The organism is Ruegeria sp. Alg231-54 (assembly GCF_900143525.1).
Classification (GTDB): domain Bacteria; phylum Pseudomonadota; class Alphaproteobacteria; order Rhodobacterales; family Rhodobacteraceae; genus Ruegeria.
This window is the reverse complement of record NZ_FREZ01000001.1, coordinates 452,342-508,798: the sequence shown is the minus strand read 5'-3', so window position 1 is coordinate 508,798 and position 56,457 is coordinate 452,342. Positions and strand designations below refer to the sequence as shown.

The following is a 56,457-nucleotide window of genomic DNA, read 5'->3' as shown; positions in this document are numbered from 1 at the left end:
GACAAGCCGAACATCCGGTATTCGCCTTAAGGCTTACTTTTCATTGCGCCAAACCTGCCTATGTTGGTTCAGAACACGCCGGGAGGGTGCAATGGACAGATTCGACAACAGCCCAGAGACGGCCCTGAAGTGGCATACAGAGGGTCACCCAACCGCTCTGGCCACAGTGGTTGAAACCTGGGGCAGCGCGCCGCGCCGCGTCGGCGCACAGTTGGTGATCGCCGCAGACGGGCGGATCGAAGGGTCGGTATCCGGCGGTTGTGTCGAAGGCGCGGTCATCGTCGAAGCGCATGAGGCGATGGACGAAGGTGATGCGCGTCTGTTGGAATTTGGGGTCAGCGATGAGGACGCTTTTGCTGTGGGCCTGGCCTGTGGCGGAACGATCCGCGTGCTGGTGGAACCGATTGGTTCGGTAATGCCAGAACCGATGCTTCGTGATCTCGTCGATGCGCGGGCGCGGCGTGAACCCATTGCATATGAGGTAAACATCGAAACCGGTCACCGGGCTTTGCGCCGCAACGCCTATCCGGTTCGAATGCGGATGGACCGTTCCGGGTTCGAAGAGGATGGGCATACATTTGTTGCGGTCCATAACCCTCCACTACGCCTGATAATTGTGGGCGCAGTTCACATTGCACAGGCGCTGGTTCCAATGGCCCGGATCGCCGGATATGATCCGGCCATCATCGACCCGCGCGACGCCTTTGCTTCCGGTGCCCGTTTTCCGGGCGAAACCATCCTGACCGATTGGCCGGATGAGGCCGTGGCCAAGCTGGGTATGGATTCGCGAACGGCTGTAGTCCTTTTGACCCACGATCCGAAACTGGACGATCCGGCTTTGGAATCTGCATTGAAGGCGGGCGTGCTTTATATTGGAGCGTTAGGCTCGACGCGCACTCATGCCAAGCGGGTCGCGCGCATGAAAGAAGCGGGCTTTGCGGACGACCAGATTGCTCAGATCCACGGACCTATTGGATTGGACATCGGCGCGGCGGATCCGTCCGAGATTGCGGTAGCCATCCTTGCGCAAATGACGGCCGTGCTGCGGGGCAAGGCGTGAAGTTCGGCCCGGTTCCCGTTTCTGAGGCCACTGGCGCGATCCTTGCGCATTCCGTTCAGGTTCAGGACGCCAAACTGCGCAAGGGACTGCTGTTGACGGCCGAACATTGCGCTCAGCTAACTGCTGCAGGGTATGGGAACGTCACGGTTGCGCAGCTTGAACCTGGGGATTACCACGAAGACGAGGCCGCAGAAGTGCTGGCCGCGGCGCTCGCGCTTGATCCGCAAGCCGCAGGTTTGCGGGTAACGCAGCCGTTTACCGGGCGCGTTAACTTGTTGGCCGACGGCCCGGGGGTCGTGGAATTGGATGTCGGGGCGCTGCAGGCGTTCAACTGCGTTAACCCGATGATAACGGTCGCGACGGTTCCGCAATATCAACAGATGGGCGCGGGCGGGATGGTCGCCACGATCAAGGTGATTTCCTATGCGGTCTCAAAAGAGGACGTCGTGCAAGCCGCCGATCTGGCCAAAGCTTCGATTCGTCTGACGGCCCCTGTACACAAATCGGCAGGATTGATCGTTACGGATATTCCGGGCGGTCCGCCCAACGAAAAAGGCATCGCAGCCATTCGCGGCCGGGTTGAGGCCCTTGGCATGGACCTCAGCGATGTACGGATTGTGCCACACAAGGCCGAACCGCTGTCGCAGGCCATTACAGCGGCAGTGGGCGACATCGTGATGATCCTGACCGGCTCTGCCACCTCGGATGCTTTTGATGTTGCACCCCAGGCTGTGCGCGCAGCGGGCGGTCAAGTGGACAGGTTCGGCATGCCTGTCGATCCTGGTAATCTGCTGTTTCTTGGAACACTAGACTCCAAGCCTGTGATTGGACTTCCCGGATGTGCCCGTTCGCCTGCATTGAACGGAGCGGACTGGGTCTTGTCGCGCGTTGCGTGCGGGATCGAGACAACCGGCGCAGATATTGCGGCGATGGGCGTTGGCGGGCTGCTGAAAGAAATCCCAACAAGACCGCAACCGAGATCTGCGCGCAAACGGTGATGAGGCGCAAAATAGTTTTTTTTATTAGGCAGCTATGAAAGAAAAGACGACCCCGACGAACGTCGGATATTGGCGCCAAATATTTTTGTTCTCAAACAAATTTTCCCGTGTTTAACTCGGGACGAAGAATAATACGAAATGGGAGGAATCTATGACACAGGTCTCAATGACCGTGAACGGAAAGTCCGTGAGCGGTGACGTCGAGGGCCGGACGTTGTTGTCCGGTTTTCTGCGTGAACACCTGTCGCTGACTGGCACTCATGTCGGATGCGATACCGCGCAGTGCGGCGCGTGCGTCGTGCATGTGAACGGCGAGGCGGTCAAATCCTGTAACATGCTGGCGCTTGAGGCGGACGGGGCCGATGTCGGCACCATCGAAGGCCAGGCCAACGCGGATGGTTCGCTGAATGTGATCCAGCAAGCATTTCAGGACCACCATGGCCTGCAATGCGGTTTCTGCACGCCAGGCATGGTGATGAGCGCGGCCGCGCTGTTGAAAGAGAACCCGCGCCCGACTGAGGCCGAAGTGCGCAAATATCTGGAAGGCAACCTGTGCCGTTGCACCGGATACCACAACATCGTCAAGGCGATCATGGCCGCATCGGGTCAGGACGTCAGCAGCATCGCTGCCGAATGATGCCGCTGCGGGCGTCCAAATAAACGCCCGTGGGATGACATAGGGTGCACACGCATCCGTTTATGGGAGGAGAACAAGCAATGCCCAAAGACAGTGGCATCGGAGCCAGTTCCAAGCGACGCGAAGACGTACGCTTTCTGACCGGAGCGGGAAATTATACCGACGACATCAACGTACATGGCCAGGCTTATGTGCATTTCCTGCGGTCCGACATTGCGCATGGCCGCATCAAGAGTATCGACACCTCAGCCGCCGAAGCTATGCCGGGCGTGGTCAAGGTTTTCACCGGCAAGGATTTCGAAGGCGTGGGCGGGATGCCCTGCGGTTGGGAAGTGACCGACAAGCACGGCGCGCCGATGCAGGAGCCGCCACACCCGATTCTGGCGCAGGGCAAAGTGCGCCATGTGGGCGACCCGATTGCGGCCGTTGTAGCTGACAGTTTGGAACAGGCCCGTGATGCGGCCGAGGCTATCGATCTGGATATCGAAGTACTGCCAGCTGTCATGAACATGAAGACCGCCGCACAGGATGGGGCGACGCTGGTCCATGACGATCTGAAGAACAACATCTGCTATGACTGGCAGTTGGGTGAGACTGACGACGCTAAGGTCGATGAGGTCTTTGCCAATGCAGCGCATGTCACGACGCTGGATCTGGTCAACAACCGGCTCGTCGCCAACCCGATGGAACCGCGTGTGGCGGTGGGTGAGTACAAGCCTGGCACGGGCGACTACACGCTCTTTACCACTTCGCAGAACCCGCATGTGATCCGCCTGCTGATGTGCGCCTTTGTTTTGGGTCTGCCCGAGCATAAAGTACGCGTCGTTGCCCCAGATGTGGGCGGCGGCTTTGGCACCAAGATCTTCCACTATGCGGAAGAAGCGTTCTGCACCTTTGCCGCCAAGGCCTGCAACCGTCCGGTCAAGTGGACATCCAGCCGGTCCGAGGCGTTCATGTCGGATGCCCATGGTCGCGACCATGTCAGCAAGATCGAATTGGCACTGGATGCAGATAACAACTTTATCGGTCTGCGCACGAACACCTATGCCAATCTGGGTGCGTATCTGTCGACTTTCTCCAGCTCGGTTCCGACCTGGCTGCACGGCACTCTGATGGCAGGCAACTACAAGACGCCGGTCATTCAGGTGAACGTGAAGGCGATGTTTACCAACACGGTGCCGGTGGACGCCTATCGCGGCGCTGGCCGCCCAGAGGCGACTTATCAGCTGGAGCGTGTCGTTGACAAAGCTGCACGCGAGTTGGGTGTTGATCCGATTGCGCTGCGCCGTCAGAACTTTATCACGCAGTTCCCCTATGACACTCCGGTCGCACTGACCTATGACACCGGGGATTACAACGGGACGATGGATAAGCTTGAGGTCGCTGCCGATCTGGCGGGTTTCGCCGCGCGTCGGGCCGAAAGCGAAGCCAACGGCAAGTTGCGTGGTCTGGGCATCAACTGCTATATCGAGGCCTGCGGTATCGCGCCTTCGAACATCGTCGGCATGTTGGGGGCCCGCGCGGGTCTTTATGATGCCGCAACTGTTCGGGTGAACGCCACCGGTTCAATCAGTGTCATGGTGGGGGCACATAGCCACGGGCAGGGGCATGAGACAGCCTTCCCGCAGGTTGTGGCCGACATGATCGGTATCGACGAGTCGATGGTCGAGATCGTGCATGGCGATACCTCAAAGATCCCGTTTGGCATGGGGACCTATGGCTCGCGTTCGCTGGCCGTTTGTGGTTCGGCCATGGTCAAGGCGACCGAGAAGGTGATCGAGAAGGCCAAGAAGATCGCCGCCCACCTGCTGGAAGCGGCCGAGGCGGATATTGAACTGAAAGACGGTCAGTTTAGCGTCGCGGGTACCGACAAGTCGGTGGCCTGGGGTGATGTAACCCTGACGGCTTATGTACCACACAACTACCCGTTGGAAGTCGAACCCGGGTTGGAGGAGACCGCGTTTTACGACCCGGCCAACTTCACTTACCCGGCCGGTGCATATGCGTGCGAGGTCGAGGTTGACCCAGAGACCGGTCAGGTGACCGTCGAGGCTTTCAACGCCGCAGATGACTTTGGCAACATCGTCAATCCTATGATCGTCGACGGTCAGGTCCATGGCGGCATTGGTCAGGGCATAGGTCAGGCTTTGCTTGAGAATTGTGCCTATGACGAGAAGGGTCAGTTGCTGAGCGCGTCCTTCATGGACTACGCGATGCCGCGAGCGGATGACGTGCCATTCTATGGTGTGGATCATTCCAGCCAGACGCCCTGTACGCATAACCCATTGGGTGTGAAGGGCTGCGGTGAAGCCGGTGCAATTGGCTCGCCGCCGGCGGTGGTCAATGCGGTGTTGGATGCGCTGAACTCGGGCGGCAAGGCGGTCGATCACATCGATATGCCGATGAGCCCGTCTCGTGTCTGGGCGGCGATGAACAGCTGATTGGTCGGGTGGTCTGGGGGCTCTGCCCCCAGACCCTCGGGATATTTTTAGCCAGATGAAGGGCGGATCCGCGCCTTTCGGAAAGGAAAGCGAAATGTACAATTTCGAGTTTGAAAAGCCCTCGACTGTCGCTGACGCCGTTTCGGCGCTGGGTGGCGAGGATGCACAGGCGTTGGGGGGCGGCCAGACGCTGATCCCAACGTTGAAACAGCGATTGGCGGCGCCGTCTACGCTGGTGTCCCTGGGTGGGATTCCCGACATACAGGGCGTCTGTATCGAGGATGACGGATCGGTGGCCATTGGTGGCGCGACTATCCACGCGACGGTGGCGTCGGAGGCCGCCGGCAGCTATCCGGCGCTGGCCGCACTGGCTGGGCAGATCGGCGATCCTGCGGTGCGCAATCGGGGAACAATCGGTGGCTCACTGGCCAACAATGATCCGGCCGCTTGCTACCCGGCGGGTGCTTTGGGATCAGGTGCGACGATTATCACCAATACGCGCCAAATCGCAGCAGATGATTTCTTCGAGGGTTTGTTTAGTACAGCCCTGGAGGAAGGTGAGATCATCACCACGGTCAATTTCCCGGTGCCACAAGCGGCCAGCTACCAGAAGTTCCTGCAACCCGCATCGCGCTTTGCGCTGGTTGGTGTCTATCTGGCACGTTTCGCCGACGGTGTTCGCGTTGCGGTAACAGGTGCCAGTGAGGATGGTGTGTTCCGCTGGTCCGAGGCCGAGGAAGCCCTGAACAAGGAGTTTCGGCAGGATGCATTGACCGGGCTGAGCATCAATCCCGCGAACATGATTGCCGACTTGCACGGCAGCAAGGCGTACCGCGCGCATCTGGTCAGTGTAATGACCAAGCGGGCCATTGAAGCCTGCATGTAAGCTCAAAACTGTCAAAAAAAGCCCCGGACCTTATGGCCGGGGCTTTTTTTATTTCCGTCTTATTCTGGGCGGCAGGGATGGTTGCCAGTATGCGCCTGTGTCTTCTCGGGACTTTTGGTAATTGTCCACGCGATCGCGCGCGACATCGCCGCCGGCTTGAAACAGGTGACCCAAAAGGCATTCCAGAACCACCATGGCCCCGGCATAGTTTGAGAAGTGGTGCAGAGATCGCGTGCTGACGGGGAAAACCACGTCCGGCTCGACCCCGGGTGCGATCACTTCGCTGTCGGCAATCAGGATGAGCGGCATGTTCATGCGTCGCGCCATTCGCATGGATTGGATAGTGTCAGCGGAATAGGGGTGGACGGTGATGGCGATCAGGCAGTCGTTGGGATTCGCATCCAACAGATCATCTGCCGCGGACCCCGTGTGGCGCGGAATAAGTTGCAGACCAGGGTGAGCCATGCGTCCGGCATATGAAAAATAGTAAGACAAGGCATAGCTGGCGCGGGTGGCCGTGACAAAGCACCTGTCAGCAGACGTCATAATTTCAACGGCGCGCTTGACGCGCTCAGGGTTCATTAACCGCAGGGATCGCATGACGACGTTCTGTGCATTCTGGGCAAATTTTGCCTGAGCGGCACTGAATGCGTCACCGTCTTGCATGTCGGCAAGCCAGCTTTGGCTCAGATGATCCTCGCCATCTGTGACCAACGCATCGCGGAACGGAGCGCGAAGGCCGTCGAAGCGGTCATATCCCATCCGATCCGCCAACCGGACTAGAACGTTCGAACTCACGCCGATCTTTGCTGCGGTTTCCCGAATTGAGTCCAGCCCAAAATCTCCGGGATGGTCGAGGATGTATTTTGCCGCCATCTGCAATCCGGGAGGCAATTGGTCAATCTGCTGTCGCAGAGCTTCGGTAAGTTGGTTTAAAGACTTGGTCATCCGCGAAAGAAAACAAATGTTATGAAAGTTGTAAATTGAAAACGCGCCTAAGGTCCTTAACTGGGTTAAAAGTTGAAAAGGGTGCTCTTATGTTCAAAACACTGCCGCAATCGCATACGCCCTATGTTCTGGTGGCGCCGAACGGCGCCCGCAGGGGGCATGCGGATCACGCCCAGCTTCCGGTGTCGGTGCAGGAAATCGTATCGACTGCACAATGCTGCCTTCTGGCCGGTGCAGATGGGATTCACCTGCATGTGCGTGATGATCAGGGACAGCATTCTCTGGATGCCGCGCGTTACCTTGAGACGATGTCCGAGTTGCGCCGTGCCGTGCCAGAGATGGATGTTCAGATCACGACCGAGGCGGCGGGTGTCTTTGATGTCCAGGCCCAATTGCACTGTTTGCAGCACGTTAAGCCAAAATGGGCTTCGATCTCGGTCCGGGAAATCGCGCGCGCGCCGGACCTCGCGGATAAGGTTTACGGCCTGTGTGCCGAGCAGGGAACGCGTGTTCAGCATATACTCTATAACGATGAAGACGCAACTCTGCTGGCTGACTGGCAAGCCCGCGGTATCGTCCGCGATGGGCAAACTGAGCGGCTGTTGGTTCTGGGGCGTTACACCTCGGGGCAGGAATCCGCACCAGAAGACCTTGATCACTTTCCGCAAACCCACTCCAGTTGGATGGTTTGTGCATTTGGAAAGCAGGAACATGCTTGCCTTAAGACGGCTGCGGATCGTGGAGGGGATGTGCGGGTTGGATTTGAAAACAGTTTGACCGACCAGGACGGAAGTATCTGGGCGAACAACGCAGCGTCGGTGTCGGCGCTGGTCGCGGCTTTGAAAGGACCTCAGCCATGAGTCACGTTTTTCCACGTCATACCAAATCGAACTTGCCAGTCGCCGTTGGTGGCGACGGGTGTTACCTGATCGACGATCAGGGGCAACGCTATCTTGATTGTGGTGACGCTGCGGTGTCGTGCCTCGGGCATTCGAACCCGGCGGTTATCGAAGCCGTGCAGCGGCAGGTCGAACAGATCGCTTTTGCACATACCGGTTTCATGACATCCGAACCTGCCGAGGCGCTGGCTGATCTGTTGGTGGAGCACGCGCCTGGTGATTTGGACCGTGTGTATTTCGTCTCAGGCGGGTCCGAGGCGACCGAGGCGGCGATGAAACTCGCCCGGCAGTATTTCCTTGAAATCGGTCAGCCTGAGCGTCGTCGGGTGATTGCGCGACGGCAGAGCTATCACGGGAACACTTTGGGCGCGTTGTCGGCTGGAGGTAACGAATGGCGACGCGCGCAATTTGCACCGATGTTGATCGAGATGACACATATCGCGCCCTGCTTCGAATACGCTGAAAAGCCGGATGCCGAGAGTAGTTTTGACTACGGCCAGCGCGTCGCGAATGAGTTGGAGGTCGAGATCCTGCGCTTGGGTCCTGAATCGGTTATGGCTTTCATGGCAGAACCCGTTGTGGGGGCAACGCTGGGTGCGGTTCCTGCCGTTGAGGGGTACTTTCAGCGTATTCGCCAGATCTGTAACCAATATGGCGTTCTGTTGATCCTTGATGAGGTGATGTGCGGCATGGGGCGGACCGGACATTTGTTTGCCTGCGATTACGATGGAATTTCACCGGACATTCTGTGCATCGCCAAAGGGTTGGGTGCTGGATACCAACCGATTGGTGCGATGATGTGCACCGGCAAAATCTATGATGCAATCCGCGACGGGTCCGGGTTTTTTCAGCACGGACACACCTATATCGGTCACCCGGTTGCGACGGCAGCGGCCCTGGCTGTTGTCACCGAACTGACCACGCGCGCGTTGCCCGCGCGCGCCGGCGTCATGGGCGAAAAGCTGCAAGCGGCATTGGAAGCCGAATTCGGGCAGCATCCAAATGTCGGGGATATCCGCGGCAGGGGGTTGTTTCGAGGGTTGGAGCTGGTGGCTGACCGCGAAACAAAAACGCCGTTTGATCCGGCTCATGGCGTTGCGGGCAAAATCAAGAAAGCCTCTTTGGCCGAGGGACTGATCTGCTATCCCATGTCCGGTACGCGGGATGGGCGTCTTGGGGATCATGTCTTGCTGGCCCCGCCGTTCATCATAGAAGAAGCGCAGATAGACGAGCTTGTGGGCAAACTTAACCGGGCGATCTCGACCTCGATCCCCGGCTGAAGCGGCGCATGGCCTGTACCAAAGAACCAACAAAAAAACCCTGTCAGAGCTGATCTGACAGGGTTTCGAATTCGAAATGCACAGGGGTTTATTTCTGTGGCAGCGGACCGATCAGCATGATCATCTGACGGCCTTCCATCTTCGGCATGTTTTCAACCTTGCCGATCTCTTTGGTGTCGGCCGCAACACGTTCCAAAAGCTCACGACCCAGATTTTGGTGCGCCATTTCACGGCCGCGGAAACGCAGGGTCACTTTGACCTTGTCCCCGTTTTCAAGAAACTTGAACACGTTCCGCATTTTCACGTCGTAGTCATGAGTGTCAGTGTTGGGTCGGAATTTGACCTCTTTGATCTCAATGATCTTCTGTTTTTTGCGGGCTTCGGCTTCGCGTTTCTGCGTCTCGTATTTGAACTTACCGAAGTCCATGATTTTGCAGACCGGCGGGTTTGCGTTGGGCGAAATTTCGACCAGATCAAGACCGGCATCAACTGCCATCTGCATGGCTTTGGCGGGATGAACCACCCCGACATTTTCACCTTCAGCGCCAATCAGACGGATTTCGGGGGCACGGATCTTATCATTGACGCGGGGGCCGGTGTCTCTTTGCGGCGGCGCGTTGTGAGGTCTGCGGGCTATGGGTTCATTCCTTTGATGATTGCAGAAATTCAAGGCCGGAATTTAGACTGGCCTGCACGCCGATTCAAGCGGCATAAGTGCAGGCCAGCCCGAAAAATCGGGGTTTGTCAGAGGTTTTTCGCCAGTCCGGGGCTAAATACCCCGGATCCGGTGCATCGGGTTAACCAACAAAGGCTTTTTCGATGACAAATTCCTTGGGTTCGGAATTGGCACCTTCGCGCAGGTCGAACTCTTCCAGAATCTTTTTGATGTCCAGGTTGAAGGCCAAAGACCCGCAGACCATCGCGCGGTCGGTTTCCGGTTTGATGCCGCCTTCGATGCCCAGATCAGCAAAAACCGTGCCGTCTTTCAGCAATTCGGTGATGCGGCCCATCTTGGGGCTCTCTTCCCGCGTGGTGGTTGGATAATAGCGGATTTTGTCGGCAAAGCCTTCGCCCATCAGCTCGGCCAGCATCTCGTCCTGGCGGATGCTTTCGATTAGCTGACGGCCATATTCCAATTCACCCACTTCGCGGCAGGTATGGGTGATGATGACCTCGTCATAATCCTCATAGGTCTGCGGCTCGCGCAGCAACGAGGCGAAGGGCGCAAAACCGGTGCCGGTGGCAAAGAACCACAGGCGTTTGCCGGGCAACAGCGCGTCATGCACCAGCGTGCCAACAGGTTTCGGCCGCAGGATGATTTGATCACCCGGTATGATGTGCTGCAGTTTCGATGTCAGTGGGCCGTCCTGCACCTTGATCGAATAGAACTCCAGCTCTTCGTCCCAGGATGGCGACGCGATGGAATACGCGCGCAACAGCGGCTTGCCGTTGTCGCCCAGCAGGCCGATCATCACGAACTCGCCCGAACGGAACCGCAGCGAGGCGGGACGCGACACCTTGAAGGAAAACAGGCTGTCGGTCCAATGTTTGACATCTGTTACGGTCTGTGCGTCCGGAAGGACGGGGGCCTTGACGGCGGTTACTTCGGTCACGGGTTTCATCTCTGTCATCGTTTCACTATCGGCTGGGTAAACCGACATCTCCGTTTAATCTTTGATCCAAGTCAGGAAAAGGGGCTAAATGCCCCTTTACAGTCACAAGCTGGCGATTGGCGGGGTTAGCCGCGCAGGCGGGCCTGATAGCTATGATCTTTCCAGTTGGCGCGGGCCAGCCACTGATCTTCGGGCTGGCGATTGGCCAGTGCGTCGTCGATTTCGACTTCATCGAACCCGCTGCGGCGCGCCATGGCGTACTGGTCGGCCAGAACGTGGCCTTTGGCCCGCAGGCGGCCCGTGAAACCCTTTAGGCGGAGCACGCGCGCGATGGTAAAGCCGCGGCCATCCGCCGACGACGGGAAGTCCACGCGGACCATGCGGGCGCTGCCCAGGCGGTCAACCAGTTCATCGGGATCAGTGTCCGAGGCCACGTCCAGCGCAACCACATCATTGGCAGCGTCTTCAAGCGTAACAAAGCCATCTGTCCAGTCGTCGGGGGCGAACCCCTCATCCGTTACGATTACGTTCATGTTTTCTCTCCAGCGCGCACCATCTTGCCGTCGACAAAATGGATGCCGCATTCTTCTTTGTTCTGATCGCGCCAGCGTCCAGCGCGGGGGTCTTCGCCTTCTGTGACCGGCGAGGTGCAGGGCGCACAACCGATCGAGGGGTAACCTTTGGCCACCAGCGGATGCCGGGGCAGGTTGTTTTCATCCATATAAGCGCGCACGTCTTCGGGCGCCCAGTGGGCCAGTGGGTTCACCTTGATCCGGCCGGTGCCGTCCTCGACCTCAAAGAAGTCAAGCGCGGCGCGTGTGCCAGACTGGAACCGCTTCCGACCCGAGATCCAGCCGTCATAGCCCGCCAAAGCACGCTGCAGCGGGAAGGTCTTGCGCAGGTTGCAGCAGGCATCCGTGTCGCTCAGGCGCAAGGCGCCGTATGGGTCTTCGCGCTGAACATCCTCATCATCTGCGCAGATGATGTGGACGTTCTTCAGGCCAAGCCGATCTGAAACGTCCTGCTGATATTCCAGCGTTTCGGTGAACAGCATCTGCGTGTCCACAAACAGGACCGGTGTTGCTTTGTCGACCACGGCTGCCATGTGCAACAACACCACCGACTCCGCGCCAAAGCTGGAGACCAAAGCAAGCTCTTCGATGGCCTCCAACGCGCCATGCATGACGTCATGGGCACTGTGGTGGCGGAACTGGGTGTTCAGCGCTTCGACCTTTTCGGTCAGCTCAGCGCGGTCGGCCCCCAGTTCCGTCTGGATCAGGTCAAGCGGCATTCGCTCGCGCCTCGGGGTAAAGGGCTGCCTTGAACGGTGCCATGCCTACGCGGCGATAGGTTTCAAGGAATGTCTCTTCGGCGCTGTCACGCTGTTCCAGATAGGTTTCGACGATGCGTTCGACGGCAGGCACGATCTCATCATAGGCAAAGCCCGGACCGGTACGGTCACCAACGGCCGCAGTTTCAGTCGCGTCACCACCCAGAGTGATCTGGTAGTTCTCGACGCCTGCGCGATCCAGACCCAGGATGCCGATGTGACCCACGTGGTGGTGACCACATGCGTTGATGCAGCCCGAGATCTTGATCTTCAGGTGACCGATATCATGCTCAAGCTTCAGATCATCGAAACGGGTCGCGATTTCCTGTGCAACCGGGATCGAACGGGCTGTCGCCAGCGCGCAGTAATCCATGCCGGGGCAGGCGATGATATCGCTGATCAGGCCGATATTGGCGGTTGCCAGTTCGTACTCTTTCAGCTTCGCATGGATCGCAGGCAGGTCCGACTTGTGGACATGCGGCAGGATTACGTTCTGCTCATGGCTGATCCGCAGCTCGTCATAGGCGAACTCTTCGGCCAGATCGGCCATTACGCGCATTTGCTCTGCAGTTGCATCGCCCGGCGTCTGGCCGTGCTTCTTGATCGAGATGGTGACGATCGCGTGATCCGCGTTCTTGTGCGGCGCGATGTTGGTGTCGACCCACGACCGGAAGACCGGGTCGTTGGTGTAGGCGCTTTCAAACGACGCAACCGAGGCTTCACGAAAAGTTGGCGGGGCAAAGTGGTCCTTGATCTCTTCCAACAGGTTCATATCCGCGCCTTTGAACTGCGGGCGAACCTTCAGGAAGCGCTCGTTCACCTTGGCGCGGATCGCGTCGATACCATGCTCATGCACGGTGATCTTGATGCGCGCTTTGTACTTGTTGTCGCGGCGTCCGATCTGGTTCCACACGGAAACGGTGGCTTCCAGATACGCCAGCAGGTCGTCAAAGGCGACGAAGTCGGACAGTTCCTTGCCAATCATCGGTGTACGGCCCAAACCGCCACCCACGATGACACGTGCGCCCAAAACGCCGTCACGTTCAACCAGTTGCAGGCCGATGTCATGCGCCTTGATCACGGCGCGGTCGTTCTCGGAACCAGTGATTGCGATCTTGAACTTTCGCGGCATGAACTGGAATTCCGGGTGGTCGGTCGACCACTGGCGCAGCAGCTCGGCGTAGGGACGCGGATCGGCAACCTCATCTGCGGCAGCACCGGCGAAATGGTCGGCGGTCACGTTGCGGATGGTATTGCCCGAGGTCTGAATGGCGTGCATGCCAACCTCGGCCAGCGCGTCCAGCATATCCGGTACATCGTTCAGTTTCGGCCAGTTGTATTGGATGTTCTGACGGGTGGTGAAATGGCCGTAACCTTTGTCCCACTCTTCAGCCAGCAGGGCCAGTTGACGCATCTGCGCGCTGTTCAGTGTGCCGTACGGAATCGCGACGCGCAGCATGTAGGCGTGCAACTGCAGGTACAGGCCGTTCATCAGGCGCAGCGGTTTGAACTCGTCTTCGGTGAGCGAGCCGTCAATGCGGCGCTCAACCTGCGCGCGGAACTGCGCATTACGTTCTGCCAAAAATGCTGTGTCGAACTCGGAGTAGCGATACATGATTAGCTGTCCTTAGTTGCAGCCCCGAACCTTGGGGCCTTGAGTAGGGGAGAGAGACGGGCCAGAGGTCAGGCCCGGGGCTGCGGGGAAGTTTCCTGTTTGCCGTGGGCATAGTTGGACGGACCAGTGCGGCGGAAGTCTTCCCGGAAATGGGTGGGCTCGGGGCCATCTTCGCCGGCAATAGCGTCGGCCAGATATGCCCCAACGATCTTGTTGGCTTGACGCGAGGCATCCAGAAGACGCACCTGCGCGTGGGCTTCGTCGGTGATCAACTCGGCCTCGGTCAGCTCGCGCGACCACCGATCGTCTTCGGTCAAATAGATGACGTCACCTTCCAACAGGTCGTTGGCGGTCACCACTTTGGGGGTAAAAGCGCGAGCCATCAGGCGTGCTCCTTCTTAAATTCGGTCAGGGCCGCGGTCGCTTCGCGCGGGGCGAGGCCATAAAAGGTCAAGGTGGGGCCATCCATATCGGCGGCGTTCAAATCGGTGGGCAACTGGTCCAGCGTTGTTTCCAGAATACGCTGATCGGGGCGCGTGGCGTTTTCGATCAGCGTCACCGGTGTTTGGCGATCAGCACCGTGCATGATCAGGCGGCCCTGAATGAAACGAGCGGACTTTTTGCCCATGTAAATCGCAGCCACCGAACCGGTGCGCGCCAACGCGTTCCAGTCGTGATCCGCAAACCCCTTCATGTCGTGGCCAGTCAGAAAACGGACCGAAGAATTGCGCCCACGCCGTGTCAGGCTTTGACCAATTCCGGCAACCGCTGCCGATGCAGCTGTGATGCCCGGTACGATCCGCCACGCGATACCAGCAGCCTCAACTGCCTCGATTTCTTCATCCAGACGGCCAAATACGGTCGGATCGCCGGATTTCAGGCGCACGACGCGCTGACCTTTTAGGGCGTGTTCAACCAGCAGGGCGTCAATGTCTTCCTGTTTCCACGATGGGCCGAAACCGGCCTTGCCGACATCGACCAGTTGGGCGGTCTTGCCGGCCAATGCCAGGACCTCATCACTGATCAGGCGGTCATGCAGAACAACGTCCGCGCGCTCGAAGGCTTTCAGCGCCTTGAGCGTCAGCAATTCCGGATCGCCCGGACCCGCGCCGACAAAGTCGACATGTCCTGTGCCATCATATGATTGCGTAAGCTGCATTTCGTGTCCCGAGTGTGGTTTGACTTGTCTTGCAATATAGGAAATATTCCCGCCAATACGCCATATGGGCGAGAAAATAAGGACAAATGTTCCACGCCAGCGGCTAAACGGGACATTGGTTTCGAATCGAAGGGAATTCTGGAATGTCGGTGCGGATTGACGATACGGATCGGAAAATTTTGGTCGAGCTGCAGCGGGACGCCAGTCAATCGCTGGACGAAATAGCCGCTCGTGTCGGCAGTTCCAAGACCCCGGTCTGGAATCGGATACGCAAACTGAAAGGGGCCGGAGTGATCGGTCAACAGACCGTTTTGCTGGACGCCGAAGCGCTGGGATTTGAAGCTACGTTTTTTGTTCTGATCCGAACGTCGGAACATGAGGCTGACTGGCAGCACAAGTTCCTGAAAGCCCTGCGGGACAGGCCCGAAGTGCAAGAAGCGCATCGGCTGGCCGGGGACATTGACTATATCCTGAAGGTGCGGGTCAAGAACGCGCGTGCCTATGACGAATTTTATCAGGCGCTGATTTCAGAAGTGCGCGTTCACAACGTGACCGCCTTGCTGTCGATGGAAGAGATCAAGTCCACCACCATGTTGCCTCTGAAAGCGCTGATCGAAAGCTAGATTTGCACCATCAATTTGGTCAGCCCGTGGAAATGGTAAGTGTTCGAATACTCGGGCTCGGCGCTCAGGCGCAGGTTCGGATATCTGTCGAACAGCGTGGACAGTGCGAGGCGAATTTCCATCCGTGCCAGCGGGGCACCAACGCAAAAGTGCAGGCCGCCACCAAAACTGGTGTTCGTGACGATGGCGCGGGTGGGATCAAACCTGCCCGGGTCGCTCCAGATTGCTGGATCCCGGTTCGCAGCGCCCAGCAGTAATGCGACCTCATCACCACGTTTGAAACTGTGGCCAAATGCGTCGATGTCCTCGTAAGCATAGCGGGTGAACATGTGCAGCGGCGGGTCATAGCGTAATATCTCTTCTACCGTGCGGTCGATGGTGTCCGGCGCAAAATATTGCGGTCCGATGCCATTTTGCAAAACGGTCTTCACGCCGTTTCCAAGTGAATGCACGGTCGCTTCATGCCCGGCATTCAAAAGCAGGATGCAGGTGGCGACCAGCTCTTCGCGTGAGAGCTTTTCGCCATCCTCTTCGGCCACGATCAACCGTGTGATCAGATCGTCCTGCGGATCGCTGCGGCGTTGCTCGATGTAGTCGATCAGAAAGTCGGTGAATGCTTGAGATGAGGCTGCGGCGGCGGTCTCGGTCTCGGGCGTACGGCTGGCTTGATACATCGCCACCATATCATGTGACCAGCGGAGTAGGCTGGGTGACATATCCTCGGGCACGCCCAGAAGGCGGCAGATCGTGATGACCGGAACTTGGGTGCAAAAGGTAGAGAGCAAATCGAACGGTTGGTCGGGAAATGCGTCAATCAAAGAATGGGTTAGGTCGTGAAACGAAGGTTCCAGCGCCGATATGGCACGCGACGTGAATGCCCGCATCACCAATGCGCGCAAACGTGTGTGTCTTGGCGGTTCGGCTTCCAGCAACGAATGCGCCTCGACCGCCAGCCAAGGGGCAAGATGCGCCGGACCTGGGGTTCGCATTTCTTCGGGTACTTCCCGACCAAAGCGGCGGTCTTTCAAAAGCGCCGAGACCGCCCGGTGTGATACAGCCGCAATTTTCCCATAGTCTTCCCAATAGACCAGATCACCGCACGCGCGGGCCTGATCATAGAACGGGTAGGGGTTCTGCACGAATTCCGGATCGACCGGAGATTGAAATACCGTCTTCATGCGGCGCAGACTTGCCATGCGGCGCGGCGAATGCAAGACCCTATATCATGCAACGCGTTTGGGTCATTCTGGGATTTTTGTTTGCTGTCGGCCTGTTGACCGCAGGGGTCTGGTCCTATGGCTACCGTCAAGCGCTGTCGCAGCTCAGCGAAAAGGCCGAAGCTGACCTTGAACTGGCTGCCGACCGGCTCAGCACTCAGATGCAGGTCTATCAGGAACTGGCAGTGCTGATGGCCACGCATCCGGTCCTGCGCGCCCTAGAGACACCGGTGCAACAACGGGCAGCGCGCGCGATATTGCTGGACGTCGCCGACAAAACCTCGGCCGTCAACATGATGTATCTTGACCGAAGCGGGCAGGTGCTGGCCTCGGCGCAGCCGGTTGTGTGGCCAAACATGGCGGACCACCCCGCGTTTCGGCGCGCATTGCAGGGCGCAATGGGCAGCGCGCATGGGGTTGTGGAAAGTAGCGGAGACCGCACCTATTCCTACGCCGCCCCGGCCTTTAGCGATGCTGGTCAGGTCGAGGGTGTATTAATCGTTGTGGCCGATGTGCAGGATGTGGAACAGACCTGGCGCGGCAGTACCGAGGCGGTGTTCTTCACCGACGGGGACGGTGTCGTGTTTATCTCAAACCGATCGGATTTGTTGTTTTGGCACCGGGACGAAGGACAGTTGGGCCTGACACCCCCAGACGGCGGGGTGGTCGATTTTGCCTCGGTTCTAGTCGGTCCGCACGAGGTCTGGCAACTGAATTGGGGGCGGTATCTGCCTAGCCGCGCTTTACACCTGATGCTGGACTTGCCGGTGATCGACATGACGGCTGAGGTTCTGGTCGATGTGGCCCCCGCGCAGCGTTTGGCGGGGTTGCAGGCGGCGACCGTTGCTGCAATCTGTCTGGCCTTCGGCGCGCTGTTGTATCTGGCGACCGAACGCAGGCGCACCTTGGCCGAGGCCAACACGATTCTGGAAATCCGGGTCGCGCAACGGACGCATGCGTTGACAGCTGCAAACACCGCACTGCGCCATGAAGTGCGTGAACGTGAAGACGCAGAAGCGGCTCTGAAACACGCTCAGGAAGAGCTGATCCAGGCCGGTAAACTCAGCGCGTTGGGTCAGATGTCGGCCGGTATTAGTCACGAACTGAACCAACCGCTGATGGCGATCCAGCAATTCGCCGACAATGGCGCGGCTTTTCTATCCCGCGGCCGGGATGAGAAAGCGTCGGAGAACCTGACGCGTATCTCTGCTATGGCGGCGCGCATGGCGCGTATCATCAAGAACCTACGCGCCTTTTCGCGCAATGAAAGTGAACCGATGGGCAAGGTTAATCTGGTTCAGGTGATCGACACGGCGGTAGAGTTAACAGAGGCGCGATTGCGAACTGAGGATGTCCGTATGGATTGGGCCCCGCCCAATAACCCGGTTTACGCATGGGGCGGCGAAGTGCGGTTGGTTCAGGTGTTCGTCAACCTGATTAACAATGCCGCCGACGCGATGAGTGGGCAAGACGACCGCCTCATTCGCATTGCGATCGACCGCGGCGACAAGCTGGCCGTGACTGTCCGCGATATCGGCCCGGGCATCGAAAACTCGGAAAAACTCTTCGAACCGTTCTATACCACCAAGGCTGTCGGATCCTCTGAGGGGATGGGGCTTGGGCTTTCGATCTCATATGGTCTGGTGCAAAGCTTTGGGGGTAATATCCGGGGTGCAAATCTGGACACCGGGGCGCTATTCACGGTGGAGCTTGAGCCATTCACGGAGCACGAGGTGGCATGACGCGGAAAATTCTACTGGTTGATGATGACGCCGCCGTCCGCGAAGCTTTGGCTCAAACGCTTGAGCTGGCAGATTATGATCCGGTTACGGCGGGATCCTTTGTGGTAGCTAAAGACCATATTCGCGCCGACTTTCTGGGTGTGATCGTTTCGGACATCCGTATGCCGGGCCGGGATGGTTTTCATCTGCTGAACTACGCGCGTGAGGTAGATCCAGATTTGCCCGTTGTTCTGTTGACCGGTGAGGGCGACATCCCGATGGCGGTGCAGGCCATGGGACAGGGAGCTTTTGATTTTCTGGAAAAGCCATGTGCGGCGGCGGACCTGCTGCCCGTGTTGGAACGAGCCTTTGACGCGCGCGCGCAGGTGATCGAACAGCGTGCCCTCAAATCAGAGCTTGAGCGCGGCGACCCCGCAGCGCGGCTTTTGTTCGGCCTGTCCGCACAGGCCGAGGCCCTGCGTGAACGGGTCCGATCCGTCGCCCCCACCGGGGCAGAAGTTCTGGTAACCGGGCCACCGGGCAGCGGGATATCGAAAGTGGCCGAAGTCGTTCATCTGATGTCGCCGGTCGGGCAGGGGCCGTTCGTCAAACGCCCGGCCTCAGGGCTGACGCCCGAGGGGTTGGTGCGCGTGTGCGAAGATGCGGCCGGTGGGTCGTTGTTCCTGGATGAGGTTTCGGCCATGCCAGACGCCACGCAATACGCCGCGCTTGAAATGATAGAGCAGGGCACCGGTTCACGGATCGTCGCGGGAACGACCGCAGATCTGGCGGCGCTGTCAGAGCAGGGCCAATTCAATGCCGACCTGTTTTATCGCCTGGATGTCATGCGTGTACGCATCCCGTCGCTGGCGGAACGGCCGGAAGATATACCAGTGATCTTTCGCCATTACGTCGCGCAAGCGTCAGAACAGGCGGGCATTGCCGAGCCCGAGATCACCTCGGAGCAACTTGCGTCATTGATGGCCAGCGACTGGCCGGGTAACGCCAGATCACTGATGTCGGCGGCGATGCGGTTCGTGTTGGGGATGCCGGAAGAGGTTGCACGTGCCGCTGATCTGGGCCTGAACGAGCAAATGGCACGCGTAGAGCGGTCGTTGTTGATTGCGGCACTGGGTCGGCACAATGGCAAAGCCTCGGATGCGGCAAGTGCGTTGAAACTGCCGCGCAAGACTTTTTACGACAAACTGGCGCGCTATCAGATTCGCCCAGAAGACTATCGGCGCTAACGGGGGCACCCGCCGCCTTTGGCCGCATTATCATGCATTTAAAGCCGTTGGGCCGGGCAGCCTGCATTCGCAGGCTGCGGGTAGTCACCAGAGAATCAGGGGGTGAGTCGTTCGATCTGATTCGAAGTGCGTGCGGAAATCCGCACAGCCGGGGGAATAAATGTGCGGATTTTCGCACAGCGGGTAGTGTCACTGCCTTTTAATGGCGGGGAAGTGCCTTCTAAAACTATGAAGTGAAACAAAAATATTTGAACCTTCCGAATTTCGAACAAAAAGTTGAGCGGCGCCCCTTGATTCGCTTCACTGCGCCTCATGAGACGCCGATCTGGCGTTGACTAAAGGTTTCATGGAAGTCTGGGAGGAAAAGACAGATGAAATTCCTGACAACTGCCGCGACCGCGCTGGCGTTGAGTGTTACAGCAACCGCCGGTATGGCCGCGTGTGATGACGGCGAGATTGTCGTCAAGTTCGCGCATGTGACGAACACGGACAAACACCCCAAGGGCATCGCGGCATCGCTGCTGGAGCAGCGCGTCAATGACGAGATGAATGGCGTGATGTGCGTTGAGGTCTATCCGAACTCGACGCTCTATAATGATGACAAGGTGCTTGAAGCAATGCTTCAAGGCGACGTCCAGCTGGCCGCGCCGTCGTTGTCGAAGTTCGAGAAGTTTACCAAACAGTTCCGTCTGTTCGACCTGCCGTTCATGTTCAAGAACATCGACGCAGTTGATGCATTCCAAGCTTCGGCTGATGGTCAGGCGATGAAAGACAGCATGCAGCGCCGCGGCCTGCAAGGGCTGGCGTTCTGGCACAATGGCATGAAGCAGATGTCGGCTAATAAACCGCTTGAGGCTCCGTCGGATGCCGAGGGCCTGAAATTCCGTGTTCAATCCTCGGACGTTCTGGTTGCCCAAATGGAAGCCATTGGCGGCAGCCCGCAGAAGATGGCGTTCTCGGAAGTTTACGGCGCGCTGCAACAAGGCGTTGTGGATGGCCAAGAAAACACCTGGTCGAACATCTATGGCAAGAAGTTCTTCGAAGTGCAGGACGGCATCACCGAGACCAACCATGGCATCATCGACTATCTGGTCGTGACATCGGTTGATTGGTTGGACAGCCTTGATCCCGAGGTGCGCGATCAGTTCCTGACCATTCTAAGCGAAGTGACTGAGACACGGAACAAGGAAGCCTTCTCGGTGAACGAAGCAGCCAAGGCCTCGATCACTGATGCCGGCGGCATCATCCGCGAACTGAACCCCGAACAGCGCCAGGCCTGGGTCGATGCGATGAAGCCCGTTTGGGACCAGTTTTCCGACGACGTAGGTCAGGATAAGATCGACGCCGCTCAGGCCATCAACGCCGGGTTCTGATCCCGGTTGAGGCCGCGTGTCCAAAGACTGGGGAGTGGCGGACACGCAGGCTGGGCGGGCCGTAATTTGGCCCGCCACACCTAACTCTCATCACCAATAATGTGGGGACAGAAAAATGTCTGGTTCGAAACCCGGCCAAGGCGGGCTGGTCGACCATATCGAAGAGACCATGATTGCCGCTCTGTTGGGCGTGATGACGGTCGTAACCTTCGCCAACGTGATCGCGCGTTTTGTGTTTAACTCCAATATCCTATGGGCGCTTGAGCTGACGGTTTTCACCTTTGGCTGGCTGGTGTTGCTGGGGGCCTCTTATGCGGTCAAGAAACACGCGCATCTGGGTGTTGATGCAATCCTGAACATGCTGGCCCCGGCGCCACGCCGCATTCTGGCGCTGATATCAGTGGCGTGCTGTCTAGTGTTCTCGCTTCTGCTTCTGAAAGGGTCGTATGACTACTGGGCTGTGTTTGCGGACCTGCCGCCAACATCGGGCCGCTGGTTCCCGACCGGGTTCAATTTCGACGCACGCAGCCAGAGTTTCTATGAAGTGGACGATATACCGATGGTCGCGCCGCTGCGCTTCCTCGAGGATCTGATCAACTACGGCGAGGGGTATGAAAAATTGCCCAAGGTGGTGCCGTATCTGGTGTTGCCGGTGTCGATGCTGCTTCTAGTGATCCGCTTTGCTCAGGTCGCAGTACAAATCTGGCGTGGTGAGACCGACCGTCTTGTTGCCAGCCACGAAGTCGAGGACGAGATCGAAGAAGTCCGGGCTCAGCAAGGAGAGCATGACTAATGGACGTCGTACTTCTATTCTCTATGGTCATCGGCCTGTTGCTGATCGGTGTGCCGATTGCGGTGGCCCTGGGTCTCAGCTCGACCCTGTTTCTGCTGATTTATTCCGACAGTTCGTTGGCTTCGGTCGCGGGAACCCTGTTCGAAGCCTTTGAAGGCCACTTTACACTGTTGGCGATTCCGTTCTTCATTCTTGCGTCGTCCTTCATGACGACCGGTGGAGTGGCGCGGCGGATCATCCGCTTTTCCATCGCTTGTGTCGGGCACTTGCCGGGCGGCCTGGCGATTGCGGGTGTCTTTGCCTGTATGCTGTTTGCCGCGCTGTCGGGGTCGTCTCCGGCGACGGTTGTAGCCATCGGTTCTATCGTCATCGCCGGTATGCGGCAGGTTGGCTATTCCAAGGAATTCGCTGCGGGTGTGATCTGTAACGCGGGTACCCTGGGAATTCTGATCCCGCCGTCCATCGTGATGGTGGTCTATGCCGCTGCTGTTGAGGTCTCGGTCGGGCGGATGTTCCTTGCGGGCGTCATTCCGGGCCTGATGGCGGGCTTGATGCTGATGGTCACGATCTATGTGATGGCCAAAGTCAAGAACCTGCCCAAGGGTGAATGGAAAGGTTGGGGCGAGATCTTTATCTCGGCCCGCGAAGCCGGTTGGGGTCTGTTCCTGATCGTCATCATTCTGGGTGGTATTTATGGCGGTATCTTCACACCGACCGAAGCCGCTGCTGTCGCTGCCGTCTATGCCTTCTTTATTGCCAGCTTTGTCTACAAGGACATGGGTCCGCTTAGCACCAATGGGGATGGGCAGAACATTCCGCTTTTAAAAAAGCCCTATGCTTTGGTCACGGCGTTCTTTCACCCCGATACCAAGCACACGCTGTTTGAGGCCGGTAAGTTGACGGTGACGTTGCTGTTCGTCATCGCCAACGCGCTGATCCTCAAGCACGTGCTGACCGATGAACAGGTGCCTCAGCACATCGCTAGTGCAATGCTATCGGCGGGTCTGGGGCCGGTTACCTTCCTGATTGTGGTCAACGTGATCCTGCTGATTGGGGGTCAGTTCATGGAACCCTCGGGACTGTTGGTCATCGTGGCACCTCTGGTGTTCCCGATCGCCATCGAGTTGGGCATCGACCCAATCCATCTGGGCATCATCATGGTGGTGAATATGGAGATTGGGATGATTACGCCTCCGGTCGGACTGAACCTGTTCGTGACTTCGGGTGTGGCCGGTATGCCGATGATGAGCGTTGTGAAGGCGGCGCTGCCGTTCCTGGCCGTGCTTTTCGTCTTCCTGATCATGGTGACTTACATACCGTGGATTTCGACCTTTCTGCCCAACACGTTCATGGGGCCTGAGATCATTACGAACTAGCGGTTTCTTTGAAAGAACAGAAGGCCGGGTCTGTCGTCAGACCCGGCCATTTTTTGTGTGCGGAATCGATCCAGATAATCGGTAACCCATTCGATACCACCCTAAACGCGAACCCATCAGTTTCGTGTCACCGGTTGAATTGCCGAAGTTGGAGTTTCATCTGGTCAATCGGGCGACGATCTTTTGCCCGCCCGGGTGTCCCTAGGTGCTCGATTAAGTGTCCGACCTCTTGAACCCCGGTTCAGTGGGTATATCTTTCAACCGAGGACGACCTCGCCGATTTGGCTGATCATTCGGGACGACCCGAAGAGATATGAGGTGTCCAAATGCCCTGGATACTATTGCTATTCGCTGGCCTGCTGGAAATTGTCTGGGCCGTCGCCATGAAGCAATCTGCCGGTTTCACGCGCCTATGGCCTACGGCCCTGATGGGCGTGTCGATGATCGGATCGTTCGGATTGCTTGCCCTTGCGATGCGCGATCTGCCTTTGGGCACGGCCTATACGATCTGGACCGGCATCGGTGCTGTCGGGGCCTTTATGGTCGGCGTGATGTTTCTGGGCGAGGCGCTGACCGCGCCCCGCCTGATCGCGGCGGCCCTGATTGTGGCCGGGCTGGTGACGATGAAATTGGCTTGACCTCAGGCCTTTTGCAGGGCGTCGATAATGCCAGAAAAGTCTTCGGCTTTCAGGCTTGCGCCGCCCACCAGTGCCCCGTCTACGTTGGAGACTGCAAAGATTTCGGCTGCGTTGCCCGGTTTGACCGAACCGCCATAAAGCAACCGGACCGAACGGCCGACGCCTTCGCCAAATCGACGCTCAAGCCGGGCGCGGATAAAGTCGTGCACTTCTCCGATCTCGTCCAGTGTGGGGACTTTGCCGGTGCCGATGGCCCAGATCGGTTCATAGGCGACAACCAGGTTCTCACCGGTCGACTGATCTGGGATCGAGCCGGACATCTGACCGCCGATGATGTCCAGCGTGTTCGCGGCCTCGCGCTGTTCCAGGCTTTCGCCGACGCAAATGATGGTTTTCAGGCCTGCGTCCATCGCAGAACGAGCTTTGGCGCGGACATCCTCATTCTGCTCGCCATGATCTTCGCGCCGTTCTGAATGCCCAAGAATGACGGCGCTTGCCCCGGCATCAACCAGCATCTGAGCACTGACATCGCCAGTATGTGCGCCGGATTCGGCTGCATGGCAATCCTGACCGCCGACGGTAATTCCAGTGTCTTTCACCGTCTCAGCCGCGCGATGCAGCAGGGTCGTTGGCGGGCAGATCAGGACGTCCACCGATGCATCAGGATACGATGTAGCCAGCGACTGAAGCTCGGGCAAATCAGCCGCAGTTCCGTTCATTTTCCAGTTTCCAGCTGCCAGCTTGCGCCGCATAACGCGTACCCCCAAATAAGTCGTTGTTTGCTCATCGGATAGCACCACCAGCCGAGCCTGACAATTCCGGTTGCAAAGGTCCGACCACAACGGCAGGTTCCGCGTTATTGTGGAGGGCGGCATGATCGACGATCTGGATCTGAGAAAACTGGATGAACGCGAGGCTTCAGAGATGGCAATGCTGCAGCATGCCATTGGTGAAGTTGGGTTTTTAACGGTATCGAACACCGGGTTGAACCCCGATCAAGTCCGAAACGTGATCGAGGCGTATCGCGACTTCTTCCATTTGCCGGACGTCCAGAAAAAAACCGTTGATATGGCGATGACGGGTTCAAACCGAGGGTGGGGCGCGCCGCGATCAGAACAGGTCGACCCCAAGGCCAATCCGGATTTCAAGGAAGTGTTCGACTGTGGTTTCGAATTGCCTGCGGGAAATTCTTATGCCGGAAAAGGGCTCAGTGTGTATGCTCCGAACCTGTGGCCGAATAATCCTGTAGAATTTCAAGGTATTATCAGAGCTTACTACATTGACGCTTGCAATGTGGCGATGCGCGTTCTTCGGGCCATTGCGGTCGCTTTGGGCCGGGATACACTCAGTTTTGATCGCGCCTTTGACACGCCTATGGCTCTATTGCGCGGGAACTACTATCCAGAACGCCCGGTGTGGGCAGGTGATCTGGATTTTGGCATCGGGGCGCACACTGACTATGGGTGTCTGACATTGCTGGCCACGGACGGGGTCTCAGGGCTTGAGGTCCGCATGCCGGATGATCGCTGGCAACCTGTCTCTGCGGCGCCTGGTACATTCATCATCAACTTTGGAGAGATGCTGGAATTCTGGACCGCCGGAAAAGTCAAAGCCACCGAGCATCGCGTCATAGGCGGGACGCAGGAACGCATTTCGGTCCCACTGTTCTTTAACCCGTCCTACGACACCAACGTTGCTCCGCCAAGCTCAGGCAAAACGATCAGCGCAGGTGACCATCTTACACGGCGCTACAACGAAACCTATCTGCACCTGCAGGCGACTTAGTTTTGTGTGGAAAGTGTCTCGTCAAATTTGATGGATTCGCCGCAACCGCAAGCGTCCACAACATTCGGGTTGCGGAACTTGAACCCGGCTTCCAGAAGCGAGACCTCATAGTCGATTTCAGTTCCGAACAAGAACATCTGCGCCATTGGCGCGATCATGATGCGGGCACCGTCCTGTTCGACCACTTCGTCGTTGGTATCGGCTTCATCCACGTAGTCCATGGTGTATTCCATGCCAGCGCAGCCGCCTTTCTTGACGCCAATGCGCAACCCTGCATGACCGCCGGACGCCATCAGGCGTGCGATCTGCTCGGCCGCTTTGGTCGTCATTGTCACGGCCTGTTTGCCGGGAATGCCAAACATGGTGGTCTCCGTTGCGCTACGTTATCCCTAATCTAGGGCCGAGAGGCGTCAGGCTCAAGACATAGCAGACCTGCTGACCTAAGTTTTACCGGCAGTGACGCTGCCAAACGACCAATTGCCACAGCAAACTTGCGTCCCTCACGGTCTTCGCCTTAGCCTGACGGTTGTAACAAGATATTTGAGCGAAGGGCGAATGAAGATGGTGAAGATCAGGCATTTCCGCAGAAAAATCATAACGATGCAAGCTGTAGCCACAGTCTTTCTGACCGCAGGTTTGGGGCATGCAGCAACGGATGGCGCACGGCATCCGGTAAATTGCGCTACCGCCGAGGGGGATCTTCGGGCCATCGCAGCAGAAAAGAAGCACGCAGAAGACCAGCAGGCAGAAAGTATCATTGCGATCACTCCTGCCGGTGCATTGCTGGGACTGGTCACGGGAACCGAGCAAAAAAGGCTCAGCATGTTGAATGGCGATTACGTCAAAGAGCTGGATCAACGCGCGGCCGAGATAAAATCGACCTGCGGCGTGGAATAGGCCGCTCGGGTCCTATAATGTAAAAAGGGCTGCCTCGGTTCATGGACAGCCCTTTTTGTTACCCTTCAATGCCTTACTCGGTAAAGCTAAGCGAAATTCTACATGAATCCCAGTTCAAGACGTGCTTCGTCTGACATCATCTCCATGCCCCAGGGGGGCTCCCATGTCAGTTCGACGTCAACTTCTTTGACGCCAGCGACCGGTTCGATGGCCTCGACAATCCAGCCTGGCATTTCACCGGCGACCGGGCATCCGGGCGCGGTCAGTGTCATGATGACCTTCACCGCATTTTCCTTGGTAATATCGATCGTATAGATCAGACCCAGATCGTAGATATTCACCGGAATCTCGGGATCGAAGACGGATCTGCAAGCCTCGACCACGGAATCGTAGAGTGGATGATCGATGGTCGAAGGCGCGATCAGCGGCGTACCTTCGAACTGTTCACTTGGATGGGTCATTCGTGCCTCGGGGCTGTTACCTGAGAAATTATATAGGGAAAGGCTGGGGCAGCGTCCAGTGGTGCCGTGTGGCCCCCGGGACGCTGCGTCGATTTGGATCAATCGTTGATATCGTGGCGGAAGGTTTTCACCTGGCCATGGGGCAGGGCGAACATGCGCCGCAGGATCAGCCAGGCCACAAGCGAAAGACCCGCAAAGATCAAAAGCAAGACCGCCAGGCTCGGGGCAAAACCGGGGATCACAAGCAAAAGCCCTGTGACCGCCGCTCCAATCGCAAAGCCAAGAAAGATGAACCCCGGCAAGACGATCTCAAGTATGCCCAGAGCTAGCGCTCCGGCCAGCCAGAGCCACCATGTCAGCCAGAAGGGATCAGCCATTACTTTCCTCCTTTCAACATCTTGAAGGCATCGCCAAAGGCCTCAAGCGCATTGGCGGGAACCACGATGGTCTGCGACCCGGTGCCGTTACCCAGCGCGTTCAGGGATTCGACCTGCTTCAACGCGACCTGATACTGGGCAGCCTCGATACCATTGTCCTGAATGGCCTTGGCGACCACGCCGGTTGCATAAGCTTCGGCCTCGGCCTGAATACGGCGGGCTTTTGCGGTCTGCTCGGCCGCATAAAGTTCCGCGTCGGCATTCAATTCGACCGAACGTTTCTGACCTTCAGCCTCGGTCACCTGCGCGCGGCGGGCGCGTTCGGCGTTCAACTGCTGCAACATCGCATCGCGTGTGGCCTGATCCAGGTTTACGTCTAGAATCTCGGCGCGGGTGACTTCGATCCCCCAGTCGTCAACGGCAGTTTCGACGCTTTCCTGAATGCGTTCAATCAGTTGCGCGCGATTGGACTGCACCTCATCCAGATCCATTTTACCGATTTCGGCACGGACGATACCTGCAACGGTTGTTGCAATCGCTCCGTCGACGTCACGGATACGGTACACGGTCTTTTCCGGTTCAAGAATGCGGTAGAACACCGAGGTATCGATCTGAACCAGAACGTTGTCCTTGGTGATCGCGTCCTGCGTCGCATTCGGTAGCTGGCGTTCAAGAATGGATATCTTGTGACGCGCAACATCAAGAAAAGGAACGATAAAGTTGATTCCGGGGCCAAGCACCGAGTGCAGGCGGCCAAAGCGTTCAACCACGTATTTTTCGGACTGAGGCACAATTTTGATGCCTTTGAAAATAACGACGACAATCAGAACTGCCGCAAGCAGGTAAATGATGTTCGATGTTAGCAACCCAATGATCTGTTCTTCGGTCATATCTGTCCTCTGTATTATTGTGTACCATGGTATACACTTGGGAATTGACTCGCCCATTTTCAACTCTGGTATGGCGGGAATGGGGATAGATGCAAATCTCTGAAAACCACAATGTGGCATGGAATATTTTGAATGTGGCTGCTTTGCATCCGGTTCTGATTGCGCTATCGGGCGGGGATGAAACTGATAATTGATACAGACCCGGGCATCGACGATGCGATGGCCATTGCCTATGCCGCCGCTGCACCAGAAATAAACCTGATCGGCCTGACCACGGTTTTCGGCAACACGCATGTGCACCAATCCAGCCGGAACGCGCGGTTCTTGCTCCATAAACTTGGATTGGACGCGCCAGTGGCTGAGGGGGCGCCGCTTCCAGTTGGTGCGACCACATACGACCCGTCCGAGCACGTGCACGGCCCCGAGGGATTCGGTGATTTGACTGACATCCCGCAGATTGGGGAAAATCACCCCCTGACAGCGGCCGAATTCCTTGTCGAGCAGGCGCGGGAACACAAGGGTGAGCTGGTCGTCTGCGCCATTGGTCCGTTGACCAATGTCGCCGATGCCATGCGGTTGGACCCAGAGTTTGCAGGCAACATCAAGCGACTGGTGATCATGGGCGGTGCCGTGTTTTGCCCCGGGAACATCACGGAGCATGCCGAGGCCAACATCTATCACGATGCGCAGGCCGCGGATGCAGTGTTCGCGTCTCCGCCAGATACCGTTCTGGTCGGCTTGGATGTCACGCTGAAAACTCTGTACGAGACTGCGGATTTTGATGCATTGGCGGCGCGTTCCGCTGACATAGGCGGGTTCCTGCGCGACATCTCGAAATTCTACCTGAAGTTCTACAAGGATATCGGCGGATTGGAGGGGTGTGGCCTGCACGACTCGACGGCTGTGATTGCCTGTACCCACGAACCCATGTTCGAGATAGTCGAAACCGGGCTTCAGGTTGAGGTAGATGGTCCGCAAATCGGGGCAACCCGACCGGATGCCAACAGACCAACAGTGCGCGTATGCCGGGATGTGGATGGGGCAGGGGTTGTTAGCCTGTTCACTGACCGCGTTGCGTCATTGCCCTGACGGCTTGCAATACCAGCAAAGATCGGGCAATTGCTGCCCGGTTCAGCGACCCTGAGGCATTCACATGACAGACCGTTTCTCTTTTGACCTGAAGGCCACAGACGGCAAGGCCCGTACCGGAGTAATCAACACTCCGCGCGGAGAAGTGCGCACGCCAGCTTTCATGCCGGTTGGCACCGCGGCAACGGTCAAAGCGATGATGCCGGAAAGCGTACGCGCCACAGGGGCGGACATCCTGTTGGGCAACACATATCACCTGATGCTGCGCCCGACCGCCGAACGGATCGACCGTCTGGGCGGGTTGCACAAGTTCATGAATTGGGAACGGCCGATCTTGACGGATTCCGGTGGGTTCCAGGTCATGTCATTGGCCGGGTTGCGCAAGCTGACCGAAAAGGGTGTGACCTTCAAATCTCATATCGACGGCTCGCGCCACGAATTGACGCCTGAACGGTCGATGGAGATTCAGCGCCTGTTGAGGTCCGACATCGTCATGTGTTTCGACGAGTGCCCGGCGCTGCCCGCTGACCGGGATCGCATTGCCGAGTCGATGCGCCTGTCGATGCGGTGGGCCGAGCGGTCGCGTGACGCTTTCGGGGATCGTCCCGGTCACGCTTTATTCGGCATTCAGCAGGGCGGGCTTGAGCAGGATTTCCGCGAGGAATCGGCCGAGGCGCTGAAAGAGATCGATTTCGAAGGTTACGCTGTCGGTGGTCTTGCCGTGGGTGAAGGCCAGGAAGCGATGTTCGACGTGCTGGACTTTGCGCCTGATATGCTTCCGGTCGATAAACCTCGTTATTTGATGGGCGTGGGAAAACCGGATGATATTGTCGGCGCCGTTGCGCGCGGCATTGACATGATGGATTGCGTGTTGCCGTCCCGTTCGGGGCGCACAGGGCAGGTTTTCACGCGCTACGGCGTGGTGAACATCAAGAATGCCCGCCATTCAGACGATCCGCGCCCGTTGGATGAACACTGCACGTGTCCCGCCTGTTCAAACTACTCCCGCGCCTATCTGCACCATGTGTTCCGCTCGAACGAGATGATCTCGGGTATGCTGCTGACCTGGCATAATCTGCACTATTTCCAAGAGATCATGCAGGGGATGCGTGACGCCATCGCTGCCGGAACATTCGATGCGTGGCAGGTCGAGTTCCATGCGCAGCGCGCGCAAGGCGATATTGAGCCTGTTTGATAGGCGCTTGGCGTTTTGGTGATCAAAATCACCGAATAGTCCATCAGGTGCCTTGCAGTCCCGAACACCTCAGGTCATTCTCACCATGAGAGATGGCGGTAAGGTTGAAATAGGGCGGTAACTGCCCCACCTTTATCGTCCAAGACAGGAGACGGCCGGGCGTTGCCTCGATGAGGGACCAGAGCCGTCTTGCCAATGATAAGGATAGAGCATGCAAGAGCCCCTGAACTCCTCATACCCAGTGCTGCCGCTGCGCGATATCGTGGTTTTCCCGCATATGATCGTGCCGCTGTTCGTTGGTCGGGAAAAATCCGTCCGGGCGCTGGAAGAAGTGATGCAGGACGACAAGCAGATTCTGTTGTCCAGCCAGATCGACCCGAGCGACGATGATCCAACCGAGGACGGCATCTACCGTTCCGGTGTGCTGGCCAATGTACTGCAATTGCTGAAATTGCCGGACGGCACCGTGAAGGTGCTGGTCGAGGGCCAAGCCCGTGTGATGATCACGGAATTCCTTGAAAACGAAGAATTTTTTGAGGCCCGCGCCGAGTATCTGACCGAGATTCCTGGCGACGTTACGACAACCGAAGCACTTCAGCGCACTGTTGCGGATGAATTCGAGCGTTACGCGAAAGTGCGCAAAAACATCCCCGAAGAAGCGTTGACCGCAGTTGGAGAATCCACCGAACCGGCAAAGCTGGCTGACCTTGTGTCGGGTCATTTGGGGATTGAAGTCGAACAAAAGCAAGACCTACTGGAAACCCTAAGCGTCAGCGAGCGACTTGAGAAGGTCTATGGCCTGATGCAGGGCGAAATGTCGGTTCTGCAGGTCGAGAAAAAGATCAAGACCCGCGTCAAAACCCAGATGGAGAAGACGCAGCGCGAGTACTATCTGAATGAGCAGATGAAGGCCATTCAGAAGGAACTTGGTGATGGCGAAGACGGCAGCAATGAAGTTGCTGAACTGGAAGCCAAGATCGAAGAGACCAAGCTGTCGAAAGAGGCCCGTGAAAAGGCCGAAGGCGAGCTGAAAAAGCTGCGGAACATGAGCCCGATGTCGGCTGAGGCCACCGTCGTACGCAACTATCTGGACTGGATTTTGGCCTTGCCGTGGGGCACCAAATCCCGCGTGAAAAAAGATCTGGGCCGCGCGCAGGACATTCTGGATGCCGATCACTATGGCCTTGAGAAGGTCAAGGAACGGATCGTCGAATATCTGGCTGTTCAGCAGCGGTCGAAGAAGCTGAAGGGGCCGATCATGTGCCTTGTTGGCCCTCCGGGTGTGGGTAAAACCTCACTTGGTAAGTCGGTTGCACGTGCGACGGGGCGCGAGTTCATTCGCATCTCGCTGGGTGGTGTACGCGACGAATCCGAGATTCGAGGCCACCGTCGAACCTATATCGGTTCGATGCCTGGTAAGATCATCCAGGCGCTGAAAAAGGCGAAGACCACAAACCCGCTCATCCTGCTCGACGAGATCGACAAGATGGGGCAGGACTTCCGTGGTGACCCGGCTTCGGCGATGCTCGAGGTGTTGGACCCGGAGCAGAACAGCACATTCATGGACCACTACCTTGAGGTCGAATACGACCTGTCCAACGTGATGTTCCTGACCACATCCAACAGCTACAACATGCCTGGGCCTTTGCTGGACCGGATGGAGATCATTCCGCTGGCCGGTTACACCGAGGACGAAAAAAGCGAGATCGCCAAGCAGCATCTGATCAGCAAGCAGGTGAAGAACCATGGCCTGAAGGCCAAAGAGTTCGAACTGACCGATGACGCGCTGCATTCGATCATCCGCACTTACACGCGGGAAGCTGGCGTTCGGAACCTAGAACGTGAAATCGCCAAGGTGGCCCGGAAGTCGCTGACCAAGATCATCAAAAAAGAGGCGGAATCAGTAACGGTGACGCCAGAAAATCTTGATGAGTTCCTAGGCGTTCCCAAGTTCCGCTATGGCCTGGCCGAACAGGACGATCAGGTTGGTGTTGTCACCGGTCTGGCGTGGACATCGGTCGGTGGTGATCTGTTGCATATCGAGGCGCTGAAACTGCCGGGCAAGGGTCGGATGAAGACCACCGGCAAGCTGGGCGATGTGATGAAGGAATCCATCGATGCGGCGTCGTCTTATGTGCGGTCAATTTCGCCTCAGATTGGGGTGAAGCCACCCAAGTTCGACAAGATAGACATCCACGTGCACGTGCCGGATGGTGCGACTCCGAAAGACGGGCCTTCGGCTGGTCTGGCCATGGTGACCTCGATCGTATCCGTGCTGACCGGTATTCCGGTTCGCAAGGACATCGCGATGACGGGTGAGGTTTCGTTGCGCGGAAATGCGATGCCGATTGGTGGTTTGAAAGAGAAATTGCTGGCGGCCCTGCGCGGTGGCATCAAGACTGTTCTGATCCCGGAAGAGAACGAAAAGGACCTGGCCGAGATCCCGGACAACGTGAAAGAAGGTCTGAAGATCATTCCGGTAGAGCACGTGTCCGAAGTTCTCAAACTGGCACTGGTACATGAGCCGGAAGCGATTGAGTGGGATGAGGCCGCCGAAGAGGCTGCCGCAGCCGCTGCGAAGGCCACTGAAAGCGCAAGCCCGTCTGCCACGACGCACTAAGCGATAGGCAATAGACAAAGAAAAGGCGGGGTTTTGCCCGCCTTTTTCCTTTTCAGAAGCCGATAACGGGTTTCTTCGGGTCCAGAACCTCTTCCTCGGCGATGTAAGTCTGAAACTTTTTGGCGGACAGCGAGGATCGGACCGCCAGACCAAAAATGACGATTGAAAGCAGGACGCACAGCAAAATATCCCAGCCAAAGGGAATTTGCTTAAGCGCACCTTCCCCGAACTGTCCCAGGAACGAGATCAGGCCGATCCCTCCGAAATAGGGAACCAGCCACAGGGCCTCGGTCACGTCCATTTCGTCCAGCCGATTGTGGAACCGTGCCAGAAGAAGAACAAACCCGACGATTAACGCGATGCCAAGCCGCCAAACGGTGTCCCATCCGCTCCAATAAACGATGAGCGTGGCGACAGCGAAGGCCGTGATGGCCACCACTTTAACGAAGGGGATGCGAATGGAACGCGGGTGGTCCGGCATCAGGCGGCGCAGGCACACAACGGCGATTGGCCCAACGGCAAAAGATACGACTATGGCCGCACCATTCAGGGCAATAACGGTGGTGAACGGGACCGTAAGAAGGAACAGAATTCCTATCAGAAAGTTCAGAGCCAAGGCCCACAAGGGCACCCCAAATGAGGACAGTATTTGCAAACGCTTTGGCAGGAACCCGTTCTGTGACAAGGCCAGCGCGATTCGCGCGTTCGAGCCGGTGGACACCAAACCGTTGCCAAAGGGGCCAATGACCGAGCCTATGTTTAAAACGCTCAGGAACCAGACGATCCCGACAGATAGTATGACCCCGTCCAATGGCCCCTGACCGCTAAAATTCAGGCTTGCCCAGCCGTTCTTCAGCATCTCCGGGTCAAGTGCGCCGATAAACGCGATCTGTAATCCGACGTAAATGGCTGCACACAGAATGATGGACAGCACCAGTGCCGCAGGAATGGCTACTTTGGGGTTTCGAACCTCACCGGCCATATCGACCACATGGCGGAAACCGATAAAGGAAAAGATGACGCCTCCGGTTGAAACGGCCGCCATGATGCCCTGCAAGCCGTACGGCGCAAAACCACCCGGTTGGGTGAAGTTCCCGGTGTCAAATCGACTTGCGATCAGTAGAACCGATAGAACGATAGGAATGGCAATTTTGGCCCATGTCAGCGCCGCGTTGACTTGCGTGAAGAATTTTACCCCCAACGCATTAATGACAACGAACAACAACATGAAAAACAACGCCACAGCGATACCCGCGCCGGTCAAATCGCCCGTATCGGCTGTGTGCAGCCAGGGAGAATAAGGCCCGAGGTATTTAAGCATCGCCTCGACCTCAATCGGGGCGGTGGTGTTGTACCCAATCCAGGCTGTCCACCCCATTGCCATCGAAACGATGTTGCCGTGCGAAAACTGGGGGACGCGGGCGATCCCTCCGGGAATGGGCAGCATGGCCGAGATCTCGGCGAAGGTTATCGCAAGAACGAACATGGCCACCGCGCCAATGATCCACGAAAGGATAGCGGCAGGACCTGCGTGTTGAACTGCGAGGAGGGGGCCGAACAACCAGCCGGAACCGATAATTCCACCGACCGAAATGAAGGTCAGGCCGACAAGGCCAATGTCCCGTTTCAATTTGGCCATGCGAAACCCCGTGCTTCAGCGCCGGTTGATCACACGGCAGATGCAAGAACGATACGCAGTTGAAATGCAAGCTGGCAAGCATTGTAATTTCAAGGCCTTAGAAGGCGTTGATTCTGAGGAAGTGGAATGGTGGGTGATAAGAGATTTGAACTCCTGACATCTTCGATGTGAACGAAGCGCTCTACCACTGAGCTAATCACCCGTAGGCGCTGCTGTTACAGCGACTCGGATTGGTTGGCAAGATGGCCGGTGGTGAATTCGATCCAGCCCATGAAAAGCTGGTTTTCCGGCCTCGGGGGTGGGTGGCTCAATCGGAAAAAATCAGGTTCTTCGAAAAAACTTCAAAACGCCGCTTGACGATGTCGGGGCGTAGCCATAATACACCCAAACGTTCAGCGATGAACAGACAGCGGGCGGTTGTAGCTCAGATGGTTAGAGTACCGGCCTGTCACGCCGGGGGTCGCGGGTTCGAGCCCCGTCAACCGCGCCACTGCTGTCAGCCTGGATCCGGGTTAAGGGATCACGAAAATAGATGCGCGGTTGTAGCTCAGTTGGTTAGAGTACCGGCCTGTCACGCCGGGGGTCGCGGGTTCGAGCCCCGTCAACCGCGCCATTTTCCACAAAGTCAGCGGTAATTTCGTAAATTGTGCCACGCTTCGGCGTGTCAATTGCGATGCTGCCTTGTCGGATCGGCGAATAGATGACAGTTCTTGCTTTGTTCTAACTTTTCTGTTGGAGTTCCAGCGTCGTTCACCTATTTCTAAGACACTTGTGTGTTGGGGGCCAAAAATGGCTGAGCTGAAGAATATCGAAGTGCGCGGTGCGCGCGAACATAACCTCAAAGGTATCGACGTGGACATCCCACGTGATCAGCTTGTGGTGATCACCGGGCTGTCGGGGTCTGGTAAGTCATCTTTGGCTTTCGACACGATCTATGCCGAGGGCCAGCGGCGTTACGTTGAAAGCCTGTCGGCCTATGCCCGCCAGTTTTTGGACATGATGGAAAAGCCAGATGTGGATCACATCAGCGGCCTGTCACCGGCTATCTCGATTGAACAGAAGACAACATCCAAGAACCCGCGTTCGACCGTCGGAACGGTCACCGAGATCTATGACTATATGCGCTTGTTATTCGCCCGGTCCGGAACGCCGTACAGCCCCGCTACTGGGCAGCCAATTGAGGCGCAGCAGGTCCAGGACATGGTCGACCGCATCATGACGATGGAGGAGGGGACACGCGGATACTTGCTCGCCCCCATCGTGCGCGACCGCAAAGGCGAATACAAAAAAGAATTCCTCGAACTGCGCAAGCAGGGCTTCCAGCGCGTAAAGGTCGACGGAGAATTCTACGAGCTGGATGAACCGCCCACGCTGGACAAGAAATATCGCCATGACATTGATGTCGTCGTCGACCGGTTGGTCGTGCGCGAAGGGATGGAGACCCGGCTGGCCGACAGTTTGCGTACCGCGTTGGACTTGGCCGACGGTATCGCCGTACTGGAAACCGCGCCGCGTGAAGGCGATCCGGAACGGATTACGTTCAGCGAGAACTTTGCTTGCCCGGTCAGCGGTTTCACCATTCCCGAAATCGAACCGCGTTTGTTTTCGTTCAACGCTCCGTTCGGGGCGTGTCCGGATTGTGATGGTCTGGGTGTCGAGCTGTTCTTTGACGAACGCCTTGTGGTGCCGGACCAGACTCTGAAACTGTACGACGGGGCGTTGGCGCCCTGGCGCAAGGGAAAGTCGCCGTACTTTCTGCAGACCATCGAAGCGATTGCCCGACACTATGAGTTCGACAAGAACACGCCGTGGAAGGACCTGCCGCCAAAGGTGCAGCAAGTGTTTCTGCGCGGTTCCGGCGACGAAGAAATCCAATTCCGCTATGATGAAGGCGGGCGGGTCTATCAGGTCACCCGCAGCTTTGAGGGCGTGATCCCGAATATGCAGCGCCGCTATCGCGAGACCGACAGCGCATGGATCCGTGAAGAGTTTGAGCGGTATCAGAACAACCGTCCCTGTGGTGCCTGTGAAGGCTATCGCCTACGGCCTGAGGCGCTGGCGGTTAAGATCGCAGGCGCGCATGTTGGGCAGGTTGTGCAGATGTCGATCCGCGAGGCCCTAGCCTGGATCGAAGATGCACCGAACCATCTAAGTGTCCAGAAGAACGAAATCGCGCGTGCCATTCTCAAGGAGATCCGTGAGCGACTGGGATTTCTGAATAATGTTGGTTTGGAATACCTTACGCTGTCCCGCTCAAGTGGTACCTTGTCTGGTGGTGAAAGCCAGCGCATTCGTCTGGCCAGTCAGATCGGATCTGGTTTGACAGGAGTTTTGTACGTTCTGGATGAACCGTCCATTGGTCTGCACCAGCGGGACAACGATCGCTTGCTTGGGACGCTCAAGAACCTGCGTGACCAGGGTAACACAGTGATTGTCGTCGAGCATGACGAGGAAGCAATCCGCGAGGCGGATTATGTTTTTGACATCGGGCCGGGGGCTGGAGTGCATGGTGGTCAGGTTGTCAGTAAGGGAACGCCTGACCAGATCGCGGCTGATGCGGCCTCGATGACCGGGCAGTATTTGTCGGGAACCCGCGAGATCTCGGTCCCCGCCGAGCGACGCAAAGGGAACAAAAAGAAGGTTACGGTCGTCAAAGCGACCGGGAACAACCTGAAAAACGTGACGGCGGAGTTTCCGTTGGGCAAGTTCGTTTGCGTTACCGGGGTATCTGGCGGCGGAAAATCGACGCTTACGATTGAGACGCTGTTTAAAACTGCCTCCATGCGTCTGAACGGCGCACGGCAAACGCCGGCGCCCTGCGAAACCATCAAAGGGTTGGAGCATCTGGATAAGGTCATCGACATTGACCAGCGCCCTATCGGGCGAACTCCGCGTTCAAATCCAGCGACTTACACCGGGGCCTTCACGCCAATCCGCGATTGGTTTGCCGGTCTGCCCGAGGCAAAGGCGCGCGGCTATAAGCCCGGACGGTTCAGCTTTAACGTCAAGGGTGGTCGTTGCGAGGCCTGTCAGGGTGACGGCGTCATCAAGATTGAGATGCATTTCCTGCCCGATGTTTACGTCACCTGCGAAACCTGTAAGGGCGCGCGGTACAACCGCGAAACGCTGGAGATCAAGTTCAAAGGCAAGTCTATCGCCGATGTCCTTGATATGACCGTCGAAGACGCGCAGGAGTTCTTTAAAGCCGTGCCGTCGATCCGCGACAAAATGGACGCACTGGCCCGTGTCGGGCTTGGTTATATTAAGGTTGGGCAGCAGGCGACCACACTTTCGGGTGGCGAGGCGCAGCGCGTGAAGCTTTCAAAAGAATTGTCCAAACGCTCGACCGGGCGGACTTTGTATATTCTGGATGAACCAACCACTGGCCTACATTTCGAAGACGTGCGCAAGTTGTTGGAAGTGCTACATGAACTGGTCGATCAGGGCAATACGGTCGTTGTGATTGAACACAATCTGGATGTCGTCAAAACCGCCGACCACATCATTGATATCGGCCCGGAAGGCGGCGATGGCGGTGGTGAGATCGTGGCAACCGGGACACCCGAGAATGTGGCCGAGGTCGATCGCAGTCATACCGGCAGGTATCTCAAACCGATGTTGGACGGTGCGCGCGTTGCTGCGGAATAGTGCAGTTCTTTAGTAAAGAATATCAGCCACTGCGCCGATCAGGTTCAGCACCTTTTGCGTTTCGGGGTCGATACGATAAACGTAATCGCCCGCGCGAATGTAGGATCCGCCGCGATTCAGACCATAACGGTAAGGATCGTTGATCCAGCGGTAGTCACGCGTGATATAGTCGCCCTTGTTGTACAGGTTTTTTACCTGACCCGGCGGAACACAGGGCACTGCTTTTTTTGCCAGGCCTGGCGGGCAATGACCTGCCTTACTCTTTCCGTTCCCTGCCATTACTGTAGCCGGGCTCAATGAAAGCGCGACAATGGTCAAAGTAACAGACAGAATTCGCGACATCATGTTTCCTTTCGCGTTAAAGCGCGGTTAGGAAACAGATGGCCGCTGTTTGTCCGCCGGTCAACCCGATGGGCAGGAAGTTGCCATCCTGTGGCGACTAGCCCCTGGTACGGTTTTCAAAACGTGGCAGCATGGCGGAAAAATCCTTGCCCAGCCCGTCTTCGGATTCGACGAATTTCTCATAAAGCGCCGTTGCAACCTGTCCCATGGGCGTGTCTGCGTCCGAACTTTCAGCAGCTTGCTGGCTGAGGCGAAGATCTTTCAGCATCAGTTCAGCCGCGAAACCGGGCTGATAGTCGTTGTCCGCGGGGCTTGCAGGGCCGACACCTGGGGCAGGGCAATAGGCGTTCATCGTCCAGCTATAGCCCGATGACGTGCTGACCACATCAAACATCTTTTGCCGGTCCAACCCAAGCTTGTCGGCCAGCGCAAAGGCTTCGCAGGTGGCGATCATGGTTACGCCCAGGATCATGTTGTTGCAAATCTTGGCCGCTTGACCAGCACCGGATTCGCCGCAATGCACAGCTTTCTGACCCATGATGTCGAACAGCGGCGATGCCTTTTCAAACGCCGCGTCGCTACCGCCTGCCATGAAGGTCAGCGTACCCGCTGCCGCACCACCTATGCCACCTGACACAGGGGCGTCTACTGCGAGAACGTCCGCTTCCTTGGCCTGCTCAGCGACGGCACGCGCGCTGTCGACATCGACCGTTGAACAGTCGATCCAGACCGCTCCGGGTGCCATGGCGGGAATGATCTCTTTTGCCACCGCCCGCAGGATCTGTCCGTTCGGCAGCATGGTCACGACGATGTCGGCACCAGTCGCGGCCTCAGGACCGGAACTGGCAATAGTGACACCCGGGACAGAGACATCCGCCATGTCAAAGCCGCTGACATCATGCCCTGCTTTGGCAAGGTTGGCCGCCATCGGATTGCCCATGTTGCCCAGACCGATAAACCCGATTTTCATTCCTTAATCCTCCTCAAAAGTCAGCGTGTCCGCGCCCAAAGGTTGTAGCATCTTTGAAACAGCGACAGCCGGTATGTCTTGGTTCTGATGGCGCCAGCTCGGGTTGCGATCCTTGTCGATGATCTGCGCCCGGATACCCTCCAGAAAGTCCCCGTGCTCCATCGCGCGATAGGTGAATCGATACTCCAATTCCAACGCCTTGCGTATGGTCAGGTTTGGAGCGCGTAGACGGTGCAGCATTTCGACCGTGCAAGCCATGGAGAGTGGCGAATTGCGCCCGATCAACTTCAGCGCGTCAGAGGCGGTGTCATTGTTCGAGTTGCGCAGGCTGTTCTGTATATCTGCAAGAGTTTCGCCACCGAAATCTGACTCAATCGCATCTTGCATTGCGCCCAACGAGCCTTGGGGCGGCGTTTCGGAATGGCTTTCAAGAATGCTGGCGTCGCCGGATGCTTCAAGCATGTCGATCAGATCCGGCCATTGCTGGATCGGAATGTAATGATCTGCGAAACCGACCAGAATGGCATCTGCTGGACCCATACGATGACCGGTAGTGCCGAGATATTCACCTAACCGTCCGGGTGCGAGTGCCAGCATCAGTGTGCTGCCGACATCCGGAACCAAACCAATCGAGCATTCAGGCAGGGCGATTTGCGACGTTTCACCCACGATGCGATGGCTGCCATGGCAACCGATGCCGACGCCACCACCCATCGTGAACCCCTGAAGAAAGCTGACTACTGGCTTTGGGTATTCGAAGATCAGAGCATTCAAGCGGTACTCATCGCGCCAGAACTTTCGGCCGTATTCAAAATCGCCCTTGGTGCCGGTCTCATAAAGCTCGGCAATGTCACCGCCCGCGCAAAAGGCCTTGTCGCCCTCGGCATCCAGAATAACCAGTTCGACCGCGTCGTCCTCGCGCCAGTTGCGCAGCGCGGTGTCGATCGCCAGGCACATGTCATAGCTGAGTGCATTCAGGGCCTTGGTTCGGGTCAGGGTGATACGACCGGCACGGCCTGCGGTGCGAATATAAATGTCCGACATAAAGTCCTCAGCGCTGAGAGAGCATCTGGCGGGCAACGATGACCCTCATGATCTCGTTCGTGCCTTCCAAAATCTGATGCACGCGCAGATCGCGCACAAGTTTTTCGATGCCATAGTCGGCCAGATAGCCATAGCCGCCGTGCAATTGCAGGCACTGATCCACCACTTTCGATCCCGTCTCGGTCACGAATTTCTTGGCCATAGCGCAGAACTTTGTTGCATCGGGCGCGCCCTGATCCAGTTTCCACGCCGCCTGACGCAGGAATGTCCGGGCGGCCTGCAGCTCGATCTCCATATCTGCCAGACGGAACTGCAGGGCCTGAAACTGGTCGATAGACTGTCCGAATGCCTTCCGCTCGGACATGTACTGTAGTGTCATGTTCAACCCGGTTTGCGCGGCACCCAATGAACAAGAGGCGATGTTCAGACGTCCGCCATCCAGCCCCATCATTGCGTATTTGAATCCGTCGCCTTCGACACCGACTAGGTTGTCGGAGGGGATCTTGCAATCGTCGAACTGTACCTGAGCAGTAGGCTGGCTTTTCCACCCCATCTTCTGTTCCAGCGCGCCAAAGCTAAGGCCGGAGGTGCCATCTTCGACATAAACCGTCGAAATGCCCTTGGGTCCATCCTGACCGGTACGCACCATGCAGACATAGGCATCCGAATACCCTCCGCCCGAGATAAACGCCTTGGTACCGTTCAGGGTATAGCCTTCGTTCGTGCGTTCAGCGCGGGTTTTCAAAGCGGCTGCGTCAGAACCTGAACCTGGCTCGGTCAGGCAATAGCTGAGCACGGTGTTCAAACTTAGAACATCGGGCATGATGCGGGATTTCAGCTCGTCACTGGCAAAGTTGTCCAGCATCTTGGCGCACATGTTGTGGATCGACAGAAAGGCCGCGACAGAGGGGCAGGCCATCGACAAAGCCTCGAATACAAGCGTGGCGTCCAGACGAGACAGGCCAGAACCGCCGCTGTCCTCAGAAACATATAGGCCGCCGAAACCTAGTTCACCAATGCGCGGCCAAAGGTCTTTGGGGATGGTGCCGTCGGCCTCCCACTGGCGGGCAAATGGGGCGATGTTTTCCTGCCCGAAATCATGGGCCATGTCGAAGATTGCGTTCTGCTCTTCGGTTGTTGCGAAATCCATGGATTGCCTCCCACGCTGCCCGATGAATTGAACGAGTGTTTATTTCCCAATCCTTACAGAAATTTTGCACGGCCAGCAATCACTGGCACATTCTTGTGCGGGAAAACATGCCAAGGTTCAGAGGTCTTGATGGAATTCGTCAATCAAGTGCTGAACGACAGCCTTGCCAGGGTCATCGCCATTTGCCGCTGCTTCGGCATGAACCCGGCGCTGGCGGGTGGCCGAGGTGCCGTTCTGGGCAATTTGCTGTAGCTTTGCCAACTCGGTCATGGTGCCCAGCGCTTCGGCATCTTCGGCGAGTAAGCCCATCAGTTCGCCCATGAGTTCCGGCATAGGTTTGATCGAGCGATCTCCGAAGTCGATCATGCCTTCGCCCACGCCATAGCGTTGCGCGCGCCAGCGATTTTCGCCAATCAAGAACCGATCATATTGCCGCCACCTGAGGTTTCTGTCTTTCAGGCGGCACAACATGCGCGTTAACGCCTGCACCATTGCGGCTAGTGAAAGTGCATGCTCCATGCGGGGCTGCACGTCCATGATCCGGGTTTCCAGTGTTGGGTACTGGTGCGAAGGTCGCAGATCCCACCAAATTTTCGTGGTGTCTTCGATCACGCCCAGTTCGACCAGAACGCCCGTAGTACGTTCATATTCGGACCAGCCGGAAAAGATCGGCGGGAGTCCGGTCCGAGGCAGATTGTCGAACACCGTTAACCTGTACGAAGACAGACCAGTGTCCTCACCGTTCCAATAGGGCGATGACGTCGACAAGGCCAAGAGATGCGGCAAAAAGTAGGACAGCTGCGGAATCAGGTCGGCGCGCAAGGCTGAATCGGCCACCCCGATATGGACATGCATGCCACAGATCAGCATACGCCGCGCGACACCGCCCAACGCGTGTTGGAGCGCGTCATATCGGTCTTTGCGCGTGTGTTGCTGTTTTTTCCAGTCGGCAAAGGGGTGGCAGGATACAGCGATTGGGGCAAGGTTGTGCTCGGCAGCGCGTTTCGAAACACAGGACCGCAAGCGTTTCAGATCTTCGCGCGCAGAGCTGATGGTCACATGCGGCCGTGTACCGACCTCGATCTGGCATTGCAGGAATTCGGGGCTGACCTGTCCTTCAAAATCGGCCTGGCAGGCTTCCATCAACGCGGCAGGCGCTTCGGCGAGTTCCAGACTGTCTCGATCAACCAACAGATACTCTTCTTCAATGCCCAGCGTAAATTCCTGCTGCATTCCGGCCCTCGCAACTATGTTCCAAACAGTGAATACGGAAATTGTCTTTTTGCCAAGTGTTTGCCAGCAGGGTTCTTGCGAAGCCCCCATGAGCACAGGTAAGGAGGCGTCTAGACAGTCATCAAACCCGGAGCCCCCGTGAAACCAAGGAAATTCCCCCGGCTGAACGCCGTGCTTGACCGGTTTGGTGTGAAACTGATCGACAAAGTGACCGAACGGGGCGAGCGCGCGCGCCTTGAGGCGTTTGAACGGGCAGGGGGCCTGACCCGCCCGGCCTATACCTTGTCACCGGGGATGGACGGGTTCGATATCACTCAATTGGTGTCGGAATACCAAGAACACTCTGTTTCTCTGGAAGCTCTGAAAGACCCGGCGCGCAACAAGACCGGTTATCGTATCAACAATGGGTACTACGACAGCCCGGACGCGGATGCGCTGTATCTGATGATACGCAGGTTCAAACCCAAACGGGTGATCGAGGTGGGTTGCGGCAACTCGACCCGTGTGACTCGGCAGGCGATTATCGACGGCGGGTTGCAGACCAACGTCACCGCAATCGATCCGTATCCACGGGCAGATATCGCGCATGTGGTGGATGAGTTCGAACAAAAACGTCTGGAAGAAGTCGATCCGGCACTGTTCGAGAAACTCGAATCCGGTGACGTATTGTTCATCGATTCCAGTCACGTTGTTCGCTTGAGTAATGACGTCGCGCACCTGTTCTGCCGTATCATTCCGGCGCTCAAACCCGGTGTGGTCATTCATGTGCACGATGTTTTTCTGCCTTATGAATATCCCAAACGGTTCTTCTATGATTGCCCGGGCTGGGGTGAGCAGTACATGCTGCATGCACTCCTGCAATCTGGTGCATATTCAATGCTTTGGCCCGGATACTACCTTCAACAGGATCGCCCCGATGCGGTCGAATCCTTGCCATTTTTGAAAGACGGTCGCGCCCAAAGCATATGGGTTCAGGTCAAAGAAAATTGATCTGTTAGTGATCCGGCGCGACTAAGCGCCCGTACCCCTTTCCATAACTAGCTGGAGAGGAGATGACAGCCATGTTTCGTCGTACGTTTATGGGCGCCGCCGCCGCAATTGCACTGACACTGCCTGTAAAAGCACAGGCTGCAGATATCGTGGATACCGCAGTATCAGCCGGTTCCTTCAACACATTGGTCGCCGCCGTTCAGGCTGCGGGGCTTGTCGACACGTTGAAAAGTGACGGACCGTTCACAGTGTTCGCACCGACTGATGACGCTTTTGCGGCACTGCCCGAAGGTACGGTGGAAACACTGCTGTTGCCGGAGAACAAAGACCAACTGGTCGAAATTCTGACCTATCACGTGGTTCCCGCCAAGGTGATGTCCGGTGACATCGCTGGCAAGCGCGCCAAGGTTCTGACCGTGCAAGGCGATCGCCTGAGCGTAAATGCAAAGAACGGCGTGAAAGTTAACGGTGCCGAAGTCATTCAGGCCGATATTGAGACCAGCAATGGTGTGATCCACGTTGTCGACGCTGTGATCCTGCCGGAATAAGATACTTTGATTTCATAAAAAAGCCCCGGTCCTTATGGCCGGGGCTTTGTCGTTAGACCAGTCTGACCTGGGTTCCGACCTGGACGAGAGGAAACAATTCCTCGACATGTTGATTGTACAGGCCGATGCACCCGGACGAGCTTTGGCGCCCGATTTTTCGCGTATCGTGGGTGCCGTGTACAAGATAGGCTGGCCAGCCCAGATACATTGCACGGGTGCCCAACGGGTTGCCTGGTTCACCACCTTCCATACGCACTGGCAACAGCGGATCACGCTCGCGCATTGACGCGGTCGGTGTCCAGCTTGGGTTCTCCGCTTTGCGCACAACCTTGGTATAACCGCGCTTCGTCAGCTCTTCGCTCATCGGTACCGAACTGGGGTAAAGTTTGTAGGTGCCATCGGGCCCCCAATAGTGCACCGCGCGGCTGGTGATATCGGCCAGCAAAGCCCCCGCGCCCAGCTGGTCAAAATGGTCCTGCCAGTTCTGTTGCGAGAAGGACGAGACATTGCGGCGCACCGGCAATTGCGTGCTGATCGCCTCTTCTGTTGTTGGGAAAGCATCTGAGCTTTGGGCGCGCAGAAGCGTCGGCGTCGCTAGGACGGACGCAGCACCCAGCAAGGCGGTACGACGATTAATACGGGAACTGGACACGGATGCCTCCTGAAGGAATGCTCTATGGTTTCGGGCAATTTAGTAACTGCTTTCCCTCAGGGCCAGATGCTTGGCTTAAATTTTCCGTGAGATTTACACATTTGACGCAGTTTATTGCCTGTCCGGACGGGGGAATACTCGGTGTCCGGACAGGTTTTTGCTGTTTGCGGGACACGGCTTGGGGTATTTTTTCGGGCATGTCTGCTCCAATTCCAGGGGACAGGCCCACAGATGTTCGGAGACCGCACGATATGACCAAGAAATCGGAAACCTTGGAAATTCGCGTATCTTATGAGTTGAAAAGCAAGTTGGCAGATCTGAGCGAACAGCGCGGATCGTCGATGAGCGAACTCGTGCGTGGTGTGATCGACCGCGAGCTGGCAGGGCCTTCACCAGACACTGTCGGAGAAGATGAAATGCCCATTCGAACGCTCAGCCGTTTTGCCCCTAAGACGCTCTATCTGCTGCCGGTCTTGTTACTGGCTGGTCTTTATTGGGGGTCTGCCCAAACACCTGCACAAGCAACGCCTATGGCGCGGATCTTCTTTGCCGAGTTGGATCGCGACGGGGATGGGGTGATTACTGAACCGGAATTGTACCAATTCCTGACGGAAGATGAGGGCCTCATCGTCGGGGATGATTGTGAAGCGGCAAAAGAATCCTGCACACCAGAAGCTATTGCAGCTGAGGAGATCAATCGGGCGGATTCCAACGCAGACGGACACGTCGAATATTCTGAATTCGAAATCTTCTATCTGGCAGAGCGGGCGGTGGAGTTTCTCGAATATGATGCCGACGAAAATGGCGTGGTGTCCCCGGATGAATTTGTGGCCATGGAAGTGCGGGATCTCATCGAGTTCCCCGATCCGGAAATGGATGAGCCGCTGTCGGCCGAATGCTTGACCATGGTTGAAAGCGACAAGATCGAAGGCATTGCCAAAGCTTGTATCCCTGCGCACGAGCTGCGGATGGTCATGGCCGAGTTTGACGCGAATTTTGATGGCAGAGTCACATTGCGCGAATTTCTACAGAACTGACCCCTCGCCGCGCAACGAAAAAGGCCGCCCAACGGGGCGGCCTTTTGAATTTGTTTGGGTGGGAAATCAGTCCATCGCTTTGAAGTTGAATTCGCCACCTTCTTTGATGCCCGACGGCCAGCGCGCTGTGACGGTTTTCGTGCGGGTGTAGAACTTGAAGCTATCCGGACCGTGCTGGTTCAGGTCACCAAACATAGATTTTTTCCAGCCGCCAAAGGTGTGGTAGGCCAGCGGAACAGGGATCGGAACGTTGATCCCGACCATGCCGATATTCACACGGCTGGCAAAGTCGCGCGCGGTGTCGCCATCGCGAGTGAAGATTGCAGTGCCGTTGCCGTACTCGTGATCCATCGCCAGTTTCAGTGCTTCTTCATAAGAGCCTGCGCGCACGGTCGACAGAACCGGGCCAAAGATCTCTTGCTTGTAGATGTCCATCTCGGGCGTCACGTTATCGAACAGGTGTGGGCCGACAAAGAAGCCGTCCTCATAGCCCTGCAAGCTGAAGTCGCGGTTATCAACAACCAGCTTCGCGCCTTGTTCTACGCCCGAGTTGATCAGACCAAGAATACGCTCTTTGGCAGCACCGGTTACAACTGGGCCCATGTCGACGTCATCGCCGGCGGTGTAGGGGCCGACCTTCAGCTTTTCAACGCGTGGAATCAGCTTTTCGATCAGTGCGTCGGCTGTTTCTTCGCCAACGGGCACAGCAACCGAGATGGCCATGCAGCGTTCGCCCGCCGCGCCAAACCCGGCACCGACCAAAGCGTCGGCCGCCTGATCCAGATCCGCGTCAGGCATGACGATCATGTGGTTCTTGGCGCCGCCGAAACACTGCGCGCGCTTACCGTTCGCAGTCGCGCGGGAATAGATGTATTGCGCGATCGGGGTCGAGCCAACAAAGGACACGCCCTGAATGGTATCGCTGTCCAGCAGAGTGTCCACGGCCTCTTTGTCGCCATTGACGACCTGGAAGACGCCCTTGGGCAGGCCGGCTTCGACAAACAGCTCTGCTAGCATCAGGGGAACGGAGGGATCACGCTCGGACGGTTTCAGAACCACTGCGTTGCCGCAGGCCAGGGCAGGGCCTACGTGCCAAAGCGGCATCATGGCTGGGAAGTTGAACGGCATAATGGATGCAACAACACCCAGCGGCTGCCGCATGGAATACATGTCGATGCCAGGGCCTGCGCTGTCGGTGAACTCTCCCTTCAGCATCTGCGGTGCGGCGATGCAGTATTCGATCACTTCCAGACCGCGCTGCAAGTCGCCCTTGGCGTCTGGGATGGTTTTGCCATGCTCGCGGCTGAGCGCCTCGGCCAGTTTGTCCATGTCGCGGTTCATCAGGTGAACCATGGCCATCATGACACGTGCGCGTTTCTGTGGATTGGTTGCACCCCAGGTAAGCTGCGCGGCGGCTGCGCTTTCGATTGCCGCCGTGGTTTCAGCAGCACTTGCCATCGGGCACTTGTACTGAACCTCGCCAGTGGCGGGGTTAAAGACGTCGTCAAATCGTCCTGAGGTTCCGGCGACATTCTCGCCGTTGATGAAATGGGACAGCTCGGTCATTGCAGATCTCCTCCGATGCGTTTGTGCGCACAATAGGCTTGCATAAATTGCTTGAATAGAGGCAATGTCCCAAAGATGTTTTGCAAAAATGCAAAGGGCGGGGCGTGACACCAAACTGGGATGATATGCGGGTCTTTCTGGCCGTCGCGCGCGAAGAAAGCCTTTCGGCTGCCGGGCGTCAGCTGAAGATCGACCCAGCCACCGTCGGGCGACGGATTGCTCGGTTAGAAGCCTCATTGGAAGCCCCCCTGTTTACCAAGTCGCAACAAGGCTACCTTTTGACCGCTGCGGGCGAACGCCTGATGGAACACGGGCAAAAAGCAGAGGAGGCGATGCGCGCGGCGGCTGGCGCGATGGCGGGAACGTCGAAAACGCTCAGCGGACAAATACGGATTGGCGCGCCGGACGGGTCGGCCAACTATCTTTTGCCGCAGGTCTGCGCGAAAATCAGCGATGCTAACCCCGATCTGGATATTCAGATTCTGGCCCTGCCGCGCGTGATCAACCTGTCTCGGCGTGAGGCGGATATGGCGGTGACCGTCAGTGCACCAACAGCTGGGAGCCTTCTGGTCCAGAAAATCACTGACTACAAACTGCACCTTGTTGCGACGCGCGACTATCTGGCCTCTTGCCCGGCAATCCGTTCGATCAAGGACCTGAGTGGCCATCGCATGATTGGCTACATTCCGGATATGATCTTTGACCGCGAGCTGGATTATCTAGTGGATATCGGTGTTGACCGTGTCGCGCTTGCATCGAATTCGGTGTCGGTTCAGCTGCGGCAGGCCACGCTTGGAACGGGGGTTTGTGTTGCGCATGACTTCACCTTGCCGTTTCATCCCAACCTGCAGAAAATCCTGACGGATCAGGTGAGTTTGACCCGGAGTTTTCACCTGGTGCGACATCAGGGCGATCAGCGGAATGAAAGGTTGAACCGGTTTGCGCAGGCTTTGTCGCAGGGTATTCGGGAAGAGGTTGAGCGGCTTGAGGCTCAAGTGTCACCTTGACAGGTTTAAGCATTCCGGCAACGCTTTGGAAAACAGGACATTATTTCGGAGGTTACGCTTATGCTCGTTCAGGCCATTCTGAAATCCAAGGCCACCGGAGGGGTCGAGACAGTCAGCCCGACAATCACTGTGGCTGACGCCTCGAAAATTCTGGCCGAAAAACGGATCGGGACGGTTGTTGTATCAGAAGATGGCGGCGAAACGGCATCTGGCATCCTTTCCGAGCGGGACATCGTAAGGGAGCTGGCCGCAAGCGGCAGTGGTTGCCTGGCGCAGCCAGTCAGCGCCTATATGACCCGTAACCTTGTAACAGCCACTCAGCAAGACACGGTTCAGGATATCATGACCCGCATGACCGAAGGGCGCTTTCGCCACATGCCCGTTGTCGAAGATGGCAAGCTGGTGGGGATCGTCACACTGGGCGACGTGGTAAAGGCGCAGCTGGCAGAACTGGCTATGGAAAAAGACGCGCTGCAAGGCATGATCATGGGGCATTGAGGCCCTTGAACCCCAAAGCTGCCTCTTGCACCTGCGGCGAAGTTATGTTTGCTTGCGCAGAAATTTTATTGCGCAGGAGGCCGCGATGAGGGTTGGATTATATCCCGGAACATTCGATCCAATCACCTTGGGTCATATCGATATCATTCGCCGTGCGGCTGCTTTGGTGGACAAACTCGTCATTGGCGTTGCGATCAACCGCGATAAGGGGCCTTTGTTCTCGCTCGAGGAACGCGTTGCGATGATCGAGGCGGAATGTGCTCATCTGACCGAGCAAACGGGAACCGAAATCGTTGCGCATCCCTTTGAAAACCTGCTGATCGACTGCGCCCGTGATGTTGGGGCGCAGATCATTGTCCGCGGGCTGCGGGCTGTTGCGGATTTTGAATATGAATTTCAGATGGTCGGAATGAACCGGGCGTTGGACGACACGGTCGAGACGGTCTTCCTGATGGCCGAGGCGCGGCATCAGGCCATTGCCTCCAAATTGGTTAAGGAAATCGCCCGGTTGGACGGAGACGTGTCGAAATTCGTCACGCCCCGCGTTAATGCCGCGCTGCGTGACCGTTTAGGATAAGGCTCCCATCGCCGCGGCGGTGTCTAGCATCCGGTTCGAGAAACCCCATTCGTTATCATACCACGCCAGTACACGCACCAGTGTGCCGTCGGTCACCTTGGTTTCCGGCAGCGAAACGGTCGAGCTGTGCGGGTCGTGGTTGAAATCCACCGAGATCAGCGGGCGGTTCTCTGCCGCCAAAACTCCGGGAATTCTGGCTGCGGCTTCGGTAAACAGCGCGTTGACTTCTTCCTCGGTCGTCGGGCGTGAGACCTCGGCGACCAGATCAACCACGGACACGTTCGGGGTTGGGACACGAATAGCCTGACCTGTCAGCTTGCCGGCCAGTTGCGGCAGGACGAGGCCAACGGCAGAGGCCGCGCCTGTCGTGGTCGGGATCATCGACAATGCTGCCGCGCGGGAGAGGTATGGGTCTTTGCCGGCAGTGTCGTGGACAGGTTGGCTGGCTGTGTAGGCGTGAACCGTGGTCATGTTGCCGTGGACAATGCCTAGCCCTGCGTCCAGCGCTGCGGCCACCGGTGACAGGCAGTTGGTGGTACAAGACGCATTAGACACCACGTTATCTTCGGCCGTAAGCTCGTGATCGTTAACGCCAAACACGATCGTTTTCACAGCGCCATCGCCGCGGGCTGGGGCCGAGATCAAGACTTTCTTCGATCCGTTCGCGAAATGGCGCGATGCGGCTTCGCGTGTGCGGAATACGCCAGTGCATTCCAGAACGACGTCCACATCGGACCAATCCAGTTTTTCCGGCTCGCGTTCGCTGCTCAGCCGGATTGGACCGTTTCCAACATCCAGGCCTGCCTCGGTCAAAGTGACCGATTTGCCGTACCGGCCATGGACGCTGTCGAATTCGAACAGATGCGCGTTCATTTCCGGCTTCGCCAAGTCGTTTATCGCAACGATTTCAACGTCAGTGCGCCCGGATTCCATGACCGCCCGCAGCACGCCGCGTCCGATCCGTCCAAATCCGTTGATTGCCAGCTTGAATGTCATGTCCTGCTCCGTCCGAAATGCGGCCAATGTGAAGTTAGCGCTAACAAAGCCAGATTGGAGAAAAAGTCAAGCAAAACCTCTGTCACCGCCAGAAGGCGAGCCAGTCCAGAAAGGTGTAGAGTTTCTTGCCAAGGAACACGAATTGTTCGGTTCCAAAGAGGGCATAGCTGATAACGAACAAGCCCAGAATGAGTAGGGCAAGCCAGATGGCGATTTGATTTGTCATGATTGCCCCGGACGAAAACGCCCGCCCAGTTAACCTGAGCGGGCGAAAAGGTTCAAGATTTCAAAGCAACCTTAGTTAAGGCGACCCATGGCAACTGCAACGTCTGCCATGCGGACCGAGAACGCCCATTCGTTGTCGTACCAAGCCAGAACGCGAACCATGCGGTCGCCGACAACGCGGGTCTGATCGGGTGCGAAGATCGAGCTTTCCTCGGTGTTGTTGAAATCGGTCGAAACCAGCGGTGCGGGTTCATAGCCCAGAACACGCTGCATCGAACCCAACGAGGCTTCGCGTACGATGGCGTTCACTTCTTCTACCGTTACATCACGAGCAGCGCGGAATGTCAGGTCAACCGCAGAAACATTCGGGGTCGGGACACGGATGGCCGAACCATCCAGGCGACCTTTCAGATTGGGCAGAACTTCACCCAAAGCTTTCGCGGCACCTGTTGAGGTCGGGATCATCGACATGGCCGCTGCACGTGCACGGTACAAATCGCTGTGACGGCGATCCAGGGTCGGCTGGTCGCCGGTATAGGCGTGGATCGTGGTCATGATGCCGTTCTCGATGCCGATACCCTCGTCCAGTACCTTGGCAAGCGGGGCAAGGCAGTTCGTGGTGCACGAGCCGTTCGAGACCATTTTGTCATCGGTCACAAGGCTGTTGTGGTTTACACCATAAACGATGGTCTTGTCGACGTTCTTGCCGGGGGCCGACAGCAGGACCCTTTGCGCACCGCGATCCAGGTGCGTTTTGGCTTTCAGACCGTCATTGAATTTGCCGGTGCATTCCAGAACGACATCGCAGCCATCCCAGTCCAGTTCGTTCATGTCATAGGTCGAGAACATCTCCATCGGGCCGCGGCCCAGATCCATGGTTTTGCCATCGATTGCTACATCGCGGGGGAAACGTCCGTGGACACTGTCATACTTTAGCAGGTGCGCTGTGGTTTCCAGCGGGCCGGTTGCGTTGACCTTGATCACTTCGATGTCGTTGCGGGCGGATGCCGCGATATGCGACAACGTGCAGCGGCCAATGCGGCCAAAACCATTGATACCGACCTTGATGGTCATGTGCTGTCTCCAAAATGCGCTTGCTTTGGACGCCATATAGCGGTCAAAGCGCATTCCCAAAAGACCAAAAGTGACATATTTTTAACGTGTTAGCGCAAACCTATGCCGGTTGCGCTAACGCTTGCGCTAGCCGTCGGATCGGGTAGGCTCCGGTTGCGGCAGGTGAAGTGAAAGGAAACACCATGAGCGGTCTGTTGGCCCTGTTGGATGACGTTGCAGGTATTGCAAAGGTTGCGGCCTCGTCCGTGGACGATGTGGTCGCGGCGGCCGGAAAGGCGGGCGCAAAGACCGCTGGTGTGATCATCGACGATGCCGCAGTGACCCCGAAATACGTTCAGGGATTCGCCCCGGCGCGCGAGTTGCCCATCATTTGGCGCATCGCGCGTGGATCCATATTCAACAAGATTATCCTGCTGCTGCCGGTTGCCTTGCTGCTGGCGAATTTTGCTCCGTGGCTGATTACACCATTGCTGATGCTCGGTGGCTCATATCTATGTTTTGAAGGGGCCGAGAAGATATTTCATGTCCTCTTCCCCCATGGAAGTCACGTCATTGACGAAGACATGGCCATTCGCGACCCCGGCCACCTGGAAGAGCAGAAGGTCAAAGGCGCGATCAAGACGGATTTTATCCTTTCGGCTGAAATCATGACGATCGCATTGGCCGCGATTGAGGCCCCAAACCTGTGGATGCAGGCCGCGACCTTGGCGGTTGTGGGGATCGGTGTCACTGTGGCGGTCTACGGGTCAGTTGCTCTGATCGTGAAGATGGACGATGTCGGGCTGTATCTCGCGCAGAACGCACCGACACCGATTGGGCGAGGGCTTGGGCGCGGGTTGGTCAAAGCCATGCCGGTTGTTATGAAAATCCTGTCCATAGTCGGCACCGCGGCAATGCTGTGGGTTGGCGGATCCATCATCATTCACGGGATGGAGGTTCTGGGCTTTGGTTGGCTGGGGCACCACATTCACGACTGGGCCTTTGCCATTGGTCATTCTGTGTCTGAGCAGTGGACCAGTGTTGTTGAATGGGTATCTAAGGCGACGATGGACGGTGTGTTCGGTTTGGCATGGGGGTTTGTTCTGATCCCGGTGGCGACAAAGGTGGTCGGGCCGATGATCGGGATGTTTTCAAAGAAGACTGATGCGCATTGAATTGAAAATCCTGAAGTGAGTGACTTGAGCCATTTACCGACTTTTAGACCGGTCCAGAGTTGGGTCCGCATACAATTAAATGGGCGGGCAGCCAAACGCAAAGCGGCGGCCTTGTCGGCCATGAACCTTGACGCGGAACAAATGCCGTTTGAGCCGCTCAGGCTTTACCGGGTACTGCAATTCCGGATCGATACGGCGGACACTGCGGCCCGACGCGCCGAGTGGGCAGGGGGTCGATTGTTTAACCTGCTCAGCGGCCAGTCGGCGCAATTCATTCCGCTATATGGAACGCATGTTAGGCAGGTTTTGTCTGCTGCAGGGCAGAACGTGCCCGATGGGATCGTGCCAGCAGAACGGTATGAGTTGCGGTTGGATTATGCGAAACGGACCTATACGGCGTTGAAGGCCGAGCTAAAGCAGCCAAAATAGGAAAGGGCAGCCAAAGCCGCCCTTTTTTTGTATCTGGCTGATGAGCAGGGCGTTTACTGCCCCAGCAGTTCCTTGACCTTGGCCACTGTCGCCTCGGCGGTGATGCCGAAATGCTTGTACAGTTCACCGGCGGGGGCCGACGCACCGAAGCTGGACATGCCGATGAAACCGGCTTTGGCTTCGCGACCACGTTCACCCAGCAACCAGCGATCCCAGCCACCGGCGCGCACGGCGGCCTCGATACCGACGCGGACGGGGCCGCCCGGCAGGACGCGCTTGCGATAGGCCTCATCCTGCTGCGCAAACAGCTCCATCGAGGGCATGGAGACGACGCGGGTTCCGATGCCTTCAGCCTCGAGCATCGCTTTGGCTTCCATCGCCAGCGACACTTCGGACCCGGTGGCGATCAGAATGGCCTGACGTTTGCTGTCTGCATCGGCCAGAACATACGCACCTTGCGCGGTCAGGTTCTTGGTCTTGTGTTCCTTGCGCACAGTCGGCACGCCCTGACGGGTCAGCGACAGGACCGAAGGGCTGTCCTTGAACGTCAGCGCCAGTTCCCACGCCTCAGCCGTTTCAACCACATCGGCGGGACGGAACACATAGGTGTTCGGCGTCGCGCGCGAGATGGCCAGATGCTCAACAGGCTGGTGGGTCGGGCCGTCTTCTCCCAGACCAATAGAATCGTGGGTCATCACGAAGACCGAAGGCACCTTCATCAAAGCGGCCAAACGCATCGAAGGACGGGCATAGTCAGTGAACGCCATGAACGTGCCGCCATAGGGGCGGATACCGCCGTGCAGCGCCATACCGTTCATCGCGGCGGCCATGCCGTGTTCGCGAATTCCGTAGTGGATATAGCGGCCCTTGCGATTTTCCGGCAGGAACACGCCCATATCCGCAGATTTGGTGTTGTTCGACCCGGTCAGGTCGGCCGAACCGCCTACGGTCTCGGTCATGATCGGATTCACAACGTTCAGAACCTTTTCCGAAGACGCGCGGGTGGCGAGTTTCGGCTGATCTTCCGACATCTGCTTTTTAAACGCACGGATGGCACCGGCCAGTTTCTTAGGTGCATCAAACGCATAGGCGCGGTTGAATTCGGCCTGTTTGCGTTCGGAAATCTGCGCGAAACGCTCCTCCCATTCGGCGCGTTCAGCCGCGCCGCGGGCACCGATGGCCTCCCAAGCTGATTTGACGTCAGCAGGGACCACAAAGGCATCATGGGGCCAACCATAGCCGTCTTTGGCGGCTTTCAGCTGATCCTGATCGGTCAATGCGCCGTGACCTTTGGAAGTATCCTGTGCGGCGTGACCCAGCGCGATGTGGCTTTCGCAGGCGATCATGGTCGGTTTGTTGGACGATTTGGCTTGCACAATGGCTGCATCAATCGCGATCGGATCATGGCCATCGATTTCAATCACGTCCCAGCCCGAGGCCTTGAAGCGGAGCACCTGATCGGTGCGATCGGCAATATCCACGGTGCCGTCGATGGTGATGTTGTTGTTGTCCCAGAAAACGATCAGCTTGCTCAGCTCATGACGGCCAGCCAGGGTGATGGCCTCTTGGCTGACGCCTTCCATCAGGCAACCATCGCCCGCAATCACATAAGTATAGTGATCGACGACCTTTTTGCCGTAATGCGCACGCTGGATTTCTTCGGCCATGGCGAAACCAACTGCGTTGGAAATGCCCTGACCCAATGGTCCGGTGGTGGTTTCGATACCGTTTACCAGGAAGTTTTCCGGGTGACCCGCAGTTTTCGCACCCAGCTGGCGGAAGTTCTTGATCTCATCCAGTGTCACGTCCGCATGACCAGTGAGATACAACAGAGAATAGACCAACATCGAACCGTGACCAGCTGACAGGATGAACCGGTCGCGATCAGGCCAGTTCGGGGCCGAGGCGTCAAATTTCAGGTGCTTTTCAAACAGCACGGTCGCAACGTCGGCCATGCCCATCGGCATACCGGAATGGCCGGAATTGGCGGCGGCGACGGCGTCAAGGGTCAGGGTGCGGATTGCCGCAGCCTTGTTCCAGTGTTCAGGATTGGCATTGCGCAGCGCAGTCAGGTCCACGGGCGTTGTTCCTTTGGATTACAGGCAGATGGGGCGCTCAATACCATCCACCCCCCAAAGTGCAAGTGGAACCGGGGGTTGCGTCGCGTTCGTGGTTCAAGAATGCTGTCCAAGTGATTGAAAGCAAACAGTGGGTATTTTCCGTTTCATTCGGTTAGACTAGGCCAATACCCGGCCTGTATTGATTCGGATGGGCCGCGAAAAAGTGAACCTTGGTAAAGAGGTGGCAGGGGCATGAGCCAGATTGAAGAATTACAGCGCCGTATCGTTGCCGCGATGGAGAGGATCGGAACCGGGGTAGACGCCCTGCGTGACGCGACGCCTGCAAGTGGCGGTGACGACACCGCTTTGCACACGGCATTGGAAGACGAGCGCGTCGCCAATGCGCAGCTGGAAGAGCGGCTGAAATCCCTCAAGGAACGGCACGAGAAA

At 57.2% G+C, this 56,457-nt stretch carries 55 protein-coding genes and 3 tRNA genes (1 of these 58 running past the window's edge); 31 read left to right on the top strand and 27 right to left on the bottom strand.

The window, feature by feature from the left end; translation table 11 throughout:
• The first annotated feature begins 91 nt into the window (after positions 1–91).
• From DHN12_RS02595 to DHN12_RS02575, 5 genes are all read left to right on the top strand, one after another.
• A complete protein-coding gene (locus DHN12_RS02595) occupies positions 92–1,060 on the top strand; it encodes an XdhC family protein (RefSeq protein WP_108858748.1) in 969 nt (322 codons plus the stop codon).
• The gene (locus tag DHN12_RS02590; protein WP_108858747.1) at positions 1,057–2,058 is read left to right on the top strand and encodes a molybdopterin-binding protein; all 1,002 of its coding nucleotides are present in this window, start codon (positions 1,057–1,059) and stop codon (positions 2,056–2,058) included. Before DHN12_RS02595 ends, DHN12_RS02590 begins: the two co-directional genes overlap by 4 nt.
• Before the next feature lie 151 nt (positions 2,059–2,209).
• Positions 2,210–2,695, top strand: coding sequence for a (2Fe-2S)-binding protein (locus DHN12_RS02585; RefSeq protein WP_108858746.1), 486 nt, complete (start codon positions 2,210–2,212; stop codon positions 2,693–2,695).
• A gap of 80 nt (positions 2,696–2,775) precedes the next feature.
• Positions 2,776–5,136 carry a xanthine dehydrogenase family protein molybdopterin-binding subunit gene (locus tag DHN12_RS02580; protein WP_108858745.1) on the top strand — a complete coding sequence of 787 codons (2,361 nt, stop codon included), beginning with the start codon at positions 2,776–2,778 and terminating at the stop codon, positions 5,134–5,136.
• Between the two features lie 94 nt (positions 5,137–5,230).
• Entirely contained in the window at positions 5,231–6,022 is a 792-nt protein-coding gene (locus tag DHN12_RS02575; RefSeq protein WP_108858744.1) for a xanthine dehydrogenase family protein subunit M, read from the top strand.
• A gap of 48 nt (positions 6,023–6,070) precedes the next feature.
• Here DHN12_RS02575 and DHN12_RS02570 read toward each other — a convergent pair whose 3' ends face one another.
• Positions 6,071–6,970 (bottom strand): MurR/RpiR family transcriptional regulator, encoded by a 900-nt coding sequence (locus tag DHN12_RS02570; protein ID WP_108858743.1) that lies wholly within the window; start codon positions 6,968–6,970, stop codon positions 6,071–6,073.
• An 89-nt stretch (positions 6,971–7,059) separates the two neighbouring features.
• On the opposite strand from DHN12_RS02570, the gene DHN12_RS02565 reads away from it, so the two are divergent.
• Complete coding sequence (locus DHN12_RS02565) at positions 7,060–7,830, top strand: 3-keto-5-aminohexanoate cleavage protein (RefSeq protein ID WP_108858742.1); 771 nt, start codon at positions 7,060–7,062, stop codon at positions 7,828–7,830.
• The gene (locus DHN12_RS02560) at positions 7,827–9,149 is read left to right on the top strand and encodes an aspartate aminotransferase family protein (RefSeq protein WP_108858741.1); all 1,323 of its coding nucleotides are present in this window, start codon (positions 7,827–7,829) and stop codon (positions 9,147–9,149) included. The genes DHN12_RS02565 and DHN12_RS02560 overlap by 4 nt, the downstream gene beginning before the upstream one ends.
• 88 nt (positions 9,150–9,237) lie before the next feature.
• Here DHN12_RS02560 and infC read toward each other — a convergent pair whose 3' ends face one another.
• The 7 genes from infC to cobA all read right to left on the bottom strand — a co-directional run bounded on the left by infC (position 9,238) and on the right by cobA (position 14,866).
• Positions 9,238–9,786 (bottom strand): translation initiation factor IF-3, encoded by a 549-nt coding sequence (gene infC / locus DHN12_RS02555; protein ID WP_058278178.1) that lies wholly within the window; start codon positions 9,784–9,786, stop codon positions 9,238–9,240.
• A gap of 160 nt (positions 9,787–9,946) precedes the next feature.
• Complete coding sequence (locus DHN12_RS02550; RefSeq protein WP_108859084.1) at positions 9,947–10,780, bottom strand: ferredoxin--NADP reductase; 834 nt, start codon at positions 10,778–10,780, stop codon at positions 9,947–9,949.
• 107 nt (positions 10,781–10,887) lie between these two features.
• Positions 10,888–11,295, bottom strand: coding sequence for a DUF934 domain-containing protein (locus DHN12_RS02545; RefSeq protein ID WP_108858740.1), 408 nt, complete (start codon positions 11,293–11,295; stop codon positions 10,888–10,890).
• Complete coding sequence (locus DHN12_RS02540) at positions 11,292–12,053, bottom strand: phosphoadenylyl-sulfate reductase (protein ID WP_108858739.1); 762 nt, start codon at positions 12,051–12,053, stop codon at positions 11,292–11,294. The genes DHN12_RS02545 and DHN12_RS02540 overlap by 4 nt, the downstream gene beginning before the upstream one ends.
• The gene (locus tag DHN12_RS02535; RefSeq protein ID WP_108858738.1) at positions 12,043–13,707 is read right to left on the bottom strand and encodes a nitrite/sulfite reductase; all 1,665 of its coding nucleotides are present in this window, start codon (positions 13,705–13,707) and stop codon (positions 12,043–12,045) included. Before DHN12_RS02535 ends, DHN12_RS02540 begins: the two co-directional genes overlap by 11 nt.
• A gap of 68 nt (positions 13,708–13,775) precedes the next feature.
• Positions 13,776–14,090: a DUF2849 domain-containing protein gene (locus DHN12_RS02530; protein ID WP_108858737.1), complete on the bottom strand. Its 315-nt coding sequence runs from the start codon at positions 14,088–14,090 to the stop codon at positions 13,776–13,778.
• Positions 14,090–14,866, bottom strand: coding sequence for a uroporphyrinogen-III C-methyltransferase (gene cobA / locus DHN12_RS02525; RefSeq protein ID WP_108858736.1), 777 nt, complete (start codon positions 14,864–14,866; stop codon positions 14,090–14,092). Before cobA ends, DHN12_RS02530 begins: the two co-directional genes overlap by 1 nt.
• Before the next feature lie 143 nt (positions 14,867–15,009).
• On the opposite strand from cobA, the gene DHN12_RS02520 reads away from it, so the two are divergent.
• Positions 15,010–15,489: an Lrp/AsnC family transcriptional regulator gene (locus tag DHN12_RS02520; RefSeq protein WP_058271489.1), complete on the top strand. Its 480-nt coding sequence runs from the start codon at positions 15,010–15,012 to the stop codon at positions 15,487–15,489.
• Here the strand turns inward: DHN12_RS02520 and DHN12_RS02515 are convergent.
• Complete coding sequence (locus DHN12_RS02515) at positions 15,486–16,667, bottom strand: cytochrome P450 (protein WP_108858735.1); 1,182 nt, start codon at positions 16,665–16,667, stop codon at positions 15,486–15,488. The two genes, DHN12_RS02520 and DHN12_RS02515, sit on opposite strands and share 4 nt — an antisense overlap.
• Positions 16,668–16,714: 47 nt before the next feature.
• Between DHN12_RS02515 and DHN12_RS02510 the strand changes: the two genes are divergently transcribed.
• The 6 genes from DHN12_RS02510 to DHN12_RS02485 all read left to right on the top strand — a co-directional run bounded on the left by DHN12_RS02510 (position 16,715) and on the right by DHN12_RS02485 (position 23,854).
• Entirely contained in the window at positions 16,715–18,448 is a 1,734-nt protein-coding gene (locus tag DHN12_RS02510) for an ATP-binding protein (protein ID WP_108858734.1), read from the top strand.
• Positions 18,445–19,674 (top strand): sigma-54 dependent transcriptional regulator, encoded by a 1,230-nt coding sequence (locus DHN12_RS02505; RefSeq protein ID WP_108858733.1) that lies wholly within the window; start codon positions 18,445–18,447, stop codon positions 19,672–19,674. Before DHN12_RS02510 ends, DHN12_RS02505 begins: the two co-directional genes overlap by 4 nt.
• Before the next feature lie 371 nt (positions 19,675–20,045).
• Positions 20,046–21,047 (top strand): DctP family TRAP transporter solute-binding subunit, encoded by a 1,002-nt coding sequence (locus DHN12_RS02500; protein WP_058271492.1) that lies wholly within the window; start codon positions 20,046–20,048, stop codon positions 21,045–21,047.
• A 115-nt stretch (positions 21,048–21,162) separates the two neighbouring features.
• The gene (locus DHN12_RS02495) at positions 21,163–21,840 is read left to right on the top strand and encodes a TRAP transporter small permease (protein WP_058271493.1); all 678 of its coding nucleotides are present in this window, start codon (positions 21,163–21,165) and stop codon (positions 21,838–21,840) included.
• Positions 21,840–23,216, top strand: coding sequence for a TRAP transporter large permease (locus tag DHN12_RS02490; protein WP_058271494.1), 1,377 nt, complete (start codon positions 21,840–21,842; stop codon positions 23,214–23,216). The genes DHN12_RS02495 and DHN12_RS02490 overlap by 1 nt, the downstream gene beginning before the upstream one ends.
• Before the next feature lie 326 nt (positions 23,217–23,542).
• Positions 23,543–23,854 carry a multidrug efflux SMR transporter gene (locus DHN12_RS02485; RefSeq protein WP_058271495.1) on the top strand — a complete coding sequence of 104 codons (312 nt, stop codon included), beginning with the start codon at positions 23,543–23,545 and terminating at the stop codon, positions 23,852–23,854.
• A gap of 2 nt (positions 23,855–23,856) precedes the next feature.
• Here the strand turns inward: DHN12_RS02485 and tpiA are convergent, their stop codons facing one another.
• Positions 23,857–24,606 carry a triose-phosphate isomerase gene (gene tpiA / locus DHN12_RS02480; protein ID WP_108858732.1) on the bottom strand — a complete coding sequence of 250 codons (750 nt, stop codon included), beginning with the start codon at positions 24,604–24,606 and terminating at the stop codon, positions 23,857–23,859.
• Between the two features lie 121 nt (positions 24,607–24,727).
• Between tpiA and DHN12_RS02475 the strand changes: the two genes are divergently transcribed.
• Positions 24,728–25,639 carry an isopenicillin N synthase family oxygenase gene (locus DHN12_RS02475; RefSeq protein ID WP_108858731.1) on the top strand — a complete coding sequence of 304 codons (912 nt, stop codon included), beginning with the start codon at positions 24,728–24,730 and terminating at the stop codon, positions 25,637–25,639.
• Here DHN12_RS02475 and DHN12_RS02470 read toward each other — a convergent pair.
• Positions 25,636–26,001, bottom strand: a complete 366-nt coding sequence (locus DHN12_RS02470; protein ID WP_058277823.1) for an iron-sulfur cluster assembly accessory protein — start codon at positions 25,999–26,001, stop codon at positions 25,636–25,638. The two genes, DHN12_RS02475 and DHN12_RS02470, sit on opposite strands and share 4 nt — an antisense overlap.
• Positions 26,002–26,239: 238 nt before the next feature.
• Between DHN12_RS02470 and DHN12_RS02465 the strand changes: the two genes are divergently transcribed.
• Positions 26,240–26,536 (top strand): hypothetical protein, encoded by a 297-nt coding sequence (locus DHN12_RS02465; RefSeq protein ID WP_234416530.1) that lies wholly within the window; start codon positions 26,240–26,242, stop codon positions 26,534–26,536.
• 98 nt (positions 26,537–26,634) lie between these two features.
• On the opposite strand, the gene DHN12_RS02460 is transcribed toward DHN12_RS02465, so the two are convergent.
• The 3 genes from DHN12_RS02460 to DHN12_RS02450 all read right to left on the bottom strand — a co-directional run bounded on the left by DHN12_RS02460 (position 26,635) and on the right by DHN12_RS02450 (position 28,264).
• Positions 26,635–26,997, bottom strand: coding sequence for an SUF system Fe-S cluster assembly protein (locus DHN12_RS02460; protein WP_058271500.1), 363 nt, complete (start codon positions 26,995–26,997; stop codon positions 26,635–26,637).
• 98 nt (positions 26,998–27,095) lie between these two features.
• On the bottom strand, positions 27,096–27,374 hold the full coding sequence (locus DHN12_RS02455) for an NfeD family protein (RefSeq protein WP_108858729.1): 279 nt from the start codon (positions 27,372–27,374) through the stop codon (positions 27,096–27,098).
• Positions 27,374–28,264: an SPFH domain-containing protein gene (locus DHN12_RS02450; RefSeq protein ID WP_058277825.1), complete on the bottom strand. Its 891-nt coding sequence runs from the start codon at positions 28,262–28,264 to the stop codon at positions 27,374–27,376. Before DHN12_RS02450 ends, DHN12_RS02455 begins: the two co-directional genes overlap by 1 nt.
• A gap of 177 nt (positions 28,265–28,441) precedes the next feature.
• Here DHN12_RS02450 and DHN12_RS02445 point away from each other — a divergent pair, with 177 nt between their 5' ends.
• The 3 genes from DHN12_RS02445 (at position 28,442) to lon (ending at position 33,168) form a co-directional block, all read left to right on the top strand.
• On the top strand, positions 28,442–29,353 hold the full coding sequence (locus DHN12_RS02445) for a nucleoside hydrolase (protein ID WP_108858728.1): 912 nt from the start codon (positions 28,442–28,444) through the stop codon (positions 29,351–29,353).
• Between the two features lie 64 nt (positions 29,354–29,417).
• Complete coding sequence (tgt, locus tag DHN12_RS02440; protein WP_108858727.1) at positions 29,418–30,548, top strand: tRNA guanosine(34) transglycosylase Tgt; 1,131 nt, start codon at positions 29,418–29,420, stop codon at positions 30,546–30,548.
• Between the two features lie 211 nt (positions 30,549–30,759).
• Complete coding sequence (gene lon, locus DHN12_RS02435) at positions 30,760–33,168, top strand: endopeptidase La (RefSeq protein ID WP_108858726.1); 2,409 nt, start codon at positions 30,760–30,762, stop codon at positions 33,166–33,168.
• 52 nt (positions 33,169–33,220) lie between these two features.
• Here lon and DHN12_RS02430 read toward each other — a convergent pair whose 3' ends face one another.
• Both DHN12_RS02430 and DHN12_RS02425 read right to left on the bottom strand, forming a co-directional pair.
• Positions 33,221–34,807: an APC family permease gene (locus tag DHN12_RS02430; RefSeq protein ID WP_108858725.1), complete on the bottom strand. Its 1,587-nt coding sequence runs from the start codon at positions 34,805–34,807 to the stop codon at positions 33,221–33,223.
• Positions 34,808–34,934: 127 nt separating this feature from the next.
• Positions 34,935–35,009: transfer RNA gene (locus tag DHN12_RS02425), tRNA-Val, on the bottom strand.
• 211 nt (positions 35,010–35,220) lie between these two features.
• On the opposite strand from DHN12_RS02425, the gene DHN12_RS02420 reads away from it, so the two are divergent.
• The 3 genes from DHN12_RS02420 (at position 35,221) to uvrA (ending at position 38,455) form a co-directional block, all read left to right on the top strand.
• Positions 35,221–35,297, top strand: a tRNA-Asp gene (locus tag DHN12_RS02420).
• Positions 35,298–35,343: 46 nt separating this feature from the next.
• A tRNA-Asp gene (locus tag DHN12_RS02415) sits at positions 35,344–35,420 on the top strand.
• A 176-nt stretch (positions 35,421–35,596) separates the two neighbouring features.
• Positions 35,597–38,455 (top strand): excinuclease ABC subunit UvrA, encoded by a 2,859-nt coding sequence (uvrA, locus tag DHN12_RS02410; protein ID WP_108858724.1) that lies wholly within the window; start codon positions 35,597–35,599, stop codon positions 38,453–38,455.
• A 9-nt stretch (positions 38,456–38,464) separates the two neighbouring features.
• Here uvrA and DHN12_RS02405 read toward each other — a convergent pair whose 3' ends face one another.
• From DHN12_RS02405 to DHN12_RS02385, 5 genes are all read right to left on the bottom strand, one after another.
• Complete coding sequence (locus DHN12_RS02405; protein WP_108858723.1) at positions 38,465–38,797, bottom strand: hypothetical protein; 333 nt, start codon at positions 38,795–38,797, stop codon at positions 38,465–38,467.
• Positions 38,798–38,894: 97 nt separating this feature from the next.
• Positions 38,895–39,767, bottom strand: coding sequence for a 3-hydroxyisobutyrate dehydrogenase (gene mmsB / locus DHN12_RS02400; RefSeq protein ID WP_108858722.1), 873 nt, complete (start codon positions 39,765–39,767; stop codon positions 38,895–38,897).
• Between the two features lie 3 nt (positions 39,768–39,770).
• Positions 39,771–40,811 carry an enoyl-CoA hydratase/isomerase family protein gene (locus tag DHN12_RS02395; protein ID WP_108858721.1) on the bottom strand — a complete coding sequence of 347 codons (1,041 nt, stop codon included), beginning with the start codon at positions 40,809–40,811 and terminating at the stop codon, positions 39,771–39,773.
• Positions 40,812–40,818: 7 nt separating this feature from the next.
• Entirely contained in the window at positions 40,819–41,961 is a 1,143-nt protein-coding gene (locus DHN12_RS02390) for an acyl-CoA dehydrogenase family protein (RefSeq protein WP_108858720.1), read from the bottom strand.
• A 117-nt stretch (positions 41,962–42,078) separates the two neighbouring features.
• Positions 42,079–43,194 (bottom strand): carboxylate-amine ligase, encoded by a 1,116-nt coding sequence (locus DHN12_RS02385; RefSeq protein ID WP_108858719.1) that lies wholly within the window; start codon positions 43,192–43,194, stop codon positions 42,079–42,081.
• 138 nt (positions 43,195–43,332) lie between these two features.
• Between DHN12_RS02385 and DHN12_RS02380 the strand changes: the two genes are divergently transcribed.
• Both DHN12_RS02380 and DHN12_RS02375 read left to right on the top strand, forming a co-directional pair.
• Positions 43,333–44,184 (top strand): class I SAM-dependent methyltransferase, encoded by an 852-nt coding sequence (locus tag DHN12_RS02380; RefSeq protein WP_108858718.1) that lies wholly within the window; start codon positions 43,333–43,335, stop codon positions 44,182–44,184.
• A 71-nt stretch (positions 44,185–44,255) separates the two neighbouring features.
• Positions 44,256–44,732: a fasciclin domain-containing protein gene (locus DHN12_RS02375; RefSeq protein WP_108859083.1), complete on the top strand. Its 477-nt coding sequence runs from the start codon at positions 44,256–44,258 to the stop codon at positions 44,730–44,732.
• A 52-nt stretch (positions 44,733–44,784) separates the two neighbouring features.
• Here DHN12_RS02375 and DHN12_RS02370 read toward each other — a convergent pair whose 3' ends face one another.
• Positions 44,785–45,384 (bottom strand): L,D-transpeptidase, encoded by a 600-nt coding sequence (locus DHN12_RS02370; protein WP_108858717.1) that lies wholly within the window; start codon positions 45,382–45,384, stop codon positions 44,785–44,787.
• A gap of 251 nt (positions 45,385–45,635) precedes the next feature.
• Here DHN12_RS02370 and DHN12_RS02365 point away from each other — a divergent pair, with 251 nt between their 5' ends.
• A complete protein-coding gene (locus DHN12_RS02365; RefSeq protein WP_159089950.1) occupies positions 45,636–46,421 on the top strand; it encodes an EF-hand domain-containing protein in 786 nt (261 codons plus the stop codon).
• A 66-nt stretch (positions 46,422–46,487) separates the two neighbouring features.
• Here DHN12_RS02365 and DHN12_RS02360 read toward each other — a convergent pair whose 3' ends face one another.
• Complete coding sequence (locus DHN12_RS02360; RefSeq protein WP_108858716.1) at positions 46,488–47,987, bottom strand: CoA-acylating methylmalonate-semialdehyde dehydrogenase; 1,500 nt, start codon at positions 47,985–47,987, stop codon at positions 46,488–46,490.
• A 104-nt stretch (positions 47,988–48,091) separates the two neighbouring features.
• On the opposite strand from DHN12_RS02360, the gene DHN12_RS02355 reads away from it, so the two are divergent.
• From DHN12_RS02355 to coaD, 3 genes are all read left to right on the top strand, one after another.
• Entirely contained in the window at positions 48,092–48,994 is a 903-nt protein-coding gene (locus DHN12_RS02355; protein WP_108858715.1) for a LysR family transcriptional regulator, read from the top strand.
• 60 nt (positions 48,995–49,054) lie between these two features.
• Complete coding sequence (locus DHN12_RS02350; protein WP_058271514.1) at positions 49,055–49,492, top strand: CBS domain-containing protein; 438 nt, start codon at positions 49,055–49,057, stop codon at positions 49,490–49,492.
• A gap of 85 nt (positions 49,493–49,577) precedes the next feature.
• Positions 49,578–50,069, top strand: a complete 492-nt coding sequence (gene coaD, locus DHN12_RS02345; protein ID WP_058271515.1) for a pantetheine-phosphate adenylyltransferase — start codon at positions 49,578–49,580, stop codon at positions 50,067–50,069.
• Here the strand turns inward: coaD and gap (DHN12_RS02340) are convergent.
• The 3 genes from gap (DHN12_RS02340) to gap (DHN12_RS02335) form a co-directional block, all read right to left on the bottom strand.
• Positions 50,061–51,065 carry a type I glyceraldehyde-3-phosphate dehydrogenase gene (gene gap, locus DHN12_RS02340; protein WP_108858714.1) on the bottom strand — a complete coding sequence of 335 codons (1,005 nt, stop codon included), beginning with the start codon at positions 51,063–51,065 and terminating at the stop codon, positions 50,061–50,063. The two genes, coaD and gap (DHN12_RS02340), sit on opposite strands and share 9 nt — an antisense overlap.
• 82 nt (positions 51,066–51,147) lie before the next feature.
• A complete protein-coding gene (locus DHN12_RS24580; RefSeq protein ID WP_058271517.1) occupies positions 51,148–51,291 on the bottom strand; it encodes a hypothetical protein in 144 nt (47 codons plus the stop codon).
• Positions 51,292–51,362: 71 nt separating this feature from the next.
• Positions 51,363–52,364, bottom strand: coding sequence for a type I glyceraldehyde-3-phosphate dehydrogenase (gene gap / locus DHN12_RS02335; protein WP_058271518.1), 1,002 nt, complete (start codon positions 52,362–52,364; stop codon positions 51,363–51,365).
• A gap of 182 nt (positions 52,365–52,546) precedes the next feature.
• Between gap (DHN12_RS02335) and DHN12_RS02330 the strand changes: the two genes are divergently transcribed.
• Both DHN12_RS02330 and DHN12_RS02325 read left to right on the top strand, forming a co-directional pair.
• Entirely contained in the window at positions 52,547–53,518 is a 972-nt protein-coding gene (locus tag DHN12_RS02330) for a DUF808 domain-containing protein (protein ID WP_108858713.1), read from the top strand.
• 120 nt (positions 53,519–53,638) lie between these two features.
• Positions 53,639–53,947, top strand: a complete 309-nt coding sequence (locus DHN12_RS02325) for a hypothetical protein (RefSeq protein ID WP_159089949.1) — start codon at positions 53,639–53,641, stop codon at positions 53,945–53,947.
• A gap of 53 nt (positions 53,948–54,000) precedes the next feature.
• Here DHN12_RS02325 and tkt read toward each other — a convergent pair whose 3' ends face one another.
• The gene (gene tkt, locus DHN12_RS02320; RefSeq protein WP_108858711.1) at positions 54,001–56,025 is read right to left on the bottom strand and encodes a transketolase; all 2,025 of its coding nucleotides are present in this window, start codon (positions 56,023–56,025) and stop codon (positions 54,001–54,003) included.
• A 234-nt stretch (positions 56,026–56,259) separates the two neighbouring features.
• Here tkt and DHN12_RS02315 point away from each other — a divergent pair, with 234 nt between their 5' ends.
• Positions 56,260–56,457, top strand: the start of a protein-coding gene (locus tag DHN12_RS02315) for a hypothetical protein (RefSeq protein WP_108858710.1). It continues 600 nt past the right edge of the window; only the first 198 of its 798 coding nucleotides appear in the window; its start codon is at positions 56,260–56,262; its stop codon lies beyond the right edge, outside the window.

Coding starts and splice junctions, on each gene's coding strand:
- DHN12_RS02595 (WP_108858748.1), top strand. CDS start 92: ATGGACAGATTCGACAACAGCCCAGAGACGGCCCTGAAGTGGCATACA.
- DHN12_RS02585 (WP_108858746.1), top strand. CDS start 2,210: ATGACACAGGTCTCAATGACCGTGAACGGAAAGTCCGTGAGCGGTGAC.
- DHN12_RS02580 (WP_108858745.1), top strand. CDS start 2,776: ATGCCCAAAGACAGTGGCATCGGAGCCAGTTCCAAGCGACGCGAAGAC.
- DHN12_RS02575 (WP_108858744.1), top strand. CDS start 5,231: ATGTACAATTTCGAGTTTGAAAAGCCCTCGACTGTCGCTGACGCCGTT.
- DHN12_RS02570 (WP_108858743.1), bottom strand. CDS start 6,970: ATGACCAAGTCTTTAAACCAACTTACCGAAGCTCTGCGACAGCAGATT.
- DHN12_RS02565 (WP_108858742.1), top strand. CDS start 7,060: ATGTTCAAAACACTGCCGCAATCGCATACGCCCTATGTTCTGGTGGCG.
- DHN12_RS02560 (WP_108858741.1), top strand. CDS start 7,827: ATGAGTCACGTTTTTCCACGTCATACCAAATCGAACTTGCCAGTCGCC.
- DHN12_RS02550 (WP_108859084.1), bottom strand. CDS start 10,780: ATGACAGAGATGAAACCCGTGACCGAAGTAACCGCCGTCAAGGCCCCC.
- DHN12_RS02545 (WP_108858740.1), bottom strand. CDS start 11,295: ATGAACGTAATCGTAACGGATGAGGGGTTCGCCCCCGACGACTGGACA.
- DHN12_RS02540 (WP_108858739.1), bottom strand. CDS start 12,053: ATGCCGCTTGACCTGATCCAGACGGAACTGGGGGCCGACCGCGCTGAG.
- DHN12_RS02535 (WP_108858738.1), bottom strand. CDS start 13,707: ATGTATCGCTACTCCGAGTTCGACACAGCATTTTTGGCAGAACGTAAT.
- DHN12_RS02530 (WP_108858737.1), bottom strand. CDS start 14,090: ATGGCTCGCGCTTTTACCCCCAAAGTGGTGACCGCCAACGACCTGTTG.
- cobA (WP_108858736.1), bottom strand. CDS start 14,866: ATGCAGCTTACGCAATCATATGATGGCACAGGACATGTCGACTTTGTC.
- DHN12_RS02520 (WP_058271489.1), top strand. CDS start 15,010: ATGTCGGTGCGGATTGACGATACGGATCGGAAAATTTTGGTCGAGCTG.
- DHN12_RS02515 (WP_108858735.1), bottom strand. CDS start 16,667: ATGAAGACGGTATTTCAATCTCCGGTCGATCCGGAATTCGTGCAGAAC.
- DHN12_RS02510 (WP_108858734.1), top strand. CDS start 16,715: ATGCAACGCGTTTGGGTCATTCTGGGATTTTTGTTTGCTGTCGGCCTG.
- DHN12_RS02505 (WP_108858733.1), top strand. CDS start 18,445: ATGACGCGGAAAATTCTACTGGTTGATGATGACGCCGCCGTCCGCGAA.
- DHN12_RS02500 (WP_058271492.1), top strand. CDS start 20,046: ATGAAATTCCTGACAACTGCCGCGACCGCGCTGGCGTTGAGTGTTACA.
- DHN12_RS02495 (WP_058271493.1), top strand. CDS start 21,163: ATGTCTGGTTCGAAACCCGGCCAAGGCGGGCTGGTCGACCATATCGAA.
- DHN12_RS02490 (WP_058271494.1), top strand. CDS start 21,840: ATGGACGTCGTACTTCTATTCTCTATGGTCATCGGCCTGTTGCTGATC.
- DHN12_RS02485 (WP_058271495.1), top strand. CDS start 23,543: ATGCCCTGGATACTATTGCTATTCGCTGGCCTGCTGGAAATTGTCTGG.
- tpiA (WP_108858732.1), bottom strand. CDS start 24,606: ATGCGGCGCAAGCTGGCAGCTGGAAACTGGAAAATGAACGGAACTGCG.
- DHN12_RS02475 (WP_108858731.1), top strand. CDS start 24,728: ATGATCGACGATCTGGATCTGAGAAAACTGGATGAACGCGAGGCTTCA.
- DHN12_RS02470 (WP_058277823.1), bottom strand. CDS start 26,001: ATGTTTGGCATTCCCGGCAAACAGGCCGTGACAATGACGACCAAAGCG.
- DHN12_RS02465 (WP_234416530.1), top strand. CDS start 26,240: ATGCAAGCTGTAGCCACAGTCTTTCTGACCGCAGGTTTGGGGCATGCA.
- DHN12_RS02460 (WP_058271500.1), bottom strand. CDS start 26,997: ATGACCCATCCAAGTGAACAGTTCGAAGGTACGCCGCTGATCGCGCCT.
- DHN12_RS02455 (WP_108858729.1), bottom strand. CDS start 27,374: ATGGCTGATCCCTTCTGGCTGACATGGTGGCTCTGGCTGGCCGGAGCG.
- DHN12_RS02450 (WP_058277825.1), bottom strand. CDS start 28,264: ATGACCGAAGAACAGATCATTGGGTTGCTAACATCGAACATCATTTAC.
- DHN12_RS02445 (WP_108858728.1), top strand. CDS start 28,442: ATGAAACTGATAATTGATACAGACCCGGGCATCGACGATGCGATGGCC.
- tgt (WP_108858727.1), top strand. CDS start 29,418: ATGACAGACCGTTTCTCTTTTGACCTGAAGGCCACAGACGGCAAGGCC.
- lon (WP_108858726.1), top strand. CDS start 30,760: ATGCAAGAGCCCCTGAACTCCTCATACCCAGTGCTGCCGCTGCGCGAT.
- DHN12_RS02430 (WP_108858725.1), bottom strand. CDS start 34,807: ATGGCCAAATTGAAACGGGACATTGGCCTTGTCGGCCTGACCTTCATT.
- uvrA (WP_108858724.1), top strand. CDS start 35,597: ATGGCTGAGCTGAAGAATATCGAAGTGCGCGGTGCGCGCGAACATAAC.
- DHN12_RS02405 (WP_108858723.1), bottom strand. CDS start 38,797: ATGTCGCGAATTCTGTCTGTTACTTTGACCATTGTCGCGCTTTCATTG.
- mmsB (WP_108858722.1), bottom strand. CDS start 39,767: ATGAAAATCGGGTTTATCGGTCTGGGCAACATGGGCAATCCGATGGCG.
- DHN12_RS02395 (WP_108858721.1), bottom strand. CDS start 40,811: ATGTCGGACATTTATATTCGCACCGCAGGCCGTGCCGGTCGTATCACC.
- DHN12_RS02390 (WP_108858720.1), bottom strand. CDS start 41,961: ATGGATTTCGCAACAACCGAAGAGCAGAACGCAATCTTCGACATGGCC.
- DHN12_RS02385 (WP_108858719.1), bottom strand. CDS start 43,194: ATGCAGCAGGAATTTACGCTGGGCATTGAAGAAGAGTATCTGTTGGTT.
- DHN12_RS02375 (WP_108859083.1), top strand. CDS start 44,256: ATGTTTCGTCGTACGTTTATGGGCGCCGCCGCCGCAATTGCACTGACA.
- DHN12_RS02365 (WP_159089950.1), top strand. CDS start 45,636: ATGACCAAGAAATCGGAAACCTTGGAAATTCGCGTATCTTATGAGTTG.
- DHN12_RS02360 (WP_108858716.1), bottom strand. CDS start 47,987: ATGACCGAGCTGTCCCATTTCATCAACGGCGAGAATGTCGCCGGAACC.
- DHN12_RS02350 (WP_058271514.1), top strand. CDS start 49,055: ATGCTCGTTCAGGCCATTCTGAAATCCAAGGCCACCGGAGGGGTCGAG.
- coaD (WP_058271515.1), top strand. CDS start 49,578: ATGAGGGTTGGATTATATCCCGGAACATTCGATCCAATCACCTTGGGT.
- gap (WP_108858714.1), bottom strand. CDS start 51,065: ATGACATTCAAGCTGGCAATCAACGGATTTGGACGGATCGGACGCGGC.
- DHN12_RS24580 (WP_058271517.1), bottom strand. CDS start 51,291: ATGACAAATCAAATCGCCATCTGGCTTGCCCTACTCATTCTGGGCTTG.
- gap (WP_058271518.1), bottom strand. CDS start 52,364: ATGACCATCAAGGTCGGTATCAATGGTTTTGGCCGCATTGGCCGCTGC.
- DHN12_RS02330 (WP_108858713.1), top strand. CDS start 52,547: ATGAGCGGTCTGTTGGCCCTGTTGGATGACGTTGCAGGTATTGCAAAG.
- DHN12_RS02325 (WP_159089949.1), top strand. CDS start 53,639: ATGAACCTTGACGCGGAACAAATGCCGTTTGAGCCGCTCAGGCTTTAC.